This window comes from Brevundimonas sp., assembly GCF_035627475.1.
In the GTDB taxonomy this organism is placed as follows: Bacteria; Pseudomonadota; Alphaproteobacteria; order Caulobacterales; family Caulobacteraceae; genus Brevundimonas.
Window position 1 is genome coordinate 1 of sequence record NZ_DASPLR010000022.1, and the last position, 54199, is coordinate 54199.

General features: G+C 69.5%; 58 protein-coding genes. 29 read left to right on the forward strand and 29 right to left on the reverse strand.

Annotated elements, in window-relative coordinates:
* The coding region (gene alr, locus VEA62_RS05175) for an alanine racemase (RefSeq protein ID WP_324819313.1) at nucleotides 1–947 on the forward strand (947 nt) is incomplete at its 5' end.
* Between the two features lie 8 nt (nucleotides 948–955).
* Here the strand turns inward: alr and VEA62_RS05180 are convergent.
* Complete coding sequence (locus tag VEA62_RS05180) at nucleotides 956–2194, reverse strand: Yip1 family protein (protein ID WP_324819315.1); 1239 nt, start codon at nucleotides 2192–2194, stop codon at nucleotides 956–958.
* 152 nt (nucleotides 2195–2346) lie between these two features.
* Between VEA62_RS05180 and radA the strand changes: the two genes are divergently transcribed.
* From radA to VEA62_RS05200, 4 genes are read left to right on the forward strand one after another with little or no spacing between them, the layout of a single operon-like run.
* Complete coding sequence (gene radA, locus VEA62_RS05185) at nucleotides 2347–3711, forward strand: DNA repair protein RadA (protein ID WP_324819317.1); 1365 nt, start codon at nucleotides 2347–2349, stop codon at nucleotides 3709–3711.
* Nucleotides 3712–3739: 28 nt separating this feature from the next.
* Complete coding sequence (locus tag VEA62_RS05190) at nucleotides 3740–4333, forward strand: CvpA family protein (protein ID WP_324819319.1); 594 nt, start codon at nucleotides 3740–3742, stop codon at nucleotides 4331–4333.
* A 30-nt stretch (nucleotides 4334–4363) separates the two neighbouring features.
* Nucleotides 4364–5869, forward strand: a complete 1506-nt coding sequence (purF, locus tag VEA62_RS05195; protein ID WP_324819321.1) for an amidophosphoribosyltransferase — start codon at nucleotides 4364–4366, stop codon at nucleotides 5867–5869.
* Nucleotides 5870–5874: 5 nt separating this feature from the next.
* Nucleotides 5875–6219 (forward strand): VOC family protein, encoded by a 345-nt coding sequence (locus tag VEA62_RS05200; RefSeq protein WP_324819323.1) that lies wholly within the window; start codon nucleotides 5875–5877, stop codon nucleotides 6217–6219.
* Here VEA62_RS05200 and VEA62_RS05205 read toward each other — a convergent pair.
* Both VEA62_RS05205 and VEA62_RS05210 read right to left on the reverse strand, forming a co-directional pair.
* Nucleotides 6216–6530: a type II toxin-antitoxin system RelE/ParE family toxin gene (locus VEA62_RS05205; RefSeq protein WP_324819325.1), complete on the reverse strand. Its 315-nt coding sequence runs from the start codon at nucleotides 6528–6530 to the stop codon at nucleotides 6216–6218. The two genes, VEA62_RS05200 and VEA62_RS05205, sit on opposite strands and share 4 nt — an antisense overlap.
* On the reverse strand, nucleotides 6527–6784 hold the full coding sequence (locus VEA62_RS05210) for a CopG family transcriptional regulator (protein ID WP_324819327.1): 258 nt from the start codon (nucleotides 6782–6784) through the stop codon (nucleotides 6527–6529). Before VEA62_RS05210 ends, VEA62_RS05205 begins: the two co-directional genes overlap by 4 nt.
* 73 nt (nucleotides 6785–6857) lie before the next feature.
* Between VEA62_RS05210 and VEA62_RS05215 the strand changes: the two genes are divergently transcribed.
* A complete protein-coding gene (locus tag VEA62_RS05215; protein WP_324819329.1) occupies nucleotides 6858–7610 on the forward strand; it encodes an SDR family NAD(P)-dependent oxidoreductase in 753 nt (250 codons plus the stop codon).
* Between the two features lie 10 nt (nucleotides 7611–7620).
* Here the strand turns inward: VEA62_RS05215 and der are convergent, their stop codons facing one another.
* From der to VEA62_RS05250, 7 genes are all read right to left on the reverse strand, one after another.
* A complete protein-coding gene (der, locus tag VEA62_RS05220) occupies nucleotides 7621–9243 on the reverse strand; it encodes a ribosome biogenesis GTPase Der (RefSeq protein ID WP_324819331.1) in 1623 nt (540 codons plus the stop codon).
* 34 nt (nucleotides 9244–9277) lie between these two features.
* The gene (locus VEA62_RS05225; protein WP_324819333.1) at nucleotides 9278–10702 is read right to left on the reverse strand and encodes a PQQ-like beta-propeller repeat protein; all 1425 of its coding nucleotides are present in this window, start codon (nucleotides 10700–10702) and stop codon (nucleotides 9278–9280) included.
* Nucleotides 10703–10725: 23 nt separating this feature from the next.
* Entirely contained in the window at nucleotides 10726–11490 is a 765-nt protein-coding gene (locus VEA62_RS05230) for a tetratricopeptide repeat protein (RefSeq protein ID WP_324819335.1), read from the reverse strand.
* A 79-nt stretch (nucleotides 11491–11569) separates the two neighbouring features.
* Entirely contained in the window at nucleotides 11570–12406 is an 837-nt protein-coding gene (gene panB, locus VEA62_RS05235; RefSeq protein WP_324819337.1) for a 3-methyl-2-oxobutanoate hydroxymethyltransferase, read from the reverse strand.
* Nucleotides 12407–12496: 90 nt separating this feature from the next.
* Nucleotides 12497–12916 carry a hypothetical protein gene (locus VEA62_RS05240; protein ID WP_324819339.1) on the reverse strand — a complete coding sequence of 140 codons (420 nt, stop codon included), beginning with the start codon at nucleotides 12914–12916 and terminating at the stop codon, nucleotides 12497–12499.
* Complete coding sequence (locus VEA62_RS05245; RefSeq protein WP_324819340.1) at nucleotides 12906–13466, reverse strand: RNA polymerase sigma factor; 561 nt, start codon at nucleotides 13464–13466, stop codon at nucleotides 12906–12908. Before VEA62_RS05245 ends, VEA62_RS05240 begins: the two co-directional genes overlap by 11 nt.
* Nucleotides 13467–13491: 25 nt before the next feature.
* A complete protein-coding gene (locus tag VEA62_RS05250; protein ID WP_324819342.1) occupies nucleotides 13492–13896 on the reverse strand; it encodes a DUF6249 domain-containing protein in 405 nt (134 codons plus the stop codon).
* Nucleotides 13897–14102: 206 nt separating this feature from the next.
* On the opposite strand from VEA62_RS05250, the gene VEA62_RS05255 reads away from it, so the two are divergent.
* The 5 genes from VEA62_RS05255 (at nucleotide 14103) to bglX (ending at nucleotide 18647) form a co-directional block, all read left to right on the forward strand.
* Complete coding sequence (locus VEA62_RS05255) at nucleotides 14103–14594, forward strand: hypothetical protein (RefSeq protein ID WP_324819344.1); 492 nt, start codon at nucleotides 14103–14105, stop codon at nucleotides 14592–14594.
* A gap of 23 nt (nucleotides 14595–14617) precedes the next feature.
* A complete protein-coding gene (locus VEA62_RS05260; RefSeq protein ID WP_259551133.1) occupies nucleotides 14618–14857 on the forward strand; it encodes a hypothetical protein in 240 nt (79 codons plus the stop codon).
* A 50-nt stretch (nucleotides 14858–14907) separates the two neighbouring features.
* A complete protein-coding gene (locus VEA62_RS05265; RefSeq protein ID WP_324819347.1) occupies nucleotides 14908–15891 on the forward strand; it encodes a virginiamycin B lyase family protein in 984 nt (327 codons plus the stop codon).
* A gap of 3 nt (nucleotides 15892–15894) precedes the next feature.
* Nucleotides 15895–16269: a c-type cytochrome gene (locus tag VEA62_RS05270; protein WP_324819349.1), complete on the forward strand. Its 375-nt coding sequence runs from the start codon at nucleotides 15895–15897 to the stop codon at nucleotides 16267–16269.
* Nucleotides 16270–16364: 95 nt separating this feature from the next.
* Nucleotides 16365–18647: a beta-glucosidase BglX gene (gene bglX, locus VEA62_RS05275; protein ID WP_324819351.1), complete on the forward strand. Its 2283-nt coding sequence runs from the start codon at nucleotides 16365–16367 to the stop codon at nucleotides 18645–18647.
* Here the strand turns inward: bglX and VEA62_RS05280 are convergent, their stop codons facing one another.
* Entirely contained in the window at nucleotides 18648–18995 is a 348-nt protein-coding gene (locus tag VEA62_RS05280; RefSeq protein ID WP_324819353.1) for an arsenate reductase, read from the reverse strand.
* 102 nt (nucleotides 18996–19097) lie between these two features.
* On the opposite strand from VEA62_RS05280, the gene VEA62_RS05285 reads away from it, so the two are divergent.
* Nucleotides 19098–19589 (forward strand): VOC family protein, encoded by a 492-nt coding sequence (locus VEA62_RS05285; RefSeq protein WP_324819355.1) that lies wholly within the window; start codon nucleotides 19098–19100, stop codon nucleotides 19587–19589.
* A 10-nt stretch (nucleotides 19590–19599) separates the two neighbouring features.
* On the opposite strand, the gene VEA62_RS05290 is transcribed toward VEA62_RS05285, so the two are convergent.
* Both VEA62_RS05290 and VEA62_RS05295 read right to left on the reverse strand, forming a co-directional pair.
* Nucleotides 19600–21024, reverse strand: coding sequence for a dicarboxylate/amino acid:cation symporter (locus VEA62_RS05290; protein WP_324819357.1), 1425 nt, complete (start codon nucleotides 21022–21024; stop codon nucleotides 19600–19602).
* A gap of 82 nt (nucleotides 21025–21106) precedes the next feature.
* The gene (locus tag VEA62_RS05295; RefSeq protein ID WP_324819358.1) at nucleotides 21107–21331 is read right to left on the reverse strand and encodes a hypothetical protein; all 225 of its coding nucleotides are present in this window, start codon (nucleotides 21329–21331) and stop codon (nucleotides 21107–21109) included.
* 103 nt (nucleotides 21332–21434) lie between these two features.
* On the opposite strand from VEA62_RS05295, the gene VEA62_RS05300 reads away from it, so the two are divergent.
* Nucleotides 21435–22031 (forward strand): SOS response-associated peptidase family protein, encoded by a 597-nt coding sequence (locus VEA62_RS05300; RefSeq protein ID WP_324819360.1) that lies wholly within the window; start codon nucleotides 21435–21437, stop codon nucleotides 22029–22031.
* A gap of 23 nt (nucleotides 22032–22054) precedes the next feature.
* On the opposite strand, the gene guaA is transcribed toward VEA62_RS05300, so the two are convergent.
* Genes guaA through guaB form a run of 5 tightly spaced genes read right to left on the reverse strand, consistent with a single transcriptional unit; the run spans nucleotide 22055 to nucleotide 27557 of the window.
* A complete protein-coding gene (gene guaA / locus VEA62_RS05305) occupies nucleotides 22055–23617 on the reverse strand; it encodes a glutamine-hydrolyzing GMP synthase (RefSeq protein WP_324819362.1) in 1563 nt (520 codons plus the stop codon).
* Nucleotides 23614–24261, reverse strand: coding sequence for a 5'-methylthioadenosine/S-adenosylhomocysteine nucleosidase (locus VEA62_RS05310; RefSeq protein WP_324819364.1), 648 nt, complete (start codon nucleotides 24259–24261; stop codon nucleotides 23614–23616). Before VEA62_RS05310 ends, guaA begins: the two co-directional genes overlap by 4 nt.
* Nucleotides 24258–25670 carry an RsmB/NOP family class I SAM-dependent RNA methyltransferase gene (locus VEA62_RS05315; RefSeq protein ID WP_324819366.1) on the reverse strand — a complete coding sequence of 471 codons (1413 nt, stop codon included), beginning with the start codon at nucleotides 25668–25670 and terminating at the stop codon, nucleotides 24258–24260. The genes VEA62_RS05310 and VEA62_RS05315 overlap by 4 nt, the downstream gene beginning before the upstream one ends.
* 9 nt (nucleotides 25671–25679) lie before the next feature.
* Nucleotides 25680–26078 (reverse strand): MAPEG family protein, encoded by a 399-nt coding sequence (locus tag VEA62_RS05320; RefSeq protein WP_324819368.1) that lies wholly within the window; start codon nucleotides 26076–26078, stop codon nucleotides 25680–25682.
* Nucleotides 26079–26096: 18 nt separating this feature from the next.
* The gene (gene guaB, locus VEA62_RS05325; RefSeq protein WP_324819370.1) at nucleotides 26097–27557 is read right to left on the reverse strand and encodes an IMP dehydrogenase; all 1461 of its coding nucleotides are present in this window, start codon (nucleotides 27555–27557) and stop codon (nucleotides 26097–26099) included.
* 131 nt (nucleotides 27558–27688) lie between these two features.
* Between guaB and VEA62_RS05330 the strand changes: the two genes are divergently transcribed.
* Nucleotides 27689–28237 (forward strand): DUF2061 domain-containing protein, encoded by a 549-nt coding sequence (locus VEA62_RS05330; RefSeq protein ID WP_324819372.1) that lies wholly within the window; start codon nucleotides 27689–27691, stop codon nucleotides 28235–28237.
* A 78-nt stretch (nucleotides 28238–28315) separates the two neighbouring features.
* On the forward strand, nucleotides 28316–28588 hold the full coding sequence (locus VEA62_RS05335; RefSeq protein ID WP_324819374.1) for a DUF6289 family protein: 273 nt from the start codon (nucleotides 28316–28318) through the stop codon (nucleotides 28586–28588).
* A 60-nt stretch (nucleotides 28589–28648) separates the two neighbouring features.
* On the opposite strand, the gene VEA62_RS05340 is transcribed toward VEA62_RS05335, so the two are convergent.
* Nucleotides 28649–29371, reverse strand: coding sequence for an RlmE family RNA methyltransferase (locus VEA62_RS05340; RefSeq protein WP_324819376.1), 723 nt, complete (start codon nucleotides 29369–29371; stop codon nucleotides 28649–28651).
* Between the two features lie 68 nt (nucleotides 29372–29439).
* Between VEA62_RS05340 and VEA62_RS05345 the strand changes: the two genes are divergently transcribed.
* Nucleotides 29440–29901: a peptidylprolyl isomerase gene (locus VEA62_RS05345; protein WP_324819378.1), complete on the forward strand. Its 462-nt coding sequence runs from the start codon at nucleotides 29440–29442 to the stop codon at nucleotides 29899–29901.
* A gap of 36 nt (nucleotides 29902–29937) precedes the next feature.
* Here the strand turns inward: VEA62_RS05345 and rnd are convergent, their stop codons facing one another.
* Nucleotides 29938–31086 carry a ribonuclease D gene (gene rnd / locus VEA62_RS05350; RefSeq protein ID WP_324819380.1) on the reverse strand — a complete coding sequence of 383 codons (1149 nt, stop codon included), beginning with the start codon at nucleotides 31084–31086 and terminating at the stop codon, nucleotides 29938–29940.
* An 80-nt stretch (nucleotides 31087–31166) separates the two neighbouring features.
* Between rnd and purM the strand changes: the two genes are divergently transcribed.
* Nucleotides 31167–32204, forward strand: a complete 1038-nt coding sequence (gene purM / locus VEA62_RS05355; protein ID WP_324819382.1) for a phosphoribosylformylglycinamidine cyclo-ligase — start codon at nucleotides 31167–31169, stop codon at nucleotides 32202–32204.
* Here the strand turns inward: purM and VEA62_RS05360 are convergent.
* Nucleotides 32201–32665: a hypothetical protein gene (locus VEA62_RS05360; protein ID WP_324819384.1), complete on the reverse strand. Its 465-nt coding sequence runs from the start codon at nucleotides 32663–32665 to the stop codon at nucleotides 32201–32203. The genes purM and VEA62_RS05360 overlap by 4 nt on opposite strands.
* Nucleotides 32666–32731: 66 nt before the next feature.
* On the opposite strand from VEA62_RS05360, the gene VEA62_RS05365 reads away from it, so the two are divergent.
* The 5 genes from VEA62_RS05365 to VEA62_RS05385 all read left to right on the forward strand — a co-directional run bounded on the left by VEA62_RS05365 (nucleotide 32732) and on the right by VEA62_RS05385 (nucleotide 38967).
* Nucleotides 32732–34162, forward strand: coding sequence for a M20/M25/M40 family metallo-hydrolase (locus tag VEA62_RS05365; protein WP_324819588.1), 1431 nt, complete (start codon nucleotides 32732–32734; stop codon nucleotides 34160–34162).
* On the forward strand, nucleotides 34159–34749 hold the full coding sequence (purN, locus tag VEA62_RS05370) for a phosphoribosylglycinamide formyltransferase (RefSeq protein WP_324819386.1): 591 nt from the start codon (nucleotides 34159–34161) through the stop codon (nucleotides 34747–34749). Before VEA62_RS05365 ends, purN begins: the two co-directional genes overlap by 4 nt.
* Before the next feature lie 75 nt (nucleotides 34750–34824).
* A complete protein-coding gene (locus tag VEA62_RS05375; RefSeq protein ID WP_324819389.1) occupies nucleotides 34825–36888 on the forward strand; it encodes a M13 family metallopeptidase in 2064 nt (687 codons plus the stop codon).
* Between the two features lie 137 nt (nucleotides 36889–37025).
* Nucleotides 37026–37298 (forward strand): helix-turn-helix transcriptional regulator, encoded by a 273-nt coding sequence (locus VEA62_RS05380; RefSeq protein ID WP_324819391.1) that lies wholly within the window; start codon nucleotides 37026–37028, stop codon nucleotides 37296–37298.
* Entirely contained in the window at nucleotides 37288–38967 is a 1680-nt protein-coding gene (locus VEA62_RS05385; protein ID WP_324819393.1) for a SulP family inorganic anion transporter, read from the forward strand. Before VEA62_RS05380 ends, VEA62_RS05385 begins: the two co-directional genes overlap by 11 nt.
* 59 nt (nucleotides 38968–39026) lie before the next feature.
* Here VEA62_RS05385 and ndk read toward each other — a convergent pair whose 3' ends face one another.
* The gene (ndk, locus tag VEA62_RS05390; RefSeq protein ID WP_324819395.1) at nucleotides 39027–39446 is read right to left on the reverse strand and encodes a nucleoside-diphosphate kinase; all 420 of its coding nucleotides are present in this window, start codon (nucleotides 39444–39446) and stop codon (nucleotides 39027–39029) included.
* A gap of 157 nt (nucleotides 39447–39603) precedes the next feature.
* Between ndk and VEA62_RS05395 the strand changes: the two genes are divergently transcribed.
* Together VEA62_RS05395 and VEA62_RS05400 are read left to right on the forward strand one after the other, a co-directional pair.
* Nucleotides 39604–41490, forward strand: coding sequence for an ABC-F family ATP-binding cassette domain-containing protein (locus VEA62_RS05395; RefSeq protein ID WP_324819397.1), 1887 nt, complete (start codon nucleotides 39604–39606; stop codon nucleotides 41488–41490).
* Nucleotides 41487–41741: a DUF2164 domain-containing protein gene (locus VEA62_RS05400; RefSeq protein WP_324819399.1), complete on the forward strand. Its 255-nt coding sequence runs from the start codon at nucleotides 41487–41489 to the stop codon at nucleotides 41739–41741. Before VEA62_RS05395 ends, VEA62_RS05400 begins: the two co-directional genes overlap by 4 nt.
* Nucleotides 41742–41747: 6 nt before the next feature.
* Here the strand turns inward: VEA62_RS05400 and VEA62_RS05405 are convergent, their stop codons facing one another.
* From VEA62_RS05405 to VEA62_RS05425, 5 genes are read right to left on the reverse strand one after another with little or no spacing between them, the layout of a single operon-like run.
* The gene (locus tag VEA62_RS05405; RefSeq protein WP_324819401.1) at nucleotides 41748–42020 is read right to left on the reverse strand and encodes a hemolysin; all 273 of its coding nucleotides are present in this window, start codon (nucleotides 42018–42020) and stop codon (nucleotides 41748–41750) included.
* Nucleotides 42017–42310 (reverse strand): I78 family peptidase inhibitor, encoded by a 294-nt coding sequence (locus VEA62_RS05410; protein ID WP_324819403.1) that lies wholly within the window; start codon nucleotides 42308–42310, stop codon nucleotides 42017–42019. Before VEA62_RS05410 ends, VEA62_RS05405 begins: the two co-directional genes overlap by 4 nt.
* Before the next feature lie 21 nt (nucleotides 42311–42331).
* A complete protein-coding gene (locus VEA62_RS05415) occupies nucleotides 42332–42661 on the reverse strand; it encodes a hypothetical protein (protein ID WP_324819405.1) in 330 nt (109 codons plus the stop codon).
* On the reverse strand, nucleotides 42643–43104 hold the full coding sequence (locus VEA62_RS05420; protein WP_324819407.1) for a DNA polymerase III subunit chi: 462 nt from the start codon (nucleotides 43102–43104) through the stop codon (nucleotides 42643–42645). Before VEA62_RS05420 ends, VEA62_RS05415 begins: the two co-directional genes overlap by 19 nt.
* A gap of 22 nt (nucleotides 43105–43126) precedes the next feature.
* Nucleotides 43127–44602: a leucyl aminopeptidase gene (locus VEA62_RS05425; RefSeq protein WP_324819409.1), complete on the reverse strand. Its 1476-nt coding sequence runs from the start codon at nucleotides 44600–44602 to the stop codon at nucleotides 43127–43129.
* A gap of 129 nt (nucleotides 44603–44731) precedes the next feature.
* Between VEA62_RS05425 and VEA62_RS05430 the strand changes: the two genes are divergently transcribed.
* From VEA62_RS05430 to pdxA, 5 genes are all read left to right on the forward strand, one after another.
* Nucleotides 44732–45865: an LptF/LptG family permease gene (locus tag VEA62_RS05430; RefSeq protein ID WP_324819411.1), complete on the forward strand. Its 1134-nt coding sequence runs from the start codon at nucleotides 44732–44734 to the stop codon at nucleotides 45863–45865.
* Nucleotides 45862–46980, forward strand: a complete 1119-nt coding sequence (locus tag VEA62_RS05435; RefSeq protein WP_324819413.1) for an LptF/LptG family permease — start codon at nucleotides 45862–45864, stop codon at nucleotides 46978–46980. The genes VEA62_RS05430 and VEA62_RS05435 overlap by 4 nt, the downstream gene beginning before the upstream one ends.
* 47 nt (nucleotides 46981–47027) lie before the next feature.
* Nucleotides 47028–49478 carry an LPS-assembly protein LptD gene (locus tag VEA62_RS05440; RefSeq protein WP_324819415.1) on the forward strand — a complete coding sequence of 817 codons (2451 nt, stop codon included), beginning with the start codon at nucleotides 47028–47030 and terminating at the stop codon, nucleotides 49476–49478.
* 98 nt (nucleotides 49479–49576) lie between these two features.
* On the forward strand, nucleotides 49577–50914 hold the full coding sequence (locus tag VEA62_RS05445; RefSeq protein ID WP_324819417.1) for a peptidylprolyl isomerase: 1338 nt from the start codon (nucleotides 49577–49579) through the stop codon (nucleotides 50912–50914).
* Nucleotides 50911–51918 carry a 4-hydroxythreonine-4-phosphate dehydrogenase PdxA gene (gene pdxA, locus VEA62_RS05450; protein ID WP_324819419.1) on the forward strand — a complete coding sequence of 336 codons (1008 nt, stop codon included), beginning with the start codon at nucleotides 50911–50913 and terminating at the stop codon, nucleotides 51916–51918. The genes VEA62_RS05445 and pdxA overlap by 4 nt, the downstream gene beginning before the upstream one ends.
* Here the strand turns inward: pdxA and VEA62_RS05455 are convergent.
* Nucleotides 51907–53598, reverse strand: coding sequence for a cisplatin damage response ATP-dependent DNA ligase (locus VEA62_RS05455; RefSeq protein WP_324819421.1), 1692 nt, complete (start codon nucleotides 53596–53598; stop codon nucleotides 51907–51909). The genes pdxA and VEA62_RS05455 overlap by 12 nt on opposite strands.
* 67 nt (nucleotides 53599–53665) lie before the next feature.
* Nucleotides 53666–54148: an RcnB family protein gene (locus tag VEA62_RS05460; RefSeq protein WP_324819423.1), complete on the reverse strand. Its 483-nt coding sequence runs from the start codon at nucleotides 54146–54148 to the stop codon at nucleotides 53666–53668.
* Nucleotides 54149–54199: the final 51 nt, after the last annotated feature.

Genomic DNA, 54199 nt, shown 5'->3' on the forward strand with positions numbered 1-54199 from the left:
TGGCGCTGCGGCTGCGGTCCTGCGGTGTGCGCAGCTTCTTCACCGCCGGGGTCCTGGGCGCCGAGGCCCTGCGCGAGGTGCTGGGGCCGGAGCCGGACATCTACGTGCTGGACGGCTGCCGGCCAGGCGACGCCTCCCGCCTGCTGGCCGCAGATCTCACGCCGGTGCTGAACAGCCCGGAGCAGGTCGCCGTCTGGCGCGACGCCGCCTCCGGGCGCGGCCCGCTGAGCGCCGCCCTGCATGTGGACACCGGCATGAACCGCCTCGGGCTTCGGCCCGAGCAGGCCGAGGACCTTGCCCGCTCCAACACCGACCTCGCCGGCGTCCAGGTCTCGCTGGTGATGAGCCACCTGGCCTGCGGCGACGAGCCGGGCCATCCGATGAACGCGCGCCAGCTGGCGCTGTTCTCCCAGGCGCGCGCGCTGTTCCCCGAGGCCCGCGCCAGCTTCGCCAACTCCGGCGGCGTCTTCCTGGGCCCGGAGCACCATTTCGACATGGTCAGGCCGGGAATCAGCATGTTCGGCGGGGGCCCCTTCGGCCGGCCGGACCCGCGCATCGCCCCGGTCGGAACCCTCGAAGCCGAGATCCTGCAGGTCCGCGAGGTGCCCAGGGGCGAGACCGTGGGCTACGCCGCCAGCTTCACCGCCGACGCGCCGCGCACCATCGCCACCGTCGGCATCGGCTACGCCGACGGCGTGCTGCGCTCGAACCAGCCGCGCGCCCAGGTCTGGATGGCGGGCGAGTTGCGCGCCGTGGTCGGGCGCATCTCCATGGACACCATGGCCGTGGACGTGACCGGAACCGGCGCGCGGCCGGGCGACTTCGTCGAGCTGTTCGGCGAGAACCTGGCGGTGGACGACGCGGCCGCCGCGGCCGGCACCATCAGCTACGAACTGCTCACCAGCGTCGGCTCCCGGGTCGAACGGCGGCTGCGCGACCGGGTCTGAGCCGGGCTTCAGCCCTGGCGCGCCAGGGCCTCCAGCCGCTCGAAGCCCACGGCCTGGACTGCGCCCCTGAGCTGGTTCATGTCGATGTCGTCGCCGTCCGCCTCGATCAGGAAGCGCTCGCCGACGATGACGCTGTACTCGCCGCTGCGGCTCTTGCCGTCGTACTTCTCGGTGGTCAGGCGGCCGTCGATCTTCTCCACCTTCTCGTAGCGGTCGCCGCTGCGCTCGCTGTGGCGCACGTCGAAGGCGGAAGCCAGCTGGCCGAAGGCGGCGGCCCCGCCCATGTCGGTGACCTGCAGCCGGATGCGCGCGTCGCCGCGCGTGTACTCGGCCTCGGCCTGGGAGCCGTTCAGCCCGCCGACGCCGCCGGTGCTGGAGCTGACCTCGCCGCGCGCGAAGCCGGCCACCGAGGCCGGCAGCAGGGCGGACAGGCGCTCCGGATCGACCACCGCCACCTGCTCGCCGCCGCCGCGGCCCTCCGCCGAGGCCGCCGCCCGCTCGAAGGCCTTCGCCGACTCCTCCAGCTTGCCGACATCGACCGAACCGACGCCGGGCACGTTCACCGTTCCCGAGACCGAGCCGCGATCGGCCAGACCGGGCACGCCGCCGCTGGCCAGGGTCGCCGCGCCGATGACAGCGCCGCCGATCGCCGCCACCACCAGGTTCACCACGAGGGCCACGACGACCACCACAATGGTGTAGACCATGCTCTTGTCCTCGGGCGAGCGCATCAGGCGCGGCAGGCCCAGGTACAGCAGGTAGAAACCGTACAGTCCCAGGACCGCGAGCAGCGTCAGCGGCGGGAAGATGGCGAAGATCCCGGCCACCCAGGCGGCGGTCATGGAATAGATCGCGACCTGGAAGGCCTTCACCCGGTTCTGCACGCCGCCGAACTGGGGCGCCAGAAGGTCGATGATCAGGCCCAGCAGGCCGACCCCGACGAGCGACAGCACGTAGCTCAGCACCGCGCCGAACACGGTCGGGACGAGCGCCGGCCGGTAGGTGATCCCCAGCATGCTGTGGCCGAACGCCAGGGCGCCGATCAGGCCAGCCAGCGCCGGGATCGCCGCCAGGATCATGGCGTAGCGGAGGTAGAGCTCCTTGATGGACGCCGGCTCGGCGTCGATGACCGCCCATTCGGCCTTGGCCCTGGTCAGGATGTTGATGGCGCGGCGCACCAGCGGCGAGGACGAGATCGGCTCACCCGGAGTAGGCGGCGGCGGGGGTGTCGTGTTCGCGTCGACCATGGCATTCCCTCTCGTGACTCGAAGCAGGCTGTCGTCCCTGGGCAACGCTAGCGCCGATATCCGGCGTCCGCGAGCGCTCCCGCCGCGAAAGCGCCTCCGAATCACACGAAAGTCAGCGCCGGTCGGCGTCCAGGAAAGCGGAGTACGAGCGCATGGCGCGCGATAACGCGGTCTACGCCTGCCAGGCCTGTGGCGCGGTCCATGCCAAGTGGGCGGGCCAGTGTTCGGCCTGCAACGCCTGGAACACCCTCGTCGAGGAGGTCTCTGCCCGCCCGCCTGGAGCGCTCGCGCCCACCAAGGGCGCGCGCCGACAGGGGCTCGCCTTCGAGACGCTGGAAGCCGAGACCCCCGAACCGCCCCGCATCCCCACCGGCATCGAGGAGTTCGACCGCGTCTGCGGCGGCGGCGTGGTGCCGGGCTCGGCCATCCTGCTGTCCGGCGATCCGGGCGTCGGCAAGTCGACCCTGCTGCTGCAGGTGACCGCCCAGGCCGCCCTGCGCGGCGCCTCGGTGGCCTACATCTCGGGCGAGGAGGCGATCGAGCAGATCCGCTCCCGCGCAGGCCGCATGGGCCTGGCCCAGGCGCCGGTCAAGCTGGCGGCCGAGACCTCCCTGCGCGACATCCTCGAAGCGCTGAAGCGCGAACACTTCGACCTGGTCGTCGTGGATTCGGTCCAGACCCTGTGGAGCGATGCGCTCGAGGCGGGCCCGGGCTCGGTCGCCCAGGTGCGCGCCTGCGCCGGCGAACTGGTCCGCCTCGCCAAGAAGCGGCGCACGGCCGTCGTCCTGGTCGGCCACGTCACCAAGGACGGCCAGGTCGCCGGTCCGCGCGTGGTCGAGCACATGGTCGACGCGGTGCTCTCCTTCGAGGGCGAGCGCGGCTATCCCTTCCGCATCCTGCGCGCGGGCAAGAACCGCTTCGGGGCCACCGACGAGATCGGGGTGTTCGAGATGGGCGACAGCGGCCTGCGCGAGGTGCGCAACCCGTCGGCCCTGTTCCTCGGCGAAGGCGGCGAGCGTGCGGCGGGCGCCGCGGTCTTCGCCGGCATCGAGGGCTCGCGCCCCGTGCTGGTGGAATTCCAGGCCCTGGTGGCGCCCTCAGCCTACGGAACGCCCCGGCGGGCGGTGGTGGGGTGGGACTCCGGGCGCCTGGCCATGGTGCTGGCGGTGCTGGAGGCGCGCTGCGGCTTTGGTTTCGGCGATCAGGACGTCTATCTGAACGTCGCCGGCGGGCTGCGCATCAACGAGCCGGCGGCCGATCTGGCGGCGGCGGCGGCGCTGGTCAGTTCGGCGACCGACATGCCCCTGCCGCAGGGCTGCGTGGTGTTCGGCGAGATTAGCCTGTCGGGCGAGATCCGGGCGGTCGGGAGGGCCGAGGCGCGGCTGAGGGAGGCGCAGAAGCTGGGCTTCGACCAGGCCCTGTCGCCGCCCCTGACGGTCAAGGACAAGGGGGTGAGGACGACCTCGGTCAACCGGCTGACCGAAGCGGTCGAACGAATCTCGCAAAACCGCTACTGAGGACGCAACGTCCTCACTTCGAGCCCCAATGACCGGTTTCGACGTCGTCGCCATTCTGATCATCCTGGGCTCGGCCGCCGCCGGCTGGGTGCGGGGCGGCACGCGCGAGATCATCACCCTGCTGAGCTTCATCCTGGCGGCCTTCATCGCCCTGGTGGCGCTGCCCGTGACGGCCCCCATCGGGCGCGGGCTGATCGATCCGGACTGGGCCGGGACGATCCTGGCGGCGGTGGCGTCCTTCTTCCTGATCTATTTCGGCATCCGCATCTTCGGCTCGGCCCTGTCGAAGCGGGCCCAGGCGCATCCGCAGCTGGGCGGGGTCGATCGCTTCGTCGGAGTCTTCGTCGGCGCCGGGCGGGCGCTGGTGCTGCTGGGCGCGATCCATCTGGTCGTCGTCGCCGCCATGCCGGGCGAGAAGACCCCCCGATGGCTGAGCGAGGCGGCGTTGCGGCCGGTCACCGCCGGCGCGGCGCGCGCCATCCAGATCGTGCTGCCCGGCATCGGCCGCGGCGCCGACGCCCTGACGCCGGTGGTCAATTCGTCCGTCAGCAGAGGGCTTAAGGACGATGACGCCTTGCCCCCGACGCAATCAGGGCCTACCTCCCGGCCCGCCCCCCGCTAGTCGCATAACCCGGTCATCGGAGCCCCGACGATGTCCCACTCCATCGCCGAACCCGTCGTTCACCGCGAGCATTGGCGCGACGCCGATGACGATCAGCTGCGCCTTGAGTGCGGCGTCTGCGGCGTCTGGGGCGCCGAGCCGAACGCCGGCGCCTCGATCGTGGCCCTCGGCCTGCACGCCCTGCAGCATCGCGGGCAGGAAGCCTGCGGCATCGCCAGCGTGCACGAGGCGCGCTTCCACACCGAGCGGCACATGGGGCTGGTCGGCGAGGCCTTCGGCGGGGCGGATCTGTCGGAGCGGATGCCGGGCTCGGCCGCCATCGGCCACACGCGCTATTCGACCTCGGGCGGGTCGTTCCTGCGCAATATCCAGCCGATGTTCGCCGATCTGGACAGCGGCGGCATCGCCATCGCCCACAACGGCAACCTGACCAACTTCCTGTACCTGCGGAACCAGCTGGTCGGCGAAGGGGCGATCTTCCAGTCGACCTCGGACTCGGAAGTCATCCTCCACCTGATCGCACGCAGCCGGAAGGCCAAGATCGTCGACCGCTTCATCGACGCCATCGGCCGGATCGAGGGCGGCTACGCCCTGGTCTGCCAGACCCGGTCGAAGATGATCGGCGCGCGCGACCCGCTGGGCATCCGCCCGCTGGTGCTGGGCCGGCTGGGCGACGCCTGGGTGCTGGCCTCGGAGACCTGCGCGCTGGACACCATCGGGGCGACTTTCGAGCGGGACGTCGAGCATGGCGAGGTGATCGTGATCGATCACGAGGGCCTGCAGTCGCTGAAGCCGTTCCCGACCCGGGCGGCTCGGCCCTGCCTGTTCGAATACGTCTATTTCTCGCGCCCCGACAGCATCGTGAACGGCAAGTCCGTCTATGAGGTGCGCAAGCGGATGGGTCAGCGGCTGGCGCGCGAGCACGCCGTCGAGGCCGATGTGGTCGTGCCGGTGCCGGACTCCGGCGTGCCGGCGGCGCTGGGCTACGCCCAGGAGAGCGGCATCCCCTACGAAATGGGCATCATCCGCAGCCACTATCTGGGCCGCACCTTCATCCAGCCGAGCCAGGGCGCCCGGCAGAAGGGCGTGCGCATGAAGCACAGTCCGAACCGGTCGGTGATTGAGGGCAAGCGGGTCGTGCTGATCGACGACTCCATCGTGCGCGGCACCACTTCGGTGAAGCTGGTCCGGGCCGTGCGGGCCGCCGGCGCGAAGGAGGTTCACCTGCGCTCGGCCTCGCCGCCGATCCTGTGGCCGGACTTCTACGGCATCGACATGCCGGAGCGGGACCAGCTGATCGCCGCCAACAAGACGCTGGAGGAGATGCGGGCGCATCTGGAGGTCGATTCCCTCGGCTTCCTGTCGGTCGACGGCCTGTACGACGCCATGGAGGCGGGGCCGCGCGATCCGCGCAATCCGCAGTTCACCGACCACTATTTCACCGGCGAATACCCCACCCGCCTGCTCGACCGCGAGATCGAGGAAGGCGGGCGCGAGGTGGCGGCGCGGCAACTTTCCCTGCTGGTCAGCGCTTAAGGCGCATGATCCAGCTCGGCTACTTCACGATCGATACGGCGGACCTCGACAAGGCGCGCGCCTTCTACGGCGCCCTGTTCGGCTGGACGTTCGACGAGGACCAGTCGCACACGGCCTACTGCCATGTCGCGGGCGGCCAGCCGCCCTTCGGCTTCGTCAAGGTCGAGCGGCCCAGGAACAACGAACACCTGTATTTCCGGGTCGAGGACGTCGACGCCCTGTGCGAGCGGGTCGTCGAGCTGGGCGGCAAGGCGGCGGTGCCGTCCGACAGCCGGTCCGGGCGGACGGCGGTGGTGTCGGACGATCAGGGCGTGAGCTTCAGCCTGTGGCAACCCGCGCCGGGGTTCTAGGAAAGCTCGTCCGGTTCAGGTGACCAAGCTGTCCAGTCCTGAGCCGTATGATGGATGCGCAGGATCCGCAGTTGGCCGTCCGGTCCGCCCATCAGCGAATAGATGACAAGGTAGGCCGTACGCAGCACGGCCTTTTCATAGGTTCCCTCGATCTGGCCGGGCCGGCCGATGGGGCGGCGCGCCAACTGCTCGATCGTCGCGCCGATGCGTCCGGCCAGGCGTTCGGCCGCATCGGGGTTGCGCTCGGCAAGCCAGCCGACGGCGCGCTCGTACTGGTCGAGCGCCCGCTCCGACCAGTCGATGGCCCTCAAGGCTGCTTCTTGTGCTTGTCGAGCGTGGCGCGAATGCGCCGCATGGCTGCCTCGTGGGGAACCGTCCGGCCCAAACGAAAGTCCTCGAGCCCTTCCTCGACAGCCGCCATCATCTCCAGTTCCCGGTCGAGGAAGGCTTCGAGGGTGCGTTCGGCCACGGCCGAGGGCGTCCGGTTGGTCTGCTCCGCGAAGCGACCGAGCTTGTCCTTGAGCTCTTCGCTGACCCGCAGGGTGAGCGTGGCGGTCTTCGCCATGGCGGATTCTCCATAGACTGTATGACAATGTAACACATTGACCCGGCACGGCGCCATGCCTACCAACCGCGCCATGTCAGACCTTCCCCTGAAAGACCGCATCGCCCTCGTCGTCGGGGCCTCGCGCGGCATCGGCTACGAGAGCGCCCTGGCGCTGGCGAAGGCCGGCGCGCATGTGATCGCCACGGCGCGGACGCAGGGCGGGCTGGAGGAGCTGGACGACGCCATCTTCGCCGCCACGGGCCGGCACGCCACCCTGATCCCGTTCGATCTGGTGGACGGCGGGGCCATCGACAGGCTGGGCGGGGCGATCTTCGAGCGCTTCGGGCGGCTGGACGTCTGGGTGCAGGCGGCGGCGACCATGGGGGCAGAAGGGCTGACGCCGGTCAGCCACGCCGATCCGCGCGGCTTCGCCAAGGTCGAGAAGACCAATTTCACCGCGGTGTACCGCCTGATCCGCTCGCTGGAGCCGCTGCTGAAGGCGTCGGACGCCGGTCGGGCGATCCATGTGACGACCAGCGTGGCCAGCGCGCCCAAGGCCTTCTGGGGGGCCTATGCCGCGACCAAGGCGGGGGCCGAGGCGCTGATGAAATGCTGGGCCGACGAGATCGAGTCGATGCCGATCCGGGTGTCGATCGTCGATCCGGGCCGGATGCGCACGGCGATGCGGGCGCAGGCCTATCCGGGGGAGGATCCGGAGACGGTGGTGCACCCGTCGGCCATCGGGCCGCTGATGGTCGAGCTGGCGCGGGGCGACGTGGAGCCGCCGCTGGAGGTGAGCTTCAGGGAGTGGAGCCAGGGGCCGGGGGTGGCGGGGCTGGTCTAGCCCCTGCCCGCTACTTCTTCGGCGCGTGCTTCTGGCCCGTCCGGACGCGGCCTGACCGCGACACCTGCCTGGCCCCTCCGCGGGCGCCCTTCTGGACTGCGACGGATGATCCGGCCTTCTTGTTGGCGCTGGCCTTCAGCCCGGACAGAGGCTTGGTCTTGCCCTTGCCCGCCTTCTTCTGCTCCAGCGCCTTGCCCGGCAGGTTGGACAGGCGGTCCTCGCGTTCGGCCTTCTTGATAACCCGGCGGGGCGCGGTCTTCGCGTCACCCTTGTAGCGCTCGGGCCCCGATTTGGAGCCGCCCGGGGCGTAGGGATTCTCGCTGCCCGACTTGACGATCAGGCGGATCGGCGTGCCCGGCAGGTCGAAGGACTCGCGCAGGTTGTTGATCAGATAGCGCTTGTACTGCTCGGGCATGGCCTCGGCGCGGCTGGCCATCAGCACGAAGGTCGGCGGCCGGGCCTTGGTCTGGGCCATGTATTTGGGCTTGATCCGCTTGCCGTCGACGGCGGGGGGCGGATGCCTCTGGGTGGCCATGGCCAGCCAGGTGTTGAGGTCCTTGGTCTTGACCTTGACCGACCAGGTGGCGTGGGCCTGGAGCACGGCGGGCATCAGGCGCTCGACGCCGCGGCCACTGTGCGACGACAGGGCGACGAAGGGCGAGCCCTTGAGCTGGGGCAGCTTGTCCTCGGCCATCTGCTGCAGCTTGGCGAGGCGCGACTGGGGCTCGGTCTCGAGGTCCCATTTGGCGGCGACGTAGACCAGGGCCCGGCCTTCGCGCTCGACCAGATCGGCCAGCTGCAGGTCCTGGGTGTCGAAGGCGTCGTCCTTGTCCATGACCAGGACCACCACCTCGGCGAAGGTGATGGCGCGGATCGTGTCGGCGACCGACAGCTTCTCCAGCTTCTCCTGCACCCGGGCCTTGCGGCGCATGCCGGCGGTGTCGACCAGCCGGATGTTGTGGCCTTCGTACTGCCAGTCGACCGAGATGGAGTCGCGGGTGATGCCGGCCTCGGGGCCGGTCAGCATGCGGTCCTCGCCGATCAGGCGGTTGATCAGGGTCGACTTGCCGGCATTGGGACGGCCGATGATGGCGATGCGGATCGGCTTGTCGGGCTCGTCGACCTCCTCGACGAAGATGTCGGCGCTGGCGGTGACGATGGCGGCGTAGAGATCGGCCATGCCCTCGCCGTGCTCGGCCGAGATGGCCACGGGCTCGCCGAAGCCCAGGGCGTAGGCCTCGCCGATGCCGCCGCCGCTCTCGCGGCTCTCGGACTTGTTGGCGAGCAGGATGACCGGCTTGTGCTGGTGGCGCAGGCGGTCAGCGAAGATGCGGTCCAGCGCGGTGACCCCCTCGCGGGCGTCCATCATGAACAGGATCAGGTCGGCGTCGTCGATCGCCGCCTCGGTCTGCTCTCGCATCCGGGCTTCGAGGCTCTCGTCGGTGACGTCCTCGTAGCCGGCGGTGTCGATCAGGGTCAGGTCGATGTCGCCGATATTGCCGTCGGCGTAGCGCCGGTCGCGGGTCACGCCGGGGCGATCGTCGACGAGCGCGAGCCGCTTGCCGACGAGGCGGTTGAACAGGGTCGACTTGCCCACGTTGGGGCGGCCGACGATGGCGACTTTGAGAGCCATGTCGGCCTTCTAACGCAGTTTGGGAGCTATGGGGTCAGCGAATGCTGACCAACTGGCCCCGGTCGGTGAGCACGTACAGGGCGCCGTTGTAGGCGGCGGGGGCGATGAAGGCCGGTCCGCCCAGCTTCAGCGAGGCGGTCTGGACGCCGGTCTTCGGATCGAAGGCCACCAGTTCGCCGTCGGAATTGACCAGCACCAGCCGGTTCGTGGCCAGCAGCGGGCCCGACCAGGTCGGCCGCACGGTGCGGTCGAAGAAGCCGAGGAAGCCGCCTTCCTGTCGGGCGCGGCCCTCGTTCAGGTCGCGAGTCCAGTAGACCTGGCCCGTGTCGCGGTTGACGACGGTCAGTTCACCGGCCTTGGAGACGACATAGACCACATCCCCCACCGGCAGCGGCGCGTTGACGCCGGCGACCGGCAGCTCCCACTTCGGCTGGCCGGTGCGGACGTCGATGGCCGACATGACGCCGGAATGGCCGACGGCGTAGACGATGCCGCGGCTGACCACGGGACGGCCGGCGATGTCGCGGATCTCGGACAGGGCGCTGGTCCGGCTGGTGTTCGACAGCTCCTGCTGCCAGACCGGCTGGCCGGTGGAAGCGCGCAGGGCCACCAGTTCGCCCGACGAGAAGGGCGCGATGACGGTTTCGCCGGTCACGGCCGGGCTGGACGCGCGCATGATGCGAGCCGGCTCGGGAATGCCGCGATAGGTCCAGGCCTGCTGGCCCGTGTTCACGTCGAAGGCGAAGATCTGGTTCTCGACATCGACGACATAGACGCGGGAGCCGGCAACGGTCGGCGCGCCGTGGATCGGGACGTCCACCGGGGTCGTCCAGAGCACGGCGCCGGTGGACTGATCGACCGCGGTGACGGTCCGGTAGCCGGACGCGATGAAGACCTTGCCGCCGCCGACCGCGACGCCGCCGCCGAATCCGCCGCCGGTCGAACTGCCGCCGAACGGGTTGAGGTCGAACATGCCGCGGCGGAATTCCTTCTCATCCGGCTTGACGCTGACCTTCCACGCCACCGATCCGCTGGCCGAGTCGACGGCCGTCACCGTGGCCTCGCCGTCCAGCACGAACACGCGGCCGTTGTCGGCGACGACCGGCGCCATGACCTGGCGGGTGCTGGAGGAGCCGGCCCCGATGTCGCGGCGCCAGGCGATGGCGAAGTCGGGGGCAGCGGCCACATGCTCGACAGCGTTTTCAGCGTTGCCGCCCGGCTGGGTCCAGGCGATGGCCGGTTGCGGCCCCGGCAGGAAGAAGTCGCGGCCGGACAGGGCGGCGGACGGCGCCAGTTGCTGCTCGAAATCAAGGACGGAGATGCGCTGGCCTTCGGCGGCGGTTGCCTGGGGGGCGTCCCGCCCTCCGAGGCCGAACGGCAGGGCCTTGCGGACCGTCCCGCAGGAGGCGACGGTGGCGGCGAGGCCGCACAGCAGGGCGACTTTGAGCACGCGGTTCATGGCGGACGTCCTGAAAGCGGGGTTCACGGGCGGGCCGGGGCGGCCGGAGCGGCCTGGCCGCGGGGCGCGGGCGTTGCGGCGGCGCGGGCGGCGGATGCCTCGAGCGCGCCCATGGCCTCGATGGTGGGCGCCAGATTCGGGGCCATGCCGGCGTCGATGGCCGCGATCGTCAGATCGGCGCGCTGGCTGAGTTCGCGCGGCGTATCGAGGCTGTTCTTGAGCACCACCAGGGTCGAACGGGCCTCGGCGGCCTTGCCGTGCTGGAGCTGGGCCATGGCCAGGGCGTCGCGGGCGAAGGCGCGGAAGGGCCGGTCGTCTTCCATCAGCGGCTCGAGCCGGGCCTGGATGTCCTCGAAGCTGGCGGTGTCCATCAGCAGCAGGGCGGCCTTCAGGCGCGCGGCGTCCGCCAGCAGCGGATCGCGGCTGGCCTTGGCGGCTTCCTCGAACAGGGCGACGGCGTCGGGGATGCGGTTGGCCTGGACGGCGATGCCCGCGCGGTGCTGCAGCGCCAGGGCCTTGTAGGCGGCGTTGCCTTCGTCGGCCGCCTGGACGAAGGCGGCCTCGGCCCCGACGGGGTTGTTCGCTTCGAGGGCCTCGAGACCGCGCTGATAGGCGATCGAGGCCCTGTCGGCCTTCGACGTCTCCATCTTCTGCCAGCCCCACCAGGCCAGGGCGGCGATCAGCGCGACAAGAAGCACGCCGCCGACAACCGGCAGCCAGGTGCGGGCCAGCCGCTTGTATCGATCGGAGCGAAGCTCCTCCTCGACCTGATCGAAGACATCAACCACGGTAGCGTCGCCCCAAAAGTCGCAGAAAATCCAACCGGCCGGACCCTAGAGGCTCACTCATCGCACCGCAACGCGGCCGTTACGGCGAAACCGGCTTTTTCGAGAAGTAGGTCTCGACTTCGGCAGGAAAACGGCGGGACTTGACGTCCGCGGCGTAGGCGGCGACCGCCCGGTCGATTTCCGAGCGCAGGTCGGCGTAGCGGCGGACGAATTTCGGCGTCCAGTCGAACAGGCCCAGCATGTCGGGCGTGACGAGAATCTGGCCGTCGCAGGCGGCCGAGGCCCCGATGCCGATGGTCGGCTTGTCGACCGCCTCGGTGATGTCGCGGGCCAGGCCCTCGGCGACGCCTTCGATGACGATGGCGAAGGCGCCGGCGTCGGCGGTGGCCTCGGCCTCCGACATGACCCTCAGCCGCTCCTCGTCGGTGCGCCCCTTGGCCTTGAAGGCGCCGTCGGTGAGCACGGCCTGGGGACGGAGGCCGACGTGACCCATGACCGGGATGCCCCGCTGGACCAGATAGGCGATGGTCTCGGCGACGGTCGGGCCGCTTTCCAGCTTCACGCCCTGGGCGCCCGTCTCCTTCATGACCCGGGCGCAGTTCTCGTAGGCCTGCTCCTTGCCGCCCTCGTAGGAGCCGAACGGCATGTCGATGACCACCATGGCCCGTTTCGAGCCGCGCATCACCGCCTGGCCGTGCAGGATCATCATCTCCAGCGTGACCCCGACGGTGTTGGGCATGCCGTGAACCGCCATGCCCACGCTGTCGCCGACCAGCAGCAGGTCGCAGTGCTCGTCCAGCAGGGCGGCGGTGGGGGCGTCGTAGGCGGTCAGGCAGACGATGGGCTCGCCGCCCTTGCGGGCGCGGATGTCCGGCGCGGCGATGCGGCGGACGGCTTCCTGCTTCTGGCTGGACATGGCGGGCCTCCTGTTCGGAAGCCGACAACATAGTGACGCCGGCCCCCGCCGTCATCCTCGGGCGAGGATGACGGCGGGAGGGGGGTGACCTCAGACTTCCTGCGACAGCTTCATCACGCCGGCGGCGGCGACGACAATCAGGGCGCCCGCGGCGATCCAGAACAGCTGCATGCCGCCCATGGAGCCGAGCTCCAGATTGGCGAGGCCGACCTGGTCGAGCGTGGCCTGGATCATGCCCTGGACGTTCAGCGAGGCGGACTGGATGCCCTGCCCCAGTGCGTCGCCGGCCACCACGCCGTCGCCGGCGCCGAGGTCGATATCGACCTGCATCGTCTCGCGCACGGCCACGGCGCCGCCGATCAGGCCGGCCAGCGACAGGGCGAGGAAGCGGACCCGCGAGCCCTTCTGCAGCCGCTGCTCGACCCCGGCGGTGAACAGGGGGGCGTCGGGCATGGCGGGCGTCCGCGCGAACAGACGCTCGACAAAGGGATCGAACTCGTCAGCCGACATGCTGCGTTCTCCCCAAGGGCTGAGCGGGTTCCGGCTGGAGCCGCGCGCGGAGTTTATCCAGACCACGTTTGACATGAGACTTCACCGTGCCGAGTGGCAAATTCAGGGCGGAGGCGATCTCGGGATGCGCCATGCCCGCTCCGTGACAAAGGGAAACACAGAGGCGTTCGGGTTCGCTGAGCGCCTTGAGCGCCTCGTCCAGGTCCATCAGCCCCGCCTGATCGGCGGCAGGCGCGACATCTTCCTGTTCGACTTCAGCGATATAGCGGGCCTCCTTGGCGACCCGCTTGATATACAGCCGCGCCGCGATCCGCTTGACCCAGGCGGCGAAGGTGCCCTCGCCGCGGAACTCGCCGCACCGCTGGAACGCCTGGATGAAGGCGTCCTGGGCGATGTCGTCGGCGAGCGAGGGTTGGGCCCCCATGCGCCGGAGAAGGGCGCGCACCGCCGATCCGTGACGGCGCACGAGCTCTCCGAACTCCCGCCGTCCGCCCGCCGCCGCGAGGGCGGCGAGCTCGACGTCGTGCCGGTCGACCAAGGCCTGCGTCATGGCATGTCCCCCTGTCGTCCCGACCCTACTCCTTGTTCGGGTTGAAGAAGCTCAGAACGATGAAGGCGAGGCCGATGGTGAACGGAATAGCCGCGATCCCCAGCATGCCGGTGCCGACGTGGCCGCCGAAGTCGCCGTCGCCACTCCAAGCCGAGTCATTGATCAGGCCGAACAGGGCGAGGCCGACACCGACCGCCAGCCAAACGACGCCGCGACGAATATCGCGTGTGCGAGTCGGGCGATCGGCAATCGCTTTGCTCATGGCCTCGATTGCCTCAGGCGGCAGGCCTTGGTCCTTGTTGATGGCAGCGCGGAGCGTTTCCTGCATGTCGCGGCGTTCACGTGTCTTCAGAAACTTCGGGCCAAAGATGATGGCCGTGATGGTGCCGAAAACCGCCAGGATCGCGACGACCGGGATAAAGTCTTCCATTGGGTATCCCCTCTTTCTCAAGACCGGAGCCTGATGCTTCGGCCTTCTGACGACAAGAGGCGCCGGTGGCGGCGTACGGATGCGGCCGGACAGGTGAAACTTTCGTAAGGCGACTGAAGGCGACGGAGTCGACTTCCGCACGAAAGAGGGCATGGTGACGGTCTGTTCGCCTGCGTACCCCGGTTCCCGCAACTACGGAGGTCGCCATGCTCCCCGAACTGTCCGCCCTGGGGTGGTTTCACACCCTCGGAAGCCTGCCTGCCCTGCCCATCGGCCTGATGCTGCTCATCCGCCATGGGCGGATCGATCCCGCGACCGGCTGGGGCAAGCTGTACCTGCTGTTCATGTTCATCGGCGCGATAACGGGCGTGCTGGTGATCCGGGACATGCCGGGGGTGGTGATTTCCATTCTGACGCTCGGCGCGCTCGTGATCGGCTCGACCGTGCGGTTCGCCACCCCCCTCGGCGGCCATCGGGAATGGATCGAGACCGTGGCCATGAGCACAAGCTACTTCACCCTGCTGCTGCCCAGTCTGACCGAGACCCTGACCCGTCTGCCAGCCGGCGCGCCGGTGGCCGACAGCCCGCAGGCGCCGCTGGTGGTGGCGCTTCAGCTGGCCCTGCTGGTGGGCCTGGTCGTAGGCGTGACCCTGCAACTGCTGAGACGGCGCCGCGTTCGCCCGGTGGCGGCCGTCTGACGCCGCGCGACGGAGAGAGCCCCATGGTCCAGATCACCTATCGCATCGTCGAGCATGACGGAGGCTGGGCCTACCGGCTGGGGGACACCTTTTCCGAGACCTATCCGGATCACGACTCCGCCCGGGCCGCGGCGGCGGCGGCGGCGCGGGAGCAGAAGGTGCCGGACGAGGACGCCCTGATCGAATATGCCGATGCGTCGGGCCGCTGGATCACCGAACGGGCCGACGGCCACGACCGGCCGGAGACCGAAGTCGAGGGCTGAACCGGCGCGGTTTTGGGCTATGATCCCGGCCGAACCGAGGAGGTCACGCCGTGAACCGTATCTGGATCGCTCTCGCCGCGCCCCTGGCCGCCTCGGCCATGGCCGCCTGCACCCTGCCCGCCCCGGCGGCGGCGCAGCAGGTGCGGTACTATGAGCTTCCGCCCGGGGGCCGGGCCCATGACGTCGCGGTCACAGCCGACGGGAAGGAAGTCTGGTGGACGGTCCAGCGCGGCGGCGCCCACGGCATCCTGAACCCGGAGACGGGCGAGACCACGATCGTGCCGCTGGGCGAAGGCTCGGCCCCGCACGGGGTCATCGTCGGTCCGGACGGCAACGCCTGGATCACGGACGGGGGCCAGAACGCCATCGTCCGCGTCGACCGGCAAACCCGCGAGGTCCGGGTCTGGCCGCTGCCCGAGGAGACCGGACCGATCAATATGAACACCGCGACCTTCGACCACCGCGGGCGCATCTGGTTCACCGGCCAGACCGGCTTCTATGGCCGGCTCGACCCGGCGACGAACGACATGAAGGTCTGGGCGGCGCCGCGCGGACGCGGCCCCTATGGCATCACCACCACGCCGGCGGGCGACGTCTGGTACGCCTCGCTGGCCGGCAGCCACATCGCGAAGATCGATCTCGATACCGGCGAGGCCACCGTCGTCGAGCCGCCGACGCCGGACCAGGGCGCGCGGCGCATCTGGTCGGACAGCCAGGGGCGGCTGTGGGTCAGCGAATGGAACAGCGGCAATGTCAGCGTTCACGATCCCCGCGACGGCGGCTGGCGCACATGGAAACTGCCCGGCGAGGCGCCGAAGACCTATTCCGTCTATGTCGACGAGGCCGACAAGGTCTGGCTGACCGACTTCGCGGCCAACGCCATCCTGCGCTTCGACCCGGTGACCGAAACCTTCGAGAGCTTCCCCAGCGACCGGCCGGGCGCGAACGTGCGCCAGATGCTGGGCCGGCCAGGCGAGGTGTGGGGCGCGGAATCGGGCGCCGACCGGCTGGTCGTCATCCGGACCGGCGACTGACGCGTGCCGGGACTGCTGCTTCTGATGCTGGCGGGACTGTCGCCCGGGCAGCCGGCGCAGGACCCAGGCGTGCAAGACCCGGGCGCCCGGGCCTTCCAGCGCTGCGCCGCCTGCCATTCGCTGCGGTCGGACGATGCGCGCGGCCCCGCGCCGGGCCTGAGGGGAGTGGTCGGACGCCGCGCCGGATCGGCGGACGGATTCGCCTATACGGATGCGATGCGCGCCGCCGGCCAGCGGGGGCTGATCTGGGACGAGGCGACGCTGGAGCGATTCCTGGCCGATCCCGAGGCGGTCGTGCCCGGCACGGCCATGCCCTATCAGGGCGGAAGCGCCGCCGAGCGGACGGCGCTGATCGCCTGGCTTCGCCAGCGCCGCTGAACAGGGCGGACCGCAACGCCTTGTGATCGGTCGAGGGTAGGCGCGGCGCGGCCTGCCGGTTAGTCCTGCGTCGTTTTCCAACTGGAACCGGTTACATGCGTCATCTCCCCCTCCCCGTCCCGACCCGCCGAGCGCTTCTGGCCGGGGGCGCGCTGGCGGCCGGGATGATGATGGCCCCGCGGATCGCGGCGGCGCAGGCGGCGGCGAACCTGCAGCGGGCCGACGCCCTGATCGCCCGCATGACGATCGAGGAGAAGGCCGGTCAGCTGACGCTGCAGAACGATCCGTTCCGCTGGCGGCCCGAGGGCGTCAATCCCGGGGACACGCTGGACGCCGACCAGAGCCAGACCGCCGCCGAGATCCGCGCCGGTCGAATCGGGGCCCTGTTCAACGGCGTCGGTGCGGCGTCGACGCGGCTGGTGCAGGAGATGGCGGTCAGGGACAGCCGGCTGGGCATCCCGCTGCTGTTCGCCGCCGACATCGTCCACGGCCTGCGCACCACCTTCCCCGTGCCGCTGGGCGAGGCGGCCAGCTGGGACCCCGACCTGGCGATGCGCACGGCGCGGGCGGCGGCGGTCGAGGGCGGCGCCGCTGGAGTGCACCAGACCTATGCGCCGATGGTCGACATCGGGCGGGACCAGCGCTGGGGCCGGGTCGTCGAGGGCGCCGGTGAGGACGTGCTGCTGGGCAATCTGTTCGCCGCAGCGCGGACGAAGGGCTTCCAGGGCGACGATCTGAAGGCCTGGTCGTCGCTGCTCGCCTGTCCCAAGCATTTCGCCGCCTATGGCGCGGCCGAGTCCGGCCTGGACTACAACTCGACCGATATGAGCGAGCTGGAACTGCGCTCGGTCTATCTGCCGCCGTTCAAGGCCGCCTTCGACGCCGGCGCCCTGTCGACCATGAGCGCCTTCAACGACCTGAACGGGGTGCCGACCAGCGGCAACAAATGGCTGCTGACCGACATCCTGCGCGGCGAATGGGGGTTCGCGGGCTTCGTGGTGTCCGACTACACCTCGGAAGAGGAGCTGATCGCCCACGGTTTCGCCGCCGACGGGCGCGACGCGGCGCGCATCGCCCTGATGGCCGGGGTCGACATGTCGATGAAGAGCGGCCTCTACATCAAGCACATCCCGGAGCTGGTGCAGTCGGGCGACGTGCCGATGGCGCGGGTGGACGAGGCCGTGCGCCGGGTGCTGATGACCAAGATGGCGCTGGGCCTGTTCGAGAACCCCTATCGGGGCGCCGATGTGCGCACCGAGCGGCGTGTGACCGGCAGCCGCGAGCACCTCGCCCTGGCCCGCGAGGCCGGGCGCAGGTCGATCGTGCTGCTGAAGAACGAGGGCGGCCTGCTGCCGCTGCCGAAGAGCGGCAAGCGCATCGCCCTGATCGGGCCGTTCGGGGCGGACAGGACTGATCTGTTCGGGCCATGGTCGATCTTCCGGGACAAGGATCTGGCCGTGTCGCTGGAGGAAGGGCTGCGCGCGGCCATGGGCGACGGCGGCTCGCTGACGGTGGTCAAGGGCTCGGACGTCGAGGCGCCGATCGTCGGCGGGATCGAGGCCGCCGTGATCGCCGCGTCGCAGGCCGACGTCGTGCTGCTGGCCATCGGCGAGAGCCAGAACATGTCGGCGGAGGCGCAGTCGCGGGTCGATATCGCCATCCCCGAGCCCCAGCTGGCCCTGGCCGAGGCCGTGGCGGCGACCGGCAAGCCCGTCGTCGTCCTGCTGCGCAACGGCCGCGCCATGGAGCTTTCGGGCGCGGTCAGGGACGCCCCGGCGATCCTGGTGACCTGGTTCCTCGGCTCGGAAACCGGGAACGCCGTGGCGGACGTGCTGTTCGGCGACCACGCCCCGACGGGCCGTCTGCCGGTCAGCTTCCCGCATTTCTCGGGCCAGTCGCCCTTCCACTACGCCCACAAGACCACCGGCCGTCCGGCGGCGTCCCGCAGCGAGGGCTTCAAGGCGCAGTTCCGCGAGACCTCGAACACCGCCCTCTATCCGTTCGGCCACGGCCTGACCTATGCCCCGGTGGCCTATTCGGAGGTGCGTCTGTCGGCGCCGGCGATGGCGTGGAGCGGCGAGATCACGGCCTCCGTCACCCTGACCAACACCGGCGCACGCGAGGCGTCGGAGGTGGTCCAGCTCTACATCCGCGACCGCGCCGCCTCGATCACCCAGCCGGTGCGGCTGCTGAAGGGTTTTCGGCGCGTGACCGTTCCGGCGGGCGGCTCGGTGGAGGTGTCCATGCCGCTGAAGTTCGCCGACCTGCTGTTCCTCGGGCAGGACCTGCGGCCGACGGTCGAGCCGGGCCTGTTCGATGTGTGGCTGAGCCCGGACGCCCAGTCGGGCGCGCCGGCGCGGTTCGCCCTGACCCGCTGATCAGGCGAAGGCGGCGGCGTAGAGCTCGGGCTTGAAGCCCACCAGCGTGCGGCCGCCAAGGTCGAGCACCGGCCGCTTGATCATCGACGGCTGGGCCAGCATCAGGCCGATGGCCTTGCCGGCGTCCAGGTCGGCCTTGTCGCCGTCCGGCAAGGCGCGGAAGGTCGTGCCGGCGCGATTCAGCACCGTCTCCCAACCGTGCGCAGCGACCCATTGCTCGAGATGCGCCCGGTCGATCCCGGCCTTCTTGTAGTCGTGGAAGGCGTAGGCGACGCCGTGCTGGTCCAGCCAGACGCGCGCCTTCTTGACGGTGTCGCAGTTGGGGATGCCGTAGAGGGTCGGGGTCATGGCCCCTCCATGCCCAGCCGCTCCGGGAAGCACAAGTCCGGCGGCGCTTGCATTTAACCGTTTGGTTTAATATAACGACTGCGACAGCCAAGGAGACGCCCCATGTCCGCCCTCCCCCCACGCCAGAAGGTCATTCCCTGCCTGTGGTTCGACAAACAGGCCGAGGAAGCCGTGAACTTCTATGTCTCGCTGCTGCCGGACTCGCGCATCGACGCGGTGATCCGGTCGCCCGGCGACTACCCCAGCGGCCAGGAAGGCGATGTGCTGCTGGTCGAGTTCACCCTCGCCGGCAATCGCTACACGGCGCTGAACGGCGGCCCGATGTTCAGGTTCAACGAGGCCATCTCGCTGCAGATCGACTGCGAGGACCAGGCCGAGGTCGACCGGCTGACCAACGCCCTGTCCGCCGTGCCCGAGGCCGAGCAGTGCGGCTGGGTCAAGGACCGCTACGGCCTGTCATGGCAGATCGTGCCCTATGCGATGAACCGCCTGCTGGCCGATCCGGACGATGGCGTCCGCAAGCGGGTGTTCAACGCCATGATGGAGATGAAGCGGCTGAATATCGCCGAGCTGGAGCGCGCCGCGCGGGGCTAGGTCCCCCGGGCTAGTCGTCGTCCGCCTCGACGCCGCCCACCGTGACGGGGGCTGGACCGGACGCCAGGGCGCGGTCCAGCGCCTCGCGGTCGAGCCCCCTCTCCCACTTCGCGACCACAATGGTGGCGACGGCGTTGCCGATGAAGTTGGTCAGGGCCCGGCACTCGCTCATGAAGCGGTCGACGCCGAGGATCAGGGCCATGCCGGCCACCGGCACCGAGGGTACGACCGTCAGGGTGGCGGCGAGGGTGATGAAGCCCGCGCCGGTGACGCCCGCCGCCCCCTTGGAGCTGAGCATGGCGACGGCGAGCAGAAGCAGCTGCTGGCCCAGCGTCAGCTCGACCCCGCAGGCCTGGGCGATGAACAGGGCCGCGAGCGTCATGTAGATGTTGGTGCCGTCCAGGTTGAAGGAGTAGCCGGTGGGCACGACCAGCCCGACCACCGGCTTGTCGCAGCCGGCGCGCTCGAGCTTCTGCATCAGGCTGGGCAGGGCCGCCTCCGACGAGGAGGTGCCGAGCACCAGCAGCAGTTCCTCCTTCAGGTAGCGGATCAGCCGGAAGATGGAGAATCCGTTGGCGCGGGCGACGGCGCCCAGCACGACCACCACGAACAGGGCCGATGTCATGTAGAAGGTCGCCACCAGGGCGGCCAGGTTGATCACCGACTCGATGCCGTAGCGGCCGATGGTGAAGGCGAACGCCCCGAAGGCCCCGACCGGCGCTGCCTTCATCAGGATGGCGACCAGTTTGAAGAAGGCCTCCGAGACGCTCTCGAGCACGCTCATCACCGGCTGGGCGCGCTCGCCGATCACCGCCAGCGACACGCCGAACAGGATGGCGAAGAACAGAACCTGCAGGATCTCGCCGCCGGCGAAGGCGCCGACCACGGTTTCGGGGATGATGTTCATCAGGAAGGCGACGATGTCGGTCTCGTGCGCCTTCTGGACGTAGGTTCCGACGGCGGCGGGATCGAGCGTCGCCGGATCGATGTTCATGCCCGCGCCGGGGCGGACGACGTTGGCCACGATCAGACCGACGATCAGGGCCAGGGTCGAGACGGTCAGGAAATAGGCGAAGGCCTTGCCCACGACCTTGCCGAGGCGGCCGAGATCCCGGAGATGCGCGATGCCGGTGGAGACGGTCAGGAAGATGACCGGCGCGATGATCATCTTGACCAGCCGGATGAAGGCGTCGCCCAGCGGTTTGAGGCTCTCGCCGAAGGTCGGCCAGAAATGGCCGATCAGAGCGCCCAGCACGATGGCGGCCAGGACCTGGAAATAGAGATGGGTCCACAGCGGCTTGCGCGCCGGTGGTGGAGGCGGAGAGCCGGCGGGATCGGGAACGGCGACGCCGGGCGCGGCCTTGACCGGGCGGGAAACGGGATCCCGCTTCGGCTTGTGTGCGGGCGCGCGCGGCGGTCTCGGCGTCTGGGCCATCGGTCCCTCCTCGTCACCCGCTGGTGATTCCCCCGGGGCATCAGCCTAATGCGTCGCGGCCTCGCTTCCCACTGCCCGCGCGTCAGGCCCCGGGCAGGCCGCCGCGCCGAACGGGCGACAGGTCGAGCCGCTCTCGCTCGGGCTGGAAATAGGGGACCAGCTCCACGTCGCGCTCCTGCACGACGGTCGCATTGAGCAGGGTGAGCAGTTCCGCGCCGCGGCGCGCGGCGTCGGCGTTGTTGGGCAGGACGACGCCGGAGACGTCGTCGGAGCCGCGGAGTTTGGCGATCACATAGGGTGAAGACATGTCACGGGTCCTGTGGCGAGGGCGTGAATGCACCGGCGGCGGCGGCGGTTCCGGAAGGCGCCCGCGACCGCTAGAACCGGACCAGACCCACCAGAGCCCGTCCATGTGCAACGATTACCGCTTCCGCCCGCCGGGCGATCAGCCCTTCGAGGAATTCCGCCAGGTCCGCATCGAACTGGTCTTTCCGTCCGGGAAGCCGAACATCGAACCGCGCGACGACATCCGCATCGGCGACTCGGCGCCGATCATCACGCGGTCGGGAGACGATGTGGCCCTGACCATGACCAGATGGGCGTGGACCTCGCCGCAGGGACGACCGGTGTTCAACTTCCGCTCGGACGGGCGCTCGTTCGCCAACAGCCTGCGGTGCGCCATACCGGCCGACGGCTTCTACGAATTCACGGACGCCCTGCCCGGCCGGAAGCGCAAGACCAAATGGCTGTTCACGATGACCGGCAGCCCGGCGTTCTGGATCGCGGGCATCGTCAAGGACGGCGCCTTCGCCATGCTGACGACCGAGCCGGGTCCGGATATCGCGCCCTACCACGACCGGCAGATCGTGCTGCTGGAACAGGGCCGGGCGCTGGAGTGGCTGGACCTGACGCGGCCCGAGGCGGAGATTCTCAACGCACTCCCGGCGGGCAGCCTGTCGGTGGAGCGGGTGTTCCCGCCGGCGGATGAGCCCGGTCTGTTCGCCTGATCAGGCGCAGCGGCGCGAGCGCCCTACTCCCACTCGATGGTGCCGGGAGGCTTGGAGGTGACATCGTAGACGACCCGGTTGACGCCGCGGACCTCGTTGACGATGCGGGTCGCCGTCCTGCCCAGCGCGTCCCAGGGGAATTCGAAGAAGTCGGCGGTCATGCCGTCGGTGGAGGTGACGGCGCGCAGGGCCAACACCTTCTCGTAGGTGCGGGCGTCGCCCATGACGCCGACGGTCTTGACCGGCAGCAGGACGGCGAAGGCCTGCCAGATCTGGTCGTAGAGCCCCGCCTTGCGGATCTCCTCAAGGTAGATGGCGTCCGCCTCCTGAAGGGTGGCGACGGCCTCCGGGGTGATCTCGCCGGGGATGCGGATGGCGAGGCCGGGCCCCGGGAAGGGGTGCCGGCCGACGAAGGCGTCGGTCAGGCCGAGCTCGCGGCCGAGGGCGCGAACCTCGTCCTTGAACAGTTCGCGCAGGGGCTCGACCAGCTTCAGCTTCATGAAGTCCGGCAGGCCGCCGACGTTGTGGTGGCTCTTGATCACGGCGGACGGACCGCCCGAGGCCGAGACGCTCTCGATCACATCGGGATAGAGGGTGCCCTGGGCGAGGAATTCGGCGCCCTCGATCTTGTGGGCCTCGCGATCGAAGACCTCGATGAACACCCGCCCGATGGTCTTGCGCTTGGTCTCCGGGTCGCTGACGCCGGCCAGCTGCCCGAGGAATTCCTTCGATGCGTCAACGTGCACCAGTGGGATGTTGTAGTGCTCGCGGAACAGGGTGGTGACCTGGGCCGCCTCGTCCTTGCGCAGCAGGCCGGTGTCGACGAAGACGCACGTCAGCTGGTCGCCGATGGCCTCGTGGATCAGGACGGCGGCCACCGAGGAATCGACCCCGCCGGACAGGCCGCAGATGACCTTGGCGGACCCGACCTGCTCTCGGATCTGGGCGATCTTCTCGTCCCGGTAGGCGGCCATGGTCCAGTCGCCCTTCAGCCCGGCGATGCCGAACAGGAAGTTGCGGTAGATCTCGGTCCCGCGCGGCGTGTGGTGAACCTCGGGGTGGAACTGAACGGCGTAGATCCTGCGCGCCTCGTCGGCGATGGCGGCGAAAGGGGCGCCGGCCGAGGTGGCGACCACCTTGAAGCCCTCGGGAATGTCGACAACGCGGTCGCCGTGGCTCATCCACACCGGCTCGCGGTGATCGACCGCGCCGATGCCGGCGAACAACGGCGTCTCGGCGGCGATGACGATCTCGGCCCGGCCGAATTCGCCGTCGTGCCCGCCCTCGACCTTGCCGCCAAGCACGTCGCACAGCAGTTGCTGGCCATAGCAGATGGCCAGCATCGGCAGGCCGAGGTCGAACAGTTTGCGGCCGATGCGGGGGCTGTCGGGCTCCAGCACGCTGGATGGACCGCCCGAGAGGATGATGGCCTGGGGCTTCATCTCGTCGACCACGGCCTCGGCCTTGTCGAACGGATGGATCTCGCAATAGACGCTGGCCTCGCGCAGGCGGCGGGCGATGAGCTGGGTCACCTGGCTGCCGAAGTCGACGATCAGGACCTTCTGGTGATCAGCGGGGGCGGTCATGCGGGCTCCGTGGCGGCAGGCGTGAAATGGTCATGCAACAGGTCGAGGGCCTCCGCCAGACGGAGATCGATCTCCGCCAGGGCGTCGGTCCAGTGGCTGAGTTCGCTCAGGTCCGTGCGGCCGTCGCTGACGCCGCGCAGGCCGAGGACCGGCACACCGAAGCGGGCGGCGGCGCGAACCACGGCGAAGGTCTCCATGTCGACCATGTCGGCGTCGATGGCGTCATAGGCGGCGCCGGACACGACGCTGGCCCCGGTCGCCAGCCGGGCCGACGGCAGGGCGGCGGGGCCGTCAGCCAGCGGCAGGACGGCGGGCACACGCGGGAACGGCGTCTCGCCCTTCGCGAAACCCAGCACGCTGGCGTCCATATCGCGGTAGGAGACCTGCGAGACGCGATAGACGCAGGCGTGATCCAGGGTGCGGGACCCGGCCGAACCAAGGCAGATCAGCATGTCCGGAAGGGCGCCCTCGGCCTTCAGCTCCGCCAGTGCATGACCGACCGCGGCCGCCGCCTCGACGGGGCCGACGCCGGTGATCAGGGCCTGAACGCGGGCCCTCAGCGCCGGGCCGTATTCCGGCTCGGCGGCCATGACGCAGAGGGCGGTCTTCGGGCCGAAGCGGGAGAGGGTCCAGTCCCGGCTCACGCCCGCCGCTCGTAGAGGGCGAGGAAGAAGCCGTCGGTGTTGGTCGAGGCGGGCGACAGCCGCAGGCGATGACCGGCGGCGTTGGCGGCGAGCCGCTCGCGGGCCGTGTCCGTCAGGTTGTGCGACGCGAGGACGGTCCTGATCGAAAGTGGCTGGAAGTCTGGATGGGCCGCTTCAAAGGCCTCGGTGACGGCCTCGTTCTCGCGGCTCAGCATGGAGCAGGTGACGTAGGCGAGGCGGCCGCCGGGCTTCACCAGGGCCACGGCCTGGGCGAGGATGCGGAGCTGCAGGACATGCAGGCGCTCGACCTCGTCGGGCTTGAGCCGCCAGGCGTCCTCGGGACGGCGGCGCCAGGTGCCCGAGCCGCTGCACGGCGCATCGACGAAGACGAGGTCGGACTTGCCGTTGAATTCCTCGACCCCGCCGCCGTTCTGGCCGATCAGCCGCAAGTCGGCTGCGACGCCGGCGCGCTGCAGACGCGGGCGAATGTTGTCGAGCCGCTTCTGGACCACGTCGCAGGCGATCAGCCGCATGCCGGAAGCGGGCGGCGCGGCGCGGGCGGCGGCGGCTTCGTCTGCCCCGGTGGGCGACCAGCCGGCGGGCCCGCGAGCTGCGACTGTGGAGGGATCAGCCTCCGGCAGCCCCTGCACCGCCAGCGCCAGGGTCTTCCCTCCCCCGCCGGCGCAGTAGTCGACCACAATGCTGTCGGGGGTGAAATCGAGGCCGGAACCCGCGAGCCAGGTGACAATCTGGCTGCCCTCGTCCTGGATCTCGATCCGGCCGGCCTTGAAGGCTTCCAGAGCCTGGACGTTCGGCGGCGGCTCCGACGACAGGCGCAGGCCGCGGGCCGACCACGGCGTCGGCTCGGGTGCGAGGCCGCTGGCGGTCAGCTCGGCGGTGACCGCCTCCACCGGCGCCTTCGCCGCATTGACCCGAAGATCGATCGGGGCGCGCGGGGCCATCAGCTCGCGGGCCTCCTCGCTCCAGCGGTCGCCGAAGGTCGCCTTGAAGTCCTCGACCACGAATTTGGGCAGGCCGGCGGCGACCCAGCCGGGCAGCTCGCCCTCCCCGGCCGTGATGCGGGCGCGTTCCTGTTTCGACAGCGGGCGCGGGCCGTAGCCCTCGCCCGAGTGCAGGGCCTCGATCTCTTCCAGCGGCAGGCCGTCGATCAGGGCAAGCGAGCCGATGACCAGCGCCCGGCCGTCCTCGCGCCCGCCCATGGCCCAGACCAGACGGCCGCGGGCGCGCAGCACGCGGTAGACGCGGTCGGCCACGGCGCGGCGGTCCTTGGAGCCGGCGTAGCGGTTGGCGGCGCCCCAGGCCTTGAGCACGACCTCGGCCGGGGCTCGCCCCTGGGCGATGCTGTCGAGGACGGAGGCGGCGGCGGCGAGGCGGGCGGCTGGGGTCAATGCGGGCTTTCAGACGAACAGGGCGGCGAGGACCATGACCAGCCCGGCGGCGGCGACGAGCCAGACCAGCGAGCGGACGTAGGGGACGCCGAAGGCGTACAGCGGCACATAGACGAGCCGCCCGAAGAAATAGAGGTGCGTGCCGACGAAGGTCAGCGACCCGTCCTTACCGGCGATATGCGCCATGATCACGGCGGCGGCGAAGATCGGCAGGGTCTCGAACAGATTGGCCTGGGCCCGCATCAGCCGGCCGGCGAGCCTGCCCGGCGGCGGAACCTCGGCGTCGCGCGGGCCGGCGTTCCACTTGCCGCCGAGTTCGGCGGTGCGGGCCGCGCCCGCCGCCCCGATCTGGACCAGTGCCAGGATCAGGGTGAAGACCAGCATGATGAACTCGGGCGTCATGTCCATGGCCGGTCCTCCCCTTCCTCAGCCCTGCCGGTAGTTCGGCGCCTCGCGCGTGATCATCACGTCGTGGACGTGGCTCTCCCGCAGGCCCGCGCCGGTGATGCGCACGAAGCGGGCGCGTTCCTGGAAGTCGGTGATGGTGGCGGCGCCGACATAGCCCATGGCGGCGCGCAGCCCTCCAACCATCTGATGCAGCACCGGAGCGATCGGCCCCTTGTAGGGCGTCTGGCCCTCGATGCCCTCGGGCACCAGCTTCATCTGGTCCGAGACCTCCTTCTGGAAGTAGCGGTCGGCCGAGCCGCGGGCCATGGCCCCGACCGAGCCCATGCCGCGGTACGACTTGTAGGACCGGCCCTGGTACAGGAAGACCTCGCCCGGGCTCTCGTCGGTGCCGGCGAACATCGAGCCCATCATGGCCACCGAGGCCCCGGCCGCGATGGCCTTGGCCAGGTCGCCGGAATATTTGATGCCGCCGTCGGCGATGACCGGGGCGCCGGAGTCCTTCGCGGCGCGCACGGCCTCCATGATCGCCGTGAGTTGGGGCACGCCCACGCCCGCGACGATGCGGGTGGTGCAGATCGAGCCGGGGCCGATGCCGACCTTCACCGCGTCCGCGCCCGCATCGATCAGCGCCCGGGCGGCGTCATAGGTGGCCACGTTGCCGGCGATGATCTGGATGCGGTTGGATTCGCGCTTGATGCGCTCGACGACGCGCGAAACCTGGATCGAGTGGCCGTGGGCGGTGTCGATCACCACCACGTCGACGCCTGCCTCGGCCAGGGCCATCGAACGCTCGTAGCCGGCATCGCCGACGGTCGAGGCGGCGCCGACCAGCAGCCGCCCCTGATCGTCCTTGGCCGCGTTCGGGAAGGCCTGGGCCTTCTCGATGTCCTTCATCGTGATCAGGCCGACGGCGCGATAGTCCTCGTCGACCACTATGACCCGCTCGATCTTGCGGGTGCGGAGCAGTTCACGCGCTTCCTCGCGGCCGGCGCCTTCGCGCACGGTGACAAGTTCGCCCGTGGTCATCAGCTCCGATGCCTTGCGATTCGGATCGGTGTCGAAACGCATGTCCCGGTTGGTCAGCATGCCGACCAGCTTGCCGGACCCCGGATCGACCACCGGGAAACCGGTGATCTTCTTGCGGGAGACGATCTCGCGAACCTCGCCGAGAGTCGTGTCGGGGCTGACGGTGACCGGATTGACCACCATGCCGCTTTCGTAGCGCTTGACCTGGCGAACCTGCTCTGCCTGTTCCTCGACCGTCATGTTGCGGTGGAGGACGCCCAGACCACCGGCCTGGGCCATGGCGATGGCGAGCCTGCTTTCGGTGACCGTGTCCATGGCGGACGAGGTCAGCGGGATGTTCAGCCTGATGTCGCGGGTGAGCTTCGTCGAGACGTCCGCGTCGGCGGGCATGATCTCTGACGGGCCGGGTTCCAGCAAAACATCGTCGAAGGTGAGCCCTTCGCGTATCTCCATGAGGAGTCTCCGTTTTGCGGGCCGCGTATAGCGGTGGAAGGCGGGGAACCGCAAGGGCCGCCCGGGCCTATGATGACGATAAGAACAATTGGCTTGCCGGATGCGGCGTCGACCCCACATCTGAAGGACGCATGGTTCGACTGTTGATCAGCACCGCCCGCCGCCTCGCGCTCAAAATCGCGAGCTATGGCGTGATGCACCTGGTGGTGGCGATTCTCGTCGCCTTCGCCATCACGCGAGACTGGCGGCTGGCTCTGGCGGTCGGCGTGGTCGAGCCCTTCTTCCAGACCATCGCCTATTCGATTCACGACCGCGTCTGGCACCGGATCGAGCGGCGGGGCATGCTGTCCAATGTGGAGGAGGCGGCCGAGGCGGTCACCGCCCGTCTCGAGGTGATGCGGCCCGAGGAACAGACCCGGGTTCACGGCCACCACGGCCATAGCCGCGCCCTGCCCCGCTCGCTGAAGCAGATCGCCCTGAAGACCGTCACCTATGGCGTGATGCATTTCGCGGTGGCTGTCACCGTCGCCTTCGCCCTCACCCAGGACTGGCGTACGGCCCTGGCGATCGGGATCATCGAGCCGCTGGTGCAGACGGTGTTCTTCACCGTGCATGACCGCATCTGGACGCGGATCGAGGCGCGGAAAGCCCGGCGCGCGGCCGAGTTGGCGTCGGCCTGACGCCGCAACGTTGCATTTCGCGTTGATTTCTCCTTAAGATTGCGCGACCCGACACCTTGGGTCGAAGGAGGACAAGACATGACGTTCAAGAGTCTCCGTACCGCCGCCGCCCGCAACTGGAAGGCCACGACCCTCGTTCTGGCGCTCGTCGCCGGCGCGGGAGCCACCGCGGCCATGGCCTACCCGGCGCGGTCGATCGAAGTCGAATACTTCTCCGACGCCACCTACAACGATCCCGTGGGCGGCCGCGGCATCACCTGCGGCGGCAACCAGTGGCACTGGGGCGAACAGACCGAGTTCGCGATCTCCTACTCGGAATCCTGCGATACTCGGGATCCGATCGGGTTCTAGGATCAGAGGGGTTGGGTCTTCGGGCCCAACCCTGATCCGGTCATCGCGTGACGCCCGTCGTCACCGCTTGTTCAGCGCCACCAGGAACACCTCGGCGCTGTCTTTCCGGCTCGACTCCGGCTTGACGTATTTCACCGTCTCGAACTCGGCGCGCAGGCGGGCGAGCACGCCGCCGGCGTCGCCGCCCTGGAAGTTCTTGGACACGAAATGCCCGCCGGGCCTCAGTGTGCGGATGGCGAAGTCGGCGGCGATCTCGATCAGGGCGATGATCTTCAGGTGATCGGTCTGGCGGTGGCCGACGGTGTTGTGGGCCATGTCCGACAGCACCAGGTCGGGCGGACCGCCGAGCAGCTCGATCATCTGCTGGTCGACGCCCGGATGGGTGAAATCGGCCTGGATCAGCGTCGCGCCGGGGATCGGCTCGATCGGCAGCAGGTCGACGCCGACCACTGCCCTGGCCCCGCGCTTCAGCGCCACCTGCACCCAGCCGCCCGGCGCGGCGCCGAGGTCGATGACCCGGCTGCCCTGTTTGATCAGGTGGAAGCGGTCGTCGATCTCAAGCAGTTTGAAGGCGGCGCGGCTGCGCCAGCCCTCGGCCCGGGCGCGCTCGGACCATTTGTCTGACAGCTGGCGTTTGATCCACTGCTGGCTGGACATCGACTTGGTGTCCGCCGTCTTCATCTTCGTGCCCATGCCGCGCCCTGCCGCCGTCCCGCCCGAGGGCGGGCGGACCATGCGGCGGCGTTCAGGCGGCTTGGCCGCGGGCTTTTCGTCGTCGCTCATGCCTCTCCCATAGCCCCGACCGGGATTGCGGGCTATGACCCCGCGACATTTCAAAGGAGCAGCCCCCGATGGCCGAAACCCTGACCTTCACTCTCGACACCGGCGACGGCGAGGCCCGCGACGTGGTCATCAAGCTGCGCCCCGACCTCGCCCCCGGTCACGTCGCCCGGATCACCGAACTGGCCCAGGAAGGCTTCTACGACGGCGTGGTCTTTCACCGGGTGATCCCCGGCTTCATGGCCCAAGGGGGCGACCCGACCGGCACCGGCACCTCGGGCTCCAAGAAGCCCAACCTGAAGGCCGAGTTCTCGGCCGAGCCGCACGTGCGCGGCGTCTGCTCAATGGCCCGGACGTCGGATCCCAACAGCGCCAACAGCCAGTTCTTCATCGTCTTCGACGACGCCACCTTCCTCGACCGCCAGTACACGGTGTGGGGCCAGGTCATCGAAGGCATGGAACATGTCGATGCCCTGCCCAAGGGCGAGCCGCCCCGGTCGCCGGGCAAGATCGTCAAGGCGACGGTGAGCTGACACGGAAAGGGCCGTTCGATAGAGCGGCCCTTTTTTCTATTCGATCTCGACGACCTCGACGCGCGGGCCATTGAGGACAAGCGCGATCTCGCCGCGCTTGAGCTTGAGCGCGTCCTCGCCGAACAACTGGCGGCGCCAGCCCTTGAGCGCGTCGATGTCGGCCTCGTCGTCGAGCGCGATCTTCTCGAGGTCGGCGACGTTGGCGATCAGCTTGGTGGCGACGCCGGCGTTGTCGCTCTTGGCCTTGAGCAGCACCTTGAGCAGTTCGACCACCGAGGGCGGCGCCGGCTGGTTGTGGGCGGGCCGCTCCAGCTTGGGGGCGTGGGCCTCCGGATCGGCCAGCACCCGCTTCAGCTCGGCCGTGAGCTCGACTCCGAGGCGCGAGGCGCCGAAACCCTTGGGCACCGAGCGCAGGCGGTTGAAGGCGTCGGCGTCGGTCGGGCCCTGGGCGGCGATCTCGTCGATGGCCTCGTCCTTGAGGATGCGGCCGCGCGGCTGGTCGCGCTCCTGGGCCGCGCGCTCGCGCCACACCGCGGTGGCGACGAAGGCGGCAAGGTATTTGGCGGAATATTTCTTGGGCTTCAGCCGCTTCCAGGCCTTTTCCGGATCGGTGTCATAGAGGGCCGGATCGGTCAGATCCTCCATCTCCGCCATCACCCAATCGAGGCGGCCGTCCTTCTGCAGCCGGTCGCGCAGTTTCGGATACAGGGCGGCGAGGTGGGTGACGTCGCCCAAGGCGTAGATCAGCTGGGCGTCGGACAGCGGGCGACGGGCCCAGTCGGTGAAGCGGCTGCCCTTGTCGACCTCCTGGCGCAGCATCTGGCGGACCAGCGCCTCATAGGAAACCTGGTCGCCGAAGCCGGCGGCCATGGCGGCGACCTGGGTGTCGAACATCGGCTTCGGCATGGCGCCGAGCTTGACGAATATCTCCACGTCCTGGCGGGCGGCGTGGAAGACCTTGAGGATCGATTCGTCGCGCATCAGGTCGAGGAAGGGCGACAGATCAAGCCCCTCCGCCATCGGATCGATGATCGCCGAGTCCGCGGCCGAAGCGGCCTGGATCAGGCACAGGCGCGGCCAGTAGGTCGTCTCCCGCATGAACTCGGTGTCGACCGTGATGAAGGGGGCGGTGGCCAGACGTGCGCAGAATTCGCGCAGCGCCTCGGTGGTGGTGATCGGCGTCATTCGGATGCTATAGCCCCGCGCGATGCGGTTGTGGCAAGAGCCGCCGCATAAATCCGCCCACTGATTCAGGCCCGTGACCGATGAGCGACACCCCCGAGAGCCTGCGTAACGGCCTGACATACGCTGATGCGGGGGTGGATATCGACGCCGGCGAGATGCTGGTCGACGCGATCAAGCCGCTGGCGAAATCGACCCGCCGGCCCGGCGCCGAGGCCTCGCTGGGCGGATTCGGGGCGCTGTTCGACCTGAAGGCGGCAGGCTTCGAGGATCCGCTGATCGTCGCGACCACGGACGGCGTGGGCACCAAGCTGAAGATCGCGATCGAAACGGGCCGGCATGACGGGGTCGGCGTCGATCTCGTCGCCATGTGCGTCAACGACCTGCTGGCGCAGGGCGCCGAGCCGCTGCTGTTCCTCGACTACTACGCCACCGGCAAGCTCGAGATCGACGCGGCCAGGCGGGTGGTGGCGGGAATCGCCGAGGGCTGCCGCCAGGCCGGCTGCGCCCTCGTCGGCGGGGAGACGGCCGAGATGCCCGGCATGTACGCCGGCGGCGACTACGACCTGGCGGGCTTCTCGCTGGGCGCCGTCGAACGCGGCCACGCCCTGCCGTACCTCGACCGCCAGGCGACGGGGGACGTGATCATCGGCCTGGCCTCGTCGGGCCCGCACTCCAACGGCTATTCGCTGATCCGCAAGGTGGTCGAGAAGTCTGGCCTCGGCTGGGACGCCGACGCGCCCTTCGCCAAGGATCGGACCCTGGCCCAGGCCCTGATGGAGCCGACCCGCATCTATGTGAAGCCTGTGCTGCCGCTGATGAAGGCCGGGCTGGTCAAGGGCGCGGCGCACATCACCGGCGGCGGCTTGATCGAGAACCCGCCCCGCTGCATCGCCGAGGGCCTGCACGCGGCCTTCGACTGGGACGCCATTCCCCTGCCGCACGTGTTCCAGTGGCTGGGCGAGGTCGGCGGAATCTCGGACCACGAGATGCGCCGCACCTTCAACTGCGGGGTCGGCTTCATCCTGGTGGTCGCGCCGGAGAACGCCGAGCCGGTGCTGGCGGCCCTGCTGAACGCCGGCGAGGTCGCCTTCGTCTGCGGGCAGCTGGCGGCGAACTAGAGGCCTTCGGCGTCCAGGCTGGAATAGCTGGCGCGGATGATCGTCGCCCGTCCCGGGTTCTGGTGCACTGAGACGGTGACCCCGCCCTTCGTCCACACCGGCCAGTCTTCAGGCTCGTCCGGGCTGGCGGCGAAACCGGCCCCCCGCAAGGGAGCGGCGACGGCGTCCCGGGCCTGCTCGAACGAAGCCGATCGCGCCTGGACCACGCAGACCCGGCGCAGATCACCGTCTCGGGCGCTGCCCGATGTCGTCAGTTGAACCAGGTAGACGTCGTTGCGGCTGCGGAAGTCGCCCTCCCCTTCCTCGAGCGAGCCATTGAGGCCGTTGCGCGCGAGGACGGCCTGATCGGCCGCGCCCTCGGCGACATAGGGCAGGCAGACGTCCATCACGATGTCGCGGGTGATCTGCCCCGGATCGGGCGGGCTGACAGCGAGGGTGGCGAAGAGGAACAGGGCGTGCATGGAGACCTCCGGACGCGCACTTTCCCGGACGCAGGCGGCGAGCGCAAGCCGGACGCATTGACCGTCGTGCGTCGCCCCGGCAAGGTCCGCGCCTTCCACACCATGAGGTCGCCGATGCGCGCGCTGTCGATCGCCCTGGCCGGGCTGATGCTGGTTCCCGGTTTCGCCGCAGCCCAGACCCCCGCCCCGTCCGAGCACGCCCTGCTTCACCAGGTTGCCGGCGAGGTCCGGCCGGAGCGGATGCGCGCCGACATCGAGGCCCTGGTCGGCTTCGGCACCCGCCATACCCTGTCGGACGCGGTGTCGGATACGCGCGGCATCGGCGCGGCCCGGCGCTGGGCCCAGCGGCAGTTCGAGGCCATCGGCCGCGACTGCGGCGGTTGCCTGACCGTCGTGACGCCGTCCGACACCGTCACCGGTCCCCGCGTCCCAACCCCGACAGAGGTCGTCGACATCGTCGCCATCCAACGCGGAACGGGCGATCCGAACCGCGTCATCATCATCTCCGGCCACATCGACTCGCGCGTCACCGATGTGATGAATTTCACCGACGACGCGCCCGGCGCCAACGACGACGCCTCGGGCGTGGCCGCGGTGCTGGAAGCGGCGCGGGTGCTTTCGAAGCACCGGTTCGACGCCACCCTGGTGTACGCCGCCCTCTCCGGCGAGGAGCAGGGGCTGCTGGGCGGCAAGATCCTGGCTGACTACGCCCAGGCGCAGGGCTGGCGGGTCGAGGCCAATCTGAACAACGACATCGTCGGCAACTCCCAGGGCCAGTCCGGTGTCCGCGACACCACCCGCGTACGGGTCTTCTCGGAAGGGACCAAGACGGTCGAGACCGAGGCCCAGGAAGAGCGCCGGCGGTACAATGGCGGAGAGGTCGATTCCTCATCGCGAAATCTGGCGCGCTTCGTCGACGCCATCGCCGACCGCTACCTGGCCAATTTCGATGTCGAGATGATCTATCGCACGGACCGCTACGGACGGGGCGGCGACCAGGTCGAGATGCTGCGTCACGGCTTCCCCGCGGTGCGCATCAGCGAGGGCGCCGAGAACTACGACCGCCAGCACCAGGACCTGCGGGTCGAGAACGGCGTCCACTACGGGGACACCATCGACGGGGTCGACTTCGGCTATCTGGGTCAGGTGGCCCGGCTGAACATCGTCTCGATGGCGGCGCTCGCCAGCGCCCCCGCCAGCCCCCTGGGCGTCACCATTGAGGGCGCGGTCAAGCCGGACACCACCGTGAAATGGCAGGCCGTTCCGGGGGCCGCCGGCTATCGCGTCTGGTGGCGCTCGACCACGGCGCCGCAGTGGACCCACAGCCGCTGGGCCGGGTCGGCGACCGAGTTGGTGCTGCCGGGCATCGTCATCGACGACTTCTTCTTCGGCGTCTCGGCCGTATCCGACGACGGCTACGAGAGCCCGGTGGTGTTCCCGGGGCCGTCGGGGTCGTTCGTCTCCGTCGGCGACCCGGCGCCCCGCCCGGCGCAATGACGGACCGCGTCAGGGTCGCGGTCCTGATTTCGGGGGCCGGATCCAACATGGCGGCGCTGATCGATGCGGCGCAGGCTGGGAACGGCCCCTTCGAGGTGGTGCTGGTGCTGTCGAACCGGCCCGATGCCGCCGGACTGGCGGTCGCGCAGGCCAAGGGCGTCGCCGTCGCAGTGGTCGACCATTGTCCGTTCGGCAAGGATCGCGAGGCGCACGAAACTGCGGTCGACACCATCCTGGAGAAGCACCGCGTCGAGGTCGTCGCCCTGGCCGGGTACATGCGCTTGCTGACGCCGTGGCTGGTGAAGCGCTGGCAGGGCCGGATGCTGAACATCCACCCGAGCCTGCTGCCGAAATATCCGGGCCTGGACACCCACGCCCGGGCCCTGACCGCGGGTGACCTCGAGGCCGGGTGCACAGTCCATCTGGTCACCGAAGGCGTCGACGAAGGCCCTGTGCTGGGTCAGGCGCGCGTTCCGGTGCTGGCGGGCGACACGCCGGCGTTGCTGGCGCAGCGGGTGCTGGAGGCCGAGCATCGCCTGTATCCCGCCGTGCTCGCGGATTTCTGCCGCCAGATGAGAAGTTTGTAATCTGGCGACTTTCGCCACGACAGAGCCCGGCGCTTGAGTCAGGTTGCCGGCCAAGTCTCAATCGGGGTTTCTCCAATGCTCAAGCTTCGTCTCCTGGCCTGCGCGGCCACGGCCGTCCTCTCGCTCGCCGCCACCGCGGCCGTCGCGCAGAACACGCCGCCCATCGTGGAGATTCCGTCCACCACCCAGCCCGTCATCGGCACGTTCGGCTTCGACGTGGCGGGCATGGACACCTCCGTCCGGCCCGGCGCTGACTTCAACCTGTACGCCAACGGAACGTATCTGAAGAACACCCCGATCCCGGCCGACCGGACCTCGTATGGCGCCTTCCACATGCTGCACGACCGGTCGCAGGAGAACCTGAAGGCCCTGATCGAGGAGAGCGTCGCCAACCCGGGCGCCAGCGAGGACGCGGGCCGCATCGGCGCCTTCTACGGCAGCTTCATGGACGAGGCGACCGTTGAGCGCCTCGGCGCCAGCCCGCTGCAGGCCGATCTGGCAGAGGTCCGCGCCGCCGACACGCGCGAGAAGATGGCCGCGCTGATGGGCCGGACCCAGTCCGGCTTCGGATCCAGCATCTTCGGGGTGCAGATCTTCGAGGACCTGAAGGACTCGAACAAGACCAGCGCCTACGTCGTCCAGGGCGGCATCGGCATGCCTGACCGCGACTACTACCTCGAGGCCAGCTTCGCCGAGCAGAAGGCGGCCTACCAGGCCTATGTGGCCAAGGCGCTGGAACTGGCCGGCTGGCCGAACGCGGAACAGGCCGCGGCGGACATCGTCGCCTTCGAGACCCGCATCGCCGAACAGCACTGGACCGCGGTCGAGAACCGACAGGTCGACAAGATCTATAATCCGACGACCGTGGCCGAACTGGCCACGTCCGCCCCGGGCTTCGACTGGGCGGCCTGGGCCGAGGGCGCGGGCATGGGCGAAGTGCCGGTGCTGATCGCGGCGAACAACACCGCCTTCCCGGGCATGGCAAGGGTGTTCGCCGAAACCCCCATCGAAACCCTGCAGTCGTGGCAGGCCTTCCACGTGATCGACCAGGCCTCGCCCTTCCTGTCGTCGGCCTTCGTCGACAACCGCTTCAACTTCTACGGCAAGGTGCTGGGCGGCCAGCCGGAGAACCAGCCGCGCTGGAAGCGGGGTGTGGCCACGGTCGACGGCTCGCTGGGCGAGGTTCTGGGCCGCGAGTTCGTGGCGCGTCACTTCCCCGCCGAGTCCAAGGCCCAGATGGAAGAACTGGTCGCCAACCTGCGCGCCGCCATGACCGCGCGCATCCAGGGTCTCGAGTGGATGAGCCCGGCGACGAAGGAGCAGGCGCTCTACAAGATGAGCCGCTTCAACGTGAAGATCGGCTATCCCGACGAATGGCGCGAATACGACGGCCTGCGTCTCGAGCCGGGCGACCTGTACGGCAACGTCGAGCGGTCGGCGGCCTTCGAATGGGCCTTCAACGTGGCCAAGCTTGGCAAGCCGGTCAATCCGCTGGAGTGGGGCATGACCCCGCAGACGGTGAACGCCTACTACAACCCCGTGCGCAACGAGATCGTCTTCCCGGCGGCGATCCTGCAGGCGCCGTTCTTCGATCCGAACGCCGATCCGGCGGTGAACTACGGCGGTATCGGCGCGGTGATCGGCCACGAGATCACCCACGGCTTCGACGACCAGGGTCGCAAGACCGACGGCGACGGCGCCCTGCGCGACTGGTGGACGGCCGAGGACGCCGCCAAGTTCGAGGAGCGCGCCCGGGTGCTGGGAGCCCAGTATTCGGCCCTCTCCCCGCTTGAAGGCGTCACCGTCAACGGCGACCTGACCATGGGCGAGAACATCGCCGACCTTGGCGGGTTGCTGCTGGCGCTGGACGCCTACCACATGTCCCTGAACGGCCAGCCGGCGCCGGTGATCAACGGCCTGACCGGCGACCAGCGGGTCTTCCTCGGCTGGGCCCAGGTGTGGCGCAACAATACCCGTGACGAGGCGCTGCGCGCACAGGTCACCGTCGATCCGCACGCTCCCGCCATGTTCCGGGCCGGCGCCACCGTCCGCAACATCGACGCCTGGTATGAGGCGTTCGGCGTCCAGCCGGGCGACGAACAGTACCTCGCCCCCGAGGCCCGCGCCCGCATCTGGTAGGACGGCCCCTCAGGGCGACGTGAATCCGGCCCCGGCGAGCCATCGCCGGGGCCGTTTTCGTTCGCTTGCGGGGAGACGGCCTGATTGCTATCTGAATGCTGTATGTTGATATCTGATATATCACCAAAGGCATTTGCATGATCACGGGCCCCCAGCTTCGCGCCGCACGGGCGCTCCTCGGCATCGACCAGCGGGATCTGGCTCAGCTGGCGGGACTGTCTCCGCAGACGGTGCAGCGTATGGAGGCCTGTCCCGGCTCGGTCCGGGCTGTGGTCGACAGCCTCGAGAAGGTCGTCACGGCCTTGGCCGACGCCGGGGTGGAGATGATCGCGGAGGGCGCGCCGAGCCAGGGCACGGGGCGTGGGGTTCGGCTGATCGAACGGAAGACGACGGTGCGCGATGGGCTCTGACTGGAAGCTGTTCCTGCCCAAGACCGTCACGGTCCTGAGGCAGGGCTACGGCCTGGGCGATTTCCGGGCGGACAGCGTGGCCGGCCTGACCGTCGCGGTCGTCGCCCTGCCCCTCGCCATGGCCCTGGCCATCGCCTCGGGCGCCACTCCGGAAGCGGGACTGGTCACGGCGGTCGTCGCCGGCTTCCTCATCTCGGCCCTGGGCGGCAGCCGCTTCCAGATCGGCGGCCCGACCGGGGCCTTCGTGGTCATCGTCTACGGTGTGATCAGCAAGCACGGCTATGACGGCCTGCTGATGGCCACGCTGATGGCCGGCGCCATTCTCGTCGTCGCGGGGCTGGCCCGCGTCGGCAGCCTGATCAAATACATCCCCGATCCGGTCACCACAGGCTTCACCAGCGGCATCGCCGTGGTCATCCTGGCCAGCCAGATCCCCGACCTGCTGGGGCTGACGGCAGCGGAGATTCCGGCCGAGTTCATTCCCAAGATGCAGGCCTTGTGGGCCGCGCGGGCGACGCTGACCCTGCCAGCCGTCGGACTATCCGCCGCCTGCATCGCCGCCATCCTGGCGCTCCGCCGTTACGCGCCTAAGGTTCCCGGCTTCCTGGTGGCGACCGTCGCGGCGGCGGTGGCGGTGGCGGCGCTCGGCTTGCCGGTCGAGACCATCGGCTCGCGCTTCGGCGAGATGAACGCGCGGATTCCCCTGCCCGACCTGTCGTTCTGGACCTGGAGCAAGGCCACGGACGTCCTGCCCAGCGCGCTCGCCATCGCCCTGCTGGCGGGGGTGGAGTCGCTGCTTTCGGCCGTGGTCGCCGACCAGATGACCGGACGCCGCCACCGCTCGAACATGGAGCTGACCGCCCAGGGCGTCGCCAATATCGCCTCGGCCGCGGTGGGCGGGCTGCCCGCCACGGGCGCCATCGCCCGCACGGCGACCAGCATCCGCTCGGGGGCGCGCACGCCGGTCGCGGGCATGATGCACGCCGCCTTCCTGCTGGTCTTCATGGTGGTCCTGGCGCCGGTGATGGTGTTCACGCCCATGCCGGCGCTGGCGGCCATCCTCGTGGTGGTGGCCATGAACATGGCCGAGACGCACCGCTTCCGCCTGATCCTGCGCACATCGAGCGGCGACAGGGCTGTGCTGCTGGCCACCTTCGCCCTGACCGTGCTCGTCGACCTGACGGTGGCCATTGGCGTCGGCATGGCCCTCGCCACCTTCGTCTTCATGCACCGGATGTCGAACCTCGCCACCCTGGAAGGCCGCGCGCCCCTGATCGAGGGAGACCGGCCCGACAATGGCGAGGGCCGCTATGCTCCCAACCAGGGCCTGCCCGGCGATGTCGGCGTGCTCACCTTCCGGGGTCCGCTGTTCTTCGGCAGCGCCGGCCTGATCAAGGACGCCATGGACCGCATCGGCGCGCGCCGGCGGACCTACATCCTGCGGCTCGAGGAGGTTCCGATGCTGGACCCGACCGGCGCCCTGGCCTTCGCGGACCTGCTGGCCCGGATGCAGGGCGACGGGGCCGAGGTCATCGTCGTCGGGGCCGACCACGCCGTCCTCAAGTCGTTGATGCAGGCCACGCCGCGGGATCGCCTGAAGCGGGTCCATTTCGTCAAGAGCTTCGCCACGGCGCGCAAACGCATCGGGGCGCAAAAGACCGCGGCATAACGAAAGCGGCCGGCCCCGTCAGGGAGCCGGCCGTTCGTGGATCAGTCCGGGAGTTCGGATCAGCCGACGATCTGGTCGTCCGCGAAGAACTGCTCGATCTCGATCTTCGCGTTCTCGAGGCTGTCCGAGCCGTGCACCGAGTTCTCGCCGATCGACAGGGCGAACTGCTTGCGGATGGTGCCTTCGGCGGCCTGTTCCGGGTTGGTGGCGCCCATCACTTCACGATAGCGCGCCACGGCGTTGTCGCCTTCCAGCACCTGCACGACGACCGGCTCGGCGGTCATCTGCGAAACCAGTTCGCCGTAGAACGGGCGCTCGGCGTGGACTTCGTAGAATTTCTTCGCCTGGGCTTCGGTCAGCTTGACGCGGCGCTGGGCGACGATGCGCAGGCCGGCGCCCTCGATCACGGCGTTGATGGCGCCCGTCAGGTTGCGGCGCGTGGCGTCGGGCTTGATGATCGAGAACGTACGTTCGGTCATGGGAGTGACTTCTTGTTGGGAGATTGAGGGTGAATCTTGCGAGGTGGGGGCTTATAGACGCGCCCTCCCCGGTTTCCAACCATCCCGTTTTTGTGCCCTATCGCTCGACGCGCGGCGTCTCGCTGCTTGAGGGCGACACGAGAATTTCGGCCGTCCCATGCTCCAGATCACCGACCTGACCTTCAGCGCCTGGGGCCGCAAATTCCTCGAGGACGCCTCCGTCAGCCTGCCGCCCGGCTCCAAGGTCGGGCTTGTCGGCCGCAACGGCATCGGCAAGTCGACCCTGTTCAAGCTGATCCTGGGGGAACTGGCGGCCGGCGGCGACGAGATCAGCCTGCCGAAGACCGCCCGCGTCGCCTCAGTCGACCAGGAGCACCCCGCCACGCCGGTCAGCGTGCTGGAAACCATCCTCGAGGCCGATGTCGAGCGGCACGAACTGCTGACCCGGCTGGAGACGGCCGAGCCCGAGGAGATGGGCGAGATCTGGACCCGGCTGATCGAGATCGACGCCGACGCCGCCCCGGCGCGCGCCGCCGAAATCCTCGTCGGCCTCGGCTTCGACCAGGAAAACCAGCAGCGGCCGATGTCCGAATTCTCGGGCGGCTGGCGCATGCGCGTGGCGCTGGCGGCCGCCCTGTTCGCCGAGCCGGACATGCTGCTGCTCGACGAGCCGACCAACTACCTCGACCTCGAAGGAGCCCTGTGGCTGGAGGCGCGGCTGAAGAAATATCCGCACACGGCCCTGATCATCTCTCACGACCGGGAAATGCTGAACGAGGTCTGCACCCACATCCTGCACCTCGCGAACCGCACCCTGACGCTCTACACGGGCAACTACGACCAGTTCGAAAAGGCGCGCGCCGAGAAGGCGCGTCTGCAGCTGTCGGCCAAGGCCAAGCAGGACGCCGAGCGCGCCCACCTGCAGGCCTTCGTCGACCGCTTCAAGGCCAAGGCGTCCAAGGCGGCCCAGGCCCAGTCCCGCATGAAGCGGCTGGCCAAGATGGAGCCGGTGGCGACCACGATCGAGGAACGGGTCGCGCCTTTCATCCTGCCCTCCCCGCCCCGCCCTCTGGCCCCGCCGCTGATCCGTCTGGAAGGCGCCAACGTCGGCTATGAGCCGGGCAAGCCGATCCTGCGCAATCTCAACCTGCGCATGGACCTGGACGACCGGATCGGCCTGCTGGGCGTCAACGGCGCCGGCAAATCGACCTTCGCCAAGATGATCGCCGGGGCCCTGGACGTGTCGCAGGGCGAGCTGCACCGCGACCGCAAGATGCGCGTGGGCTGGTTCCACCAGCATCAGATCGAGGCCATGGACCCGACCGACACGCCGTTGGAGATCATCCGCCGCGCCATGCCGGACGCCAGCGAGAGCAGTCGCCGCTCCAGGCTGGCGCAGTGGGGACTCGGCTACGAGAAGCAGGAGACCACCGTGGCCTCCCTGTCGGGTGGCGAGCGAGCGCGGCTGCTGCTCAACCAGGTCGCGATGGATGCGCCGCACATCCTGATCCTCGACGAACCGACCAACCACCTCGACATCGACAGCCGCCGGGCCCTGCTGGATGCGCTGAACGAATACTCCGGCGCGGTGATCCTGATCACCCACGACCGTTCGCTGATGGAGCTGGTCGCCGATCGCCTGTGGCTGGCGGCCGACGGCACGGTGAAGCCGTACGATGGCGACATGGACGACTATGCGAAATTCGTTCTCGACCGGGCCAAGGCCGCGGCCGTGAAGCCGAGCCAGGTCAAGCAGGAGGCCGCGGCCGCCGCGGTCCAGGCGACTTCCCCCGCGAAGAAGAACGAGAAGAAGTCCGGCCCCTCTCCCTCGACGTTGCGGCATGCGGTGAAGAAGGCCGAGGAGCGGATGGCCGCCCTGGCCGCCGAGGTGGCCCGCATCGACGACGACCTCGCCAACGCCGCCGTCAGCAACCCCAAGGCGCTGGAAGGCCTGACCCGGGCGCGGGCGAAGACCCAGGCCGATCTGGAAGCCGCCGAGGCCGCGTGGATGCAGGCCGAGGAAGCCCTGGCGGAGGTGGCGTGAACAAGCCGATCGAGCTTTCCCGCGAGGCGCGTCAGGCGGCCGTCGCCGAACTCCGCAAGGTCCTGGCCGAGGAGCTGGACATCGAGGTCGGCGGCCTGCAGGCCGAGATGGTGCTGGACCGCCTCCTGCTCGATCTCGGGCCGGTGATCTACAACCGCGCCCTGACCGACGCCCGCGCCGTCATCGCCGCCAAGGCCGAAGACATGGACGAGGCGCTCTACGGCCTGCAGCGACAGACCGACCTGCGCTAACGCCGCCTAGCCGCAGTCGACGCTGCGGATGATGCCGGTGGCTTCATCGAAGCGGACGTTGAGACGGTCGGGCCGCAGGTCCTTGGTGGTCGGGCAGGTGGTGCAGACGACGCGGACATTGGCGTCCGCCGGGAAGCTGGCGGCCCCGACATGCGTGCCGATCAGCGAACGGGCGGCTTCGGCGTCGCACCGCTGCGGCCCCGGTTCGACGGGGGTGTCCGCAACGGGCGCGCACGAGGCCAGCGCGAGTGCCCCGGCGATCAGAAGGGGCGCCCTCATCCGCATTTGACCTCGCGGATGATGCCCGTCGACTGCTCGTAGAGGATGTTCAGCCGGCCGGGGTTGTAGTCCATCGTCACCGGGCAGGTGGTGCAGGTCACCCGCCAGGTCTCGTTTGCCGGATTCGGCGGCAGTTCGGAGCGGTTTCGGCCAATGAAGCGCTGGTACTGGTCGGCCTTGCACCGGGACGGCCCGTCGTCCGGCGGCATCGGCGCGTCGCCGCTGTCGACCGGCGCGCAGGCGCCGATCAACAGGCCGGCGGCGGCGAGGCTGAGCAACTGGATCTTCATGGCGCGTCTCCCTTTCAGGCCTCAGCCGCAGCGGACCTGTTCGACGATTTCGGTCTGTTCGTTGAAGAAGATGTTCAGGCGGTGGGGCGAGTAGTCCTCGGTCACCGGGCAGGTCGTGCAGGTGACCCGGCGGTTCACAACCTCAACCGGAACGGGGATGTCCGTCTTCGGTTTCCCCACCAGCCACTGCAGGTCGCCGGCCTTGCACAGGTCGGTGGTGGGATCGACCGCCGGCGCGCCGACCGGCTGACTCATCTGGGCTTCCTCGACGGCGCGCGGCGCGGGCGCGTCGGAGGCCGGGGTCGAGCAGGCGGCGAGAGCGCCGAGCGCGATCAGGCCGCCCTTTCCCAACGCCCCTCGGGCGACTGCTTCCAGTAGGCGAGATTGGCCCCGGCGTCCTTCAGCGTCTTCCAGCGCAGGCGGGCTGCCTGAAGCGCCGTCTCGTCCCTGCCGTCGAAGATGATGAAGCATCGATCGAACCCTTTCGTATCGCCAAGCTGTGCGTCGTCCACGATGAACAGCGCCTGAGCGCCGTTCGGGTTCTCCGCAGCCTGGGTCAGCAGGATCGGCTGGCGCGCGGCCTCAGGCTCCGACGCGCGGCCGTGGGCGAGAAAGCTGTCGTCCCGCCAGGTCCACAGATGCTCGTCCATGTCGTCGAGCAGACGCTCGTCCGCGGCGCGGACCAGCGCCCGCCAGCCCCGCTCGCGCGTCTTCTCCAGCAGGCCGGGCAGGACCTGATCCAGCGTCGAGCGCTCGAGGTGGTAGAACCAGATTTCCGGACCGGCGTCAGACACCCCGCCCTGCCCTTCCAGCCCGTCAGGCTTCGTAGGAATCCGCCACCATCCGGTCGAGGGTGCGGACGCCCCAGCCGACGGCGCCGTCCGGTACGGTGGGGTTCTTGCTGTCCTTGATCCACGCCGTCGGCGCGATGTCGATGTGGGCCCAGGGCACGCCGTTGGTGAAGCGCTGCAGGAACAGGGCGGCGGTGATCGATCCGCCGGCGCGGCCGTTGCCGGTGTTCTTCACATCGGCGATCGGGCTGTCGATGTGGCGCTCGTAGGCGGCCGGGATCGGCATCCGCCAGGCGTTCTCGCCGACCTTGGGCGCGGCGGCGAGGAAGTTGTTCGCCAGCTCGTCGGAGTTCGAGAACACGCCGGCGTATTCCAGACCGAGCGCGACGATCATGGCGCCGGTCAGCGTCGCCAGGTCGAGCATGAATTTCGGCTTGAACCGCTCCTGGGTGTACCAGAGGCAGTCGGCGAGCACGAGGCGGCCCTCGGCGTCGGTGTTCAGCACCTCGACCGACTGGCCCGACAAGGACATGACCACGTCGCCCGGACGCTGCGCCGCGCCGTCGGGCATGTTCTCGACCAGACCCAGCACGCCGACGGCGTTGACCCTGGCCTTGCGGCCCGCCAAGGCGTGCATCAGGCCGGCCACGGCGGCCGCGCCGCCCATGTCCCACTTCATCTCCTCCATGCCGTCCGCGGGCTTGATGGAGATGCCGCCGGTGTCGAAACAGACGCCCTTGCCGACGAAGGCGATGGGCTGGTCGCCCTTGGCGCCGCCGTTCCACTTCATGATCGCGACCTGGCTCTCGCGCACGCTGCCCTGGCCGACCGCCAGGAGGGTGCGGAAGCCGAGCTTCTCGAGCTCCTTCTCGCCGAGGATTTCGACCTCGAGACCCAGCTTCTCCAGGCCCTTCACCCGCTTCGCGAACTCCTCCGGATAGAGGACGTTGGCCGGCTCGCTCACGAGATCGCGTGAGAACTCCACCGCCTCGGCCACCGGCGCCAGCCTGTCCCAGGCGGCCTGCGCGGCCTTCACGTCAGCCGCGACGACCTTGATCGTCTCGACCGAGGGCGTCTTCTCGGGCTTCAGCGTGGTCCGGTACTTCAGGAAGCGGTAGCTGGCCAGGCGTGCGGCGAAGGCGGCGCGGGCGGCCTGGTCCGCGGTCAGGGCGTGGGCGTCGATGGTCAGGGAGGTCGCGCCGGACAGTTTGACGGCGTGGTAGGCGGCGCCGGCCGCCGCCTCGAGGGCCAGATCGTCGAACTTGCCGGGATCGCCAGCGCCGGTCAGCACGACCGTGCCCGCGTCCACGCCGGCAGGCGCCGCGACGACCAGGGTGCTGTTCGAACCGCCGGTGAACCGGCTGGCGTTCATCGCCCTGGTCAGGGCGCCGGAGGCGGCGCTGTCGAGCTGGGCGCCCATGCCGTGGAAGGCCCGGCCTTCATGAACCAGGACGGCCAGCACTTCGGCTCCGCTGGCGGACGCGACGAACTCGATCTTCATGGGCTACTCCAGCCGGGTTGGCGTCCCCGGACGTGCTTACAAGGGTCGCGCGGCGACTGTCGCCGATGCGCGGGGATGTGTATTAGAGGCGCTCCAGCCGCCGCCTGCAACGGGCGATTTCCTCCGTTTATGACGCTGATTCAAGGCTATCTTTTTCGCCAGATCGCCCGCCCTGTCGTCGGCGCGTGCGCCGCGCTGGCCGGAATCGGCATCCTGAGCCAGAGCCTCGATCAACTCGAGGTTATCGTCGAGCGCGGCCAGAGCGTCTGGGTGATGCTGAAGCTGACCCTGCTCGCCGTTCCTCAACTTCTGGCGGTGATCGTTCCCATCGGCCTGTTCGTCGGCGCGTTGATCGCCCTGACCCGGCTCCAACGGGAACAGGAACTGACCGCTGTGTTCGCCTCGGGGGTCACGCGCTGGTCGGCGATTCGGCCGGCCGCGCGAATCGCGGCCATCGCGGCGGTGCTGACGCTGGTCGTGACCACCGTGCTCCAGCCGTGGGCCCAGCGCCAGGCGCGGTCCGAGGCCTTCGCCGTCCGCACCGACCTTGCCGCCCTGCTCGTCGAGGAGGGACGATTCGTCCAGGGGCCCGAAGGTCTGACCGTCTACGTCCAGCAGATCGAGCAGAACGGCCTGCTGAAGAACATCTTCATCTACCAGGCCGAGAACGACCGGGTGACCACCTGGGATGCCGCCGAAGCCCGCTTCTCGCGCATCGACGGCGAGCCGATCCTGACCCTGATCGACGGATCCTGGCAGCGCTACTCCAGCCGCGGTGTGCTGGAGCATCTGTCGTTCGGCCGCCAGGACGTCCCGCTCGGCCAGTATTCGGAGGTGACGGACACGATCCGCTACAAGCCGTCCGATCTCTATCTGCCGCAGCTGCTCAACCCCTCGCCGCAGGATCTGGATCGCGTCGGATCCGCCGGCGAGCTGAGGGCGGAAGCCCACTCCCGCCTGTCGGCCCCGCTGTACGCCCTGCTGGCCATGGCCATGGCTTTGTCGGCCATCCTCGGAGGCCAGTTCAGCCGTACCGGCTACAGCCTGCGCATCGCCCGGGTGGCCGGCGCCTTCCTGATCATCCGCATCATTGGCTACGGGGTGGTCGCGGCGAGCGCCTGGAACGGCTGGCTCAACGTGTTCCAGTACCTGCTGCCGATCGCGGGCACCGCCATCGCCCTGCGCCTTCTGTTCCGCGCGTTGAAGCCCCGCCGCCGCCGGTACTGGCCGGCCTTCGAGCGCCTGAAGGCGAGGTTCGCGTGAGCGGGGCCGACCATACCCCGTCGTGGCTCAGGCTGGGGCGCATCGAACGTTATGTGCTGGTCCAGCAGGCGCGGTCGCTGGCCATAGCCCTGGGGGTCATCGCCGCCCTGATCATGCTGATCGACTTCGTCGAGATCTCGCGCGGGATCGGCTCGGATGTCGACCTGTCGGGAGTCCGCATTCTCGGCCTGATGATGCTGAAGTCGCCGCAGGTCATCATCCAGCTGCTGCCGTTCGTCTTCCTCTTCGGGACCCTCGCCGCCTTCGTCGGGCTGAACCGCCGCAGCGAACTGGTCGCCATGCGGGCGGCTGGCCTGTCGGCGTGGCGGTTCGTGCTGCCGGCGGCCGGCGCCGCCTTCCTGTTCGGTGTGATCACGGTGACCGCGCTCGGCCCGCTGGCGGCGTCCGCCGACGGCCTGTTCCAGCGCGAGCGGACCCGCCTGTCGGGCTCGACGGACGCGGCCCAGGCGGTGTGGATCCGCGAAGGCGACGATACACGACAGATGGTCATCCGCGCCGAGCGTCAGGACCGCACCAACGCCCGCCTGCTGGGCGTGACCTTCTTCATCTACGCCACCGACGGAGAGGGCCACCGCACCTTCCGTGAACGGATCGACGCCGCCTCGGCCTCGCTGAGCGCCGGGCGCTGGCGGCTGGTCGACGCCGTGGGCGCCCAGATCGGCCAGCGGGCGGTGCGCTACGAGACGCTGGACCTGCTTTCCAGCCTGGCCGACGACGAGGCGTTCGAACGGTTCGCCCGGCCGCAATCGACCCCGTTCTGGTCGTTGCCGGCCCAGATCGCGCGAGTCGAGGCGGCGGGGTTCTCGAGCACCGCCTACCGGTTGCGGCTGCAGCAGCTGCTCGCCACCCCCCTGATGTTCGCGGCGATGTCGATCCTGGCCGCCGCCTTCTCGCTGCGCCTGATGCGGCTGGGCGATCTGGCCCGCATGAGCCTCGCCGCGGTGGTGCTGGGCTTCGGCTTCTTCTTCGTCAACCAGGCCGCCTCGGCCTTCGGCTCGGCCGAGGTGATTCCGCCCTGGCTGGCCGCGTGGCTGCCGCCCTTGCTGACAGCGCTCGCCGCCTTCACCTTGCTGTTCTATACCGAAGACGGCTAAGCGAAGCCCCGCCCGTCGTCCCTCCGCCGTCCATCGAGTGAGCCTGAATGCCGCGTGACCGCCGCGTCGAAACAGGAGCCCTGCGCCTCCGGCTTCTGGCCGGCGCCGCCGCCGTGGCCCTGGCGTCGTGGAGCGGCGCGGCCCAGGCCCAGCAGACACCCGCGCCCGCGGTTCCTGAAACGCAACGCGGTCCCGACGGCCTGACGCCCGAGGGCGTCTATCTGGAGGCCGACAAGGCGTCCCGGGACGGCGACCTCATCTCGGCCACGGGGGGGACCGGGCGGGTGATCGCGCGATTCCGCAATACGACGTTGCGCGCCGGGCGGCTGACCTACGACCTGAACGCCGGCGTCGCGACGGCCGACGACCGCGTCGAGTTCGTCGATCCGGAAGGCAACATCGTCTTCGCCAGTCATCTGGAGCTCGACTCCGACCTGAAGGCCGGCGTGGCGGTCGACTTCGCCACGCGCTTCCGCAACGGAGCCAGCCTGATGGCGGCGACGGCGGTGCGGCGCAGCGAGAACGTCAACGAGCTGAACTACGCCCTGTTCACGCCCTGCCCGATCTGCGACGCCGAAGGGAACCCCAGGGAACCCAGCATCGCCATCCAGGCGGAGAAGGTGGTCCAGGACGAGAGCCTGCGCGCGGTGCTGTACCGGAACGCGGTGTTCAAGGTCGGGGGCGTGCCGGTCTTCTACCTGCCCTTCTTCGCCCACCCGGATCCGACGGTCGAACGGGCCTCGGGCTTCCTTGTGCCGATACCGAGCTACGACGAGGGGCGCGGTTTCAGCCTCGAGGTTCCCTACCTGCAGGTGGTGTCGCCGTCAGAGGACTGGCTGATCAGCCCGCAGATCAACAGCCGGGTGGCGCCGCTGCTGAACCTGCAGTGGCGGCGGCGGTTCGCGGACGGAACCGTCGTGCTGCGCGGCGGCTACACCTACGAGCGCAATTTCGGCGACTTCGATCTGGACGGCGACAACGACGCTGAAAGCAACGTGAAATTCGGCGACCGGACCAGCCGGAGCTACTTCCTCGGGCACGGGCGCTTCGATCCGGAGGGGCCGTGGCGCTGGGGCTTCACGGCGGAACGGACGTCGGACAAGACCCTCTTCGACCGCTACGACGTCCGCGATCCCTATCAGGACAACGGCCTCTATTACGGCGACCAGCGCCGACTGATCAGCCAGATCTACGCCGAGCACCAGACCGAACGATCCTATGTTTCGGTCGCCGCCTTCACCCTGCAGAGCCTCCGGGTCGCCCGGTTCGATCCAGTCACGCCGGCGCTCAACGAGTTCGAGCGCGACGGCGCCCTGCCGGTGGTCGCGCCCCTCGTCGAGGCGCGATGGGAACCTGACCGTCCGGTCTTCGGCGGCCGGCTGCGGCTGAGGGGGTCGGCGGTGTCGCTCTATCGCGACGACTATGTCGGCAGCCCGGTGCTGCGGCCCGGAACCATTCCGCCGGGATCGACCCTCGGACTGCCCGGCGTGGACAGCCGACGCGTCTCGGGTCAGGCCGACTGGCGCAGGACGATGATCTCGCCGATCGGGGTGCGCTGGGAGCCATTCGTCGATGTGAGGGCCGACCTCTATTCGGTCGCCGACCTGCCGCCGGCGCTGGGGCTGGAGGAGGAGGAGATCGGTCGTGGGCGGGCCACCGCCGGCGTCGACGTCAGCTATCCGCTGATCCGGCGCTTCGGAGCGGCGGACATGATCCTCGAGCCGATGGCTCAGCTGTCGATCTCGACCGATCCCGACCTCGATCCGCGCATCCCCAACGAGGACAGCGAAACGATCGAGCTGGACGAAAGCTCGCTGTTCCGGGTGGACCGGTTTCCCGGCTACGACCTGTACGAAGGCGGTTTGCGCCTCACGACCGGCATGAGGACCACCGTGCGGTGGGACGACGGCCGGCAGGCGAGCCTGTTCGTCGGCCGCAGCTTCCGGTCCGACGAGGAGCCCGCATTCCTCGTGCCCGTGCCGGACGCGGCGAGCGACCTCTACGATCCGTCCGGCCTGGCCTCCGACACATCCGACTGGGTCGTCCAGGGTGACTTCTCGCCGTCGGACCGCATCCGCGGATGGGGGCACGCGACAATCGATTCGAGCGGCAATGTGCGGCGCGCCGAACTCGCCGTCGACGGCCGGTGGGGACGGCGGAACCTGGCGACGGTCAGCTACATCCTTGACCGCTCCAACCCCTTGGCCGGACCGAACAACCGCAACTACGAATTCCTCCAGCTGGCCGGACAACAGTTCGTGTACGGCAATTGGGGCGTCGCCTTCTCCGGCATCGCCGACCTGGAGCGGACGCCGCGTCCGGGCCAGCCCGATCCGGGCTATCTGGTCCGGTCCGAAATCGGCCTCCTGTTCGACGACGATTGCTTCCGGTTCGAGCTCGGCTGGCGGCGGGACAACACCAGCGTGAGACCGTCCGGCCCCTCGGAAGGCCCTTATGTGCGCCTAACCCTCGCCACTTTCGGCGGTACAGGATATTGACGGGGCGACGGGCGCCGGCCGGCGTGCGATTTCGGTTGCGCGAAGGTCGCCAGAACCGGCTCGGACCAACCGGCGCCGCTTGAGGAACCAGGACTGACATGCGTTTTCAGCGTTACTTGACGGGCGTGGCGATCGCCGCCCTCCTGGCCGGAACGGCCGTGGCCCAGACCCCGCCTCCCCCGGCGGCGGCGGGCACGCTGAACCCCGCCGCCGGGCAGGCTCCGCCGGCCGCGCCTGCGCCGACCCCGCAATTCCAGATGGCCGAAGGGGTTCTGGCCACGGTCAACGACAGCGTCATCACCGGCTTCGACCTGCGCCAGCGCATGCTGCTGCTGATCGCCATGACCCAGGTCCAGCCGACGCCCGAAAACATCCCGGCCATCCAGCAGGAAGCGCTCAACGCCCTGATCGACGAGCGCCTGCAGGTGCAGGAACTGGCCAACTACGAAGACCTCAAGGTCACGGACGAAGAAGTCGACCAGGAGATCGCGGCCATGGCCCAGGAGGTCGGGGCGACTCCCCAGGCCTATCTGTCCTATCTGCAGGCTGGCGGCATCCGGCCGCAGACGCTTCGCGAGCAGGTCCGCACCCAGATCGGCTGGCAACAGTTGGTCGGCGGCCGCTTCCAGGGCAGGGCCCGCGTCAGCAAGGGCGCTGTCGACGCGGCCATGCGGCAGATTTCCGAGGCCGCCTCCAAGAAGCAGTATCTGATCGGAGAGATCTACATCGAGGCGGCCCGCGTCGGAGGCCAACAGGCGGCGATGAACGGCGCCGCCCAACTGGTCCAGCAGATGGTTCAGGGCGCGCCCTTCCAGGCAGTGGCCCAGCAGTTTTCGGCCGCCCCCTCCGCCTCCCGCGGCGGCGACGCCGGCTGGGTTGTCGCGGGCACGGTCAATCCGATCCTGCAGACCGCGATGGACCAGCTTGAGGTGGGTCAGCTGTCCCGTCCGATCCCGGTCGAGGGCGGGGTCTACATCATCTACATGCGCGACAAGCGGGACGGGACCGCCGCCAGCCTGGTCCAGCTGAAGCAGGTGATGGTCGAACTGCCGGAGACGGCGAGCGAGGCCGAGGTGGCGGCGGCGGCGCAGCGGCTGGAGGCCATCCGGCCGCAGCTGACGTGCGATACCATGCTGCAGCGGGCCACATCCGAGCAGGGCCTGCTTGGCGCCGACCTGGGCGAGGCCGACGTGCAGAACCTCGCGCCGCAGTTCCAGCAGGTGGCCCGGTCAGCCCCCGTCGGGACGGTGAGCACCCCCGTTCGCACCCCGCTGGGCCTGCATCTCCTGGCCGTGTGCGGACGCCGCGCCGGTGGGATCGAGGCTCCGGATCCGCGCGTGATCGAGAACCAGCTGTTCCGCCAGAATCTGGCCAACCTGGCGCGCCGCTACATGCGTGACCTGCGGGCCGACGCCCTGATCGAGTACCGCCAGTGACAGCCGGCCCGCCGCTGGCCCTGACCATGGGCGAGCCGGCGGGCGTGGGACCCGAGATCATCGCCCGCGCCTGGGCCACGCTCAGGGACGGCGGCGGTCCGACCTTCGCCGTCGTCGGCGACGCGACCCTGATGCGCACCCAGGGCGTGCCGGTGCAGGCGGTGGCGGCGCCGTCCGACGCCGCCGGCGCCTTTCGCCGGGCCGTGCCCGTGCTTGACACCCCCCTGCCCGCGCCGGTTCACCCGGGCCAGCCCGACGCGGCCAACGCCGGAACCGTCGCCGACTGGATCGAGCAGGCCGTCAACCTGGCCATGGCGGGCGAGGTCGCCGGCCTCGTCACCGCCCCGATCGCCAAGGCTCCGCTCTACGCCGCCGGCTTCCGCTTCCCGGGTCACACCGAATTTATCGCCGAACTGACCGCCGACGCGTCCTTCGCCGGCACGCGGGGGCCGGTGATGATGCTGACGGCGAAGGATCTGCGCGCCTGTCTGGTGACCATCCATGTGGCGCTGGCCGAGGTCCCGGAGCTGGTCACCGCCGAGCGGATCATGCGCACCGCGCGGGTGGTCAACGAGGCGATGCGGCGGGATTTCGGCCTTGCCCGACCCCGGCTGGCCCTGGCGGCGCTCAACCCGCACGCAGGCGAGAGCGGCGCCCTGGGGCTGGAGGAGATCGAGGTGCTGATGCCGGCGGCGGCGGCGTTGAGAGGCGAAGGCGTCGCGATCACGGATCCCCTGCCCGCCGACACCCTGTTCCACGACGAGGCCCGCGCCGGCTACGACGCGGTGCTGTGCCTGTACCACGACCAGGCGCTGATCCCGGTCAAGACGCTGGACTTCTGGGGCGGCGTCAACGCCACGCTCGGTCTGCCGGTGGTGCGCACCTCCCCCGACCACGGCACGGGGTTCGACATCGCGGGCAAGGGCGTGGCGCGGGCGGACAGCCTGATCGCGGCGCTCCGGCTGGCGGGAGAGATGGCGGCTGCGCGTCAATCAGCCGGCTGAGGCGACTCGCCCGCCGCTGCTTTCCAGTGCATCCAGAAGGTCCATGACGTCGTCCAGCGTATTCGCCTCGCGCGCCGGCTTGTCCCAGCGGATGCGGCTGACGCGCGGAAAGCGCATGGCCACGCCCGACTTGTGCCGCGTCGACCGGTTCAGCCCCTCGAAGGCGATCTCCAGCACCAGGCCGAAATCGCGCCCGGCCCGAACCGAGCGCACCGGGCCGAACCGCTCCACCGTGTGGTCGCGGACGAACTTGTCGAGCTGTTTCAGTTCCTCGTCGGTAAAGCCGAAATAGGCCTTGCCGACAGGGGTCAGGGTCCCCTCCTCGGTCCAGACGCCGAAGGTGTAGTCCGAATAGAAGCTGGATCGCTTGCCGTGCCCGCGCTGGGCGTACATCAGCACGGCGTCGACGACATGCGGGTCGCGCTTCCACTTGAACCAGGGCCCCTTCGGCCGCCCCGCCACATAGGGGCTGTCCCAGCGCTTCAGCATCAGCCCCTCGGCGGCCGCCCCCACCGGCGGATCGGCGCGCAGGACGGCCAGATCGTCCCAGCTGTCATGGGGCACGATCGGCGACAGGTGCAGCCGCTCCCCTCCCCCGCCGGCGACCAGCGCCTCCAGCCGCGCCCTCCGCTCCCGCAGCGCCAGCGGCCGCAGGTCCTCGCCGTCCGCGGCGAGCAGGTCGTAGGCGATGATCGCCGCCGGAAAGGCCGCCATCAGCTTCGCGTCGACCGTCTTGCGGTTCAGCCGCTGCTGCAGGTCGCCGAACGGAGCCACCCCGCCGTCGCGCCAGACCACCAGTTCCCCGTCCACGGCCCCTTCGAACGCCAGTCCGGCCATCACGTCTCCGAAGGCGCCCGAAATCTCGTCGCCCGTGCGTGAATACAGCCGCGCCGTCCCCCCCTCGCGCACCGCCTGCACCCGGATGCCGTCCCATTTCCATTCGGCGGCGTATTCGGCCGGGTCCAGCCTGGCGAAATCCACCGCCTCGTCGATGGCGACCGCCAGCATCACCGGCCGGAACCGGCCCGGCGCGTCGGCGTCCGGGCGTGGGCCACGCCCCTCCAGCCAGGCGAACAGATCGGCGTAGGGCGGGCTCAGCGCGTGCCAGACCTCCTCGATTTCCGGGACGTCGACGGGTTCGAGCGCCACGGCTTCTTCCCCTCCATCCGGATCGGGCGGCTCGGTGACCGCCTCCGGCCGCACCATGGCGGCGGCGGTCTTGGCCAGCCGGGCGGACAGGCCGACGCGAAGGCCGCCGGTCATCAGTTTCAGCAGCGCCCACCGGCCCTTGGGCTCCAGCGCGTCCAGCCAGCCTTCCAGCAGCCCCGCGACCTCCCCCCTCCCGGCGGTGCGCAGCGCCTCGACCACCTCGCCCAGTTCCGGCTCGCGATTGGCGCGGTGACCGGGGTCGCGCGGCCAGATCAGCGCCACCGTCTCCGCCAGATCGCCGACGTAGTCATAGGACCATCCGAACAGGATCGGGTCGACCCGCGCCTCGACGGCCTTGCGGATCATCGCCGGTTTGGCCGCGTCGAACGTCAGGTCTCCGGTCAGCGAGGCGAGGGCCCAACCCCGGTCGGGATCCCGCGTGGTCCGCAGATAGTCCCTCAGCAGCACCAGCTTCGCATTGCGCGAGGCCGTCAGCGACAGGCGGTCCAGCAGTTCGGCGAAGGCGCGCATCAGGCCTTCAAACGCGAAAACGCCCCGGAAGTCTCCTCCCGGGGCGTCGCTTCAGGATCGCCCTGGCCTAGTTGAACAGGCCGGCGATGACCGCCGTGATCAGGCCGGTCGCGACAGCCGTCAGGACCACGTCGTCGCCGCTGCGCACATATTGGTAGCCGCGGGGCGGCTGGCGCAGGCCGTAGCGGCTGTAGTCGCTGACGACGTACTGGTTCGAGCGGTAGTAGGACGGCATCCTCTGTCCGTAGGACCAGGTGCGGACCTGGTAGCCGCGCGGAGCATGGTAGCGGCCGGCGTTGTAGCGCCGCTGCGACTGCTGCCAACGGGCGTAGGCGCGTTGGTCCTGGCGGGCGTCGCGGCGGTCCTCGCGGGCCTCCTGACGCCACTCGCGACGGTCTTCGCGGCGGTCCTGACGATCTTCACGACGGTCGTCCCGCCGATCCTGGCGTTGTTCGTGGTTGCCGCGCGACTGGGCTTCGGCGGCGGAAGCCATTCCCACCGAGCTCAGGGCGAGCGTGGCGGCGAGGGCGGCGGTGAGAGCCTTGTTCATGGGGTGTCTCCGGGTGCGGCCGAACGATTTCGACTTGGCCGCACCCTGGTC

What these genes read in the sequence shown, in the direction of transcription:
- VEA62_RS05180 (WP_324819315.1), bottom strand. Translation starts at nt 2,194, where the DNA reads ATGGTCGACGCGAACACGACACCCCCGCCGCCGCCTACTCCGGGTGAG.
- radA (WP_324819317.1), top strand. Translation starts at nt 2,347, where the DNA reads ATGGCGCGCGATAACGCGGTCTACGCCTGCCAGGCCTGTGGCGCGGTC.
- VEA62_RS05190 (WP_324819319.1), top strand. Translation starts at nt 3,740, where the DNA reads ATGACCGGTTTCGACGTCGTCGCCATTCTGATCATCCTGGGCTCGGCC.
- purF (WP_324819321.1), top strand. Translation starts at nt 4,364, where the DNA reads ATGTCCCACTCCATCGCCGAACCCGTCGTTCACCGCGAGCATTGGCGC.
- VEA62_RS05200 (WP_324819323.1), top strand. Translation starts at nt 5,875, where the DNA reads ATGATCCAGCTCGGCTACTTCACGATCGATACGGCGGACCTCGACAAG.
- VEA62_RS05210 (WP_324819327.1), bottom strand. Translation starts at nt 6,784, where the DNA reads ATGGCGAAGACCGCCACGCTCACCCTGCGGGTCAGCGAAGAGCTCAAG.
- VEA62_RS05215 (WP_324819329.1), top strand. Translation starts at nt 6,858, where the DNA reads ATGTCAGACCTTCCCCTGAAAGACCGCATCGCCCTCGTCGTCGGGGCC.
- der (WP_324819331.1), bottom strand. Translation starts at nt 9,243, where the DNA reads ATGGCTCTCAAAGTCGCCATCGTCGGCCGCCCCAACGTGGGCAAGTCG.
- VEA62_RS05225 (WP_324819333.1), bottom strand. Translation starts at nt 10,702, where the DNA reads ATGAACCGCGTGCTCAAAGTCGCCCTGCTGTGCGGCCTCGCCGCCACC.
- panB (WP_324819337.1), bottom strand. Translation starts at nt 12,406, where the DNA reads ATGTCCAGCCAGAAGCAGGAAGCCGTCCGCCGCATCGCCGCGCCGGAC.
- VEA62_RS05240 (WP_324819339.1), bottom strand. Translation starts at nt 12,916, where the DNA reads ATGTCGGCTGACGAGTTCGATCCCTTTGTCGAGCGTCTGTTCGCGCGG.
- VEA62_RS05245 (WP_324819340.1), bottom strand. Translation starts at nt 13,466, where the DNA reads ATGACGCAGGCCTTGGTCGACCGGCACGACGTCGAGCTCGCCGCCCTC.
- VEA62_RS05250 (WP_324819342.1), bottom strand. Translation starts at nt 13,896, where the DNA reads ATGGAAGACTTTATCCCGGTCGTCGCGATCCTGGCGGTTTTCGGCACC.
- VEA62_RS05255 (WP_324819344.1), top strand. Translation starts at nt 14,103, where the DNA reads ATGCTCCCCGAACTGTCCGCCCTGGGGTGGTTTCACACCCTCGGAAGC.
- VEA62_RS05260 (WP_259551133.1), top strand. Translation starts at nt 14,618, where the DNA reads ATGGTCCAGATCACCTATCGCATCGTCGAGCATGACGGAGGCTGGGCC.
- bglX (WP_324819351.1), top strand. Translation starts at nt 16,365, where the DNA reads ATGCGTCATCTCCCCCTCCCCGTCCCGACCCGCCGAGCGCTTCTGGCC.
- VEA62_RS05280 (WP_324819353.1), bottom strand. Translation starts at nt 18,995, where the DNA reads ATGACCCCGACCCTCTACGGCATCCCCAACTGCGACACCGTCAAGAAG.
- VEA62_RS05285 (WP_324819355.1), top strand. Translation starts at nt 19,098, where the DNA reads ATGTCCGCCCTCCCCCCACGCCAGAAGGTCATTCCCTGCCTGTGGTTC.
- VEA62_RS05290 (WP_324819357.1), bottom strand. Translation starts at nt 21,024, where the DNA reads ATGGCCCAGACGCCGAGACCGCCGCGCGCGCCCGCACACAAGCCGAAG.
- VEA62_RS05295 (WP_324819358.1), bottom strand. Translation starts at nt 21,331, where the DNA reads ATGTCTTCACCCTATGTGATCGCCAAACTCCGCGGCTCCGACGACGTC.
- VEA62_RS05300 (WP_324819360.1), top strand. Translation starts at nt 21,435, where the DNA reads ATGTGCAACGATTACCGCTTCCGCCCGCCGGGCGATCAGCCCTTCGAG.
- guaA (WP_324819362.1), bottom strand. Translation starts at nt 23,617, where the DNA reads ATGACCGCCCCCGCTGATCACCAGAAGGTCCTGATCGTCGACTTCGGC.
- VEA62_RS05320 (WP_324819368.1), bottom strand. Translation starts at nt 26,078, where the DNA reads ATGGACATGACGCCCGAGTTCATCATGCTGGTCTTCACCCTGATCCTG.
- guaB (WP_324819370.1), bottom strand. Translation starts at nt 27,557, where the DNA reads ATGGAGATACGCGAAGGGCTCACCTTCGACGATGTTTTGCTGGAACCC.
- VEA62_RS05330 (WP_324819372.1), top strand. Translation starts at nt 27,689, where the DNA reads ATGGTTCGACTGTTGATCAGCACCGCCCGCCGCCTCGCGCTCAAAATC.
- VEA62_RS05335 (WP_324819374.1), top strand. Translation starts at nt 28,316, where the DNA reads ATGACGTTCAAGAGTCTCCGTACCGCCGCCGCCCGCAACTGGAAGGCC.
- VEA62_RS05340 (WP_324819376.1), bottom strand. Translation starts at nt 29,371, where the DNA reads ATGAGCGACGACGAAAAGCCCGCGGCCAAGCCGCCTGAACGCCGCCGC.
- VEA62_RS05345 (WP_324819378.1), top strand. Translation starts at nt 29,440, where the DNA reads ATGGCCGAAACCCTGACCTTCACTCTCGACACCGGCGACGGCGAGGCC.
- rnd (WP_324819380.1), bottom strand. Translation starts at nt 31,086, where the DNA reads ATGACGCCGATCACCACCACCGAGGCGCTGCGCGAATTCTGCGCACGT.
- purM (WP_324819382.1), top strand. Translation starts at nt 31,167, where the DNA reads ATGAGCGACACCCCCGAGAGCCTGCGTAACGGCCTGACATACGCTGAT.
- VEA62_RS05360 (WP_324819384.1), bottom strand. Translation starts at nt 32,665, where the DNA reads ATGCACGCCCTGTTCCTCTTCGCCACCCTCGCTGTCAGCCCGCCCGAT.
- purN (WP_324819386.1), top strand. Translation starts at nt 34,159, where the DNA reads ATGACGGACCGCGTCAGGGTCGCGGTCCTGATTTCGGGGGCCGGATCC.
- VEA62_RS05375 (WP_324819389.1), top strand. Translation starts at nt 34,825, where the DNA reads ATGCTCAAGCTTCGTCTCCTGGCCTGCGCGGCCACGGCCGTCCTCTCG.
- VEA62_RS05380 (WP_324819391.1), top strand. Translation starts at nt 37,026, where the DNA reads ATGATCACGGGCCCCCAGCTTCGCGCCGCACGGGCGCTCCTCGGCATC.
- VEA62_RS05385 (WP_324819393.1), top strand. Translation starts at nt 37,288, where the DNA reads ATGGGCTCTGACTGGAAGCTGTTCCTGCCCAAGACCGTCACGGTCCTG.
- ndk (WP_324819395.1), bottom strand. Translation starts at nt 39,446, where the DNA reads ATGACCGAACGTACGTTCTCGATCATCAAGCCCGACGCCACGCGCCGC.
- VEA62_RS05395 (WP_324819397.1), top strand. Translation starts at nt 39,604, where the DNA reads ATGCTCCAGATCACCGACCTGACCTTCAGCGCCTGGGGCCGCAAATTC.
- VEA62_RS05405 (WP_324819401.1), bottom strand. Translation starts at nt 42,020, where the DNA reads ATGAGGGCGCCCCTTCTGATCGCCGGGGCACTCGCGCTGGCCTCGTGC.
- VEA62_RS05410 (WP_324819403.1), bottom strand. Translation starts at nt 42,310, where the DNA reads ATGAAGATCCAGTTGCTCAGCCTCGCCGCCGCCGGCCTGTTGATCGGC.
- VEA62_RS05425 (WP_324819409.1), bottom strand. Translation starts at nt 44,602, where the DNA reads ATGAAGATCGAGTTCGTCGCGTCCGCCAGCGGAGCCGAAGTGCTGGCC.
- VEA62_RS05430 (WP_324819411.1), top strand. Translation starts at nt 44,732, where the DNA reads ATGACGCTGATTCAAGGCTATCTTTTTCGCCAGATCGCCCGCCCTGTC.
- VEA62_RS05440 (WP_324819415.1), top strand. Translation starts at nt 47,028, where the DNA reads ATGCCGCGTGACCGCCGCGTCGAAACAGGAGCCCTGCGCCTCCGGCTT.
- VEA62_RS05445 (WP_324819417.1), top strand. Translation starts at nt 49,577, where the DNA reads ATGCGTTTTCAGCGTTACTTGACGGGCGTGGCGATCGCCGCCCTCCTG.
- VEA62_RS05455 (WP_324819421.1), bottom strand. Translation starts at nt 53,598, where the DNA reads ATGCGCGCCTTCGCCGAACTGCTGGACCGCCTGTCGCTGACGGCCTCG.
- VEA62_RS05460 (WP_324819423.1), bottom strand. Translation starts at nt 54,148, where the DNA reads ATGAACAAGGCTCTCACCGCCGCCCTCGCCGCCACGCTCGCCCTGAGC.